General features: G+C 62.2%; 42 protein-coding genes (1 of these 42 cut by a window edge). 25 read left to right on the top strand and 17 right to left on the bottom strand.

Annotated features, from left to right (window positions below; genetic code table 11):
- Positions 1 to 578, bottom strand: the start of a protein-coding gene (gene pks2, locus A5686_RS09435; RefSeq protein ID WP_067933393.1) for a type I polyketide synthase. The gene continues 5,767 nt to the left of window position 1, outside the view; the window shows 578 of its 6,345 coding nt (coding positions 1-578); the start codon lies at positions 576 to 578; its stop codon lies beyond the left edge, outside the window.
- Positions 579 to 1,251: 673 nt separating this feature from the next.
- Here pks2 and A5686_RS09430 point away from each other — a divergent pair.
- Positions 1,252 to 1,482, top strand: coding sequence for an MbtH family protein (locus A5686_RS09430; RefSeq protein WP_067933392.1), 231 nt, complete (start codon positions 1,252 to 1,254; stop codon positions 1,480 to 1,482).
- A 70-nt stretch (positions 1,483 to 1,552) separates the two neighbouring features.
- On the opposite strand, the gene A5686_RS09425 is transcribed toward A5686_RS09430, so the two are convergent.
- Complete coding sequence (locus A5686_RS09425; protein ID WP_067933390.1) at positions 1,553 to 2,986, bottom strand: hypothetical protein; 1,434 nt, start codon at positions 2,984 to 2,986, stop codon at positions 1,553 to 1,555.
- Positions 2,987 to 3,915: 929 nt separating this feature from the next.
- On the opposite strand from A5686_RS09425, the gene A5686_RS09415 reads away from it, so the two are divergent.
- Positions 3,916 to 5,166 carry a hypothetical protein gene (locus A5686_RS09415; RefSeq protein ID WP_067933439.1) on the top strand — a complete coding sequence of 417 codons (1,251 nt, stop codon included), beginning with the start codon at positions 3,916 to 3,918 and terminating at the stop codon, positions 5,164 to 5,166.
- Between the two features lie 348 nt (positions 5,167 to 5,514).
- A complete protein-coding gene (locus A5686_RS09410; RefSeq protein WP_067933381.1) occupies positions 5,515 to 7,068 on the top strand; it encodes a glycosyltransferase family 87 protein in 1,554 nt (517 codons plus the stop codon).
- Here the strand turns inward: A5686_RS09410 and A5686_RS09405 are convergent.
- Both A5686_RS09405 and A5686_RS09400 read right to left on the bottom strand, forming a co-directional pair.
- On the bottom strand, positions 7,010 to 7,948 hold the full coding sequence (locus A5686_RS09405) for a GNAT family N-acetyltransferase (protein WP_067933379.1): 939 nt from the start codon (positions 7,946 to 7,948) through the stop codon (positions 7,010 to 7,012). The two genes, A5686_RS09410 and A5686_RS09405, sit on opposite strands and share 59 nt — an antisense overlap.
- Positions 7,949 to 8,244: 296 nt before the next feature.
- A complete protein-coding gene (locus A5686_RS09400; RefSeq protein WP_067933377.1) occupies positions 8,245 to 9,000 on the bottom strand; it encodes a bifunctional 2-polyprenyl-6-hydroxyphenol methylase/3-demethylubiquinol 3-O-methyltransferase UbiG in 756 nt (251 codons plus the stop codon).
- A gap of 327 nt (positions 9,001 to 9,327) precedes the next feature.
- Here A5686_RS09400 and A5686_RS09395 point away from each other — a divergent pair, with 327 nt between their 5' ends.
- On the top strand, positions 9,328 to 10,254 hold the full coding sequence (locus A5686_RS09395) for a glycosyltransferase (RefSeq protein ID WP_067933375.1): 927 nt from the start codon (positions 9,328 to 9,330) through the stop codon (positions 10,252 to 10,254).
- Positions 10,255 to 10,338: 84 nt separating this feature from the next.
- Here A5686_RS09395 and A5686_RS09390 read toward each other — a convergent pair whose 3' ends face one another.
- The 3 genes from A5686_RS09390 to A5686_RS09380 all read right to left on the bottom strand — a co-directional run bounded on the left by A5686_RS09390 (position 10,339) and on the right by A5686_RS09380 (position 12,576).
- Positions 10,339 to 11,457 carry a DegT/DnrJ/EryC1/StrS aminotransferase family protein gene (locus A5686_RS09390; protein WP_067933374.1) on the bottom strand — a complete coding sequence of 373 codons (1,119 nt, stop codon included), beginning with the start codon at positions 11,455 to 11,457 and terminating at the stop codon, positions 10,339 to 10,341.
- A gap of 130 nt (positions 11,458 to 11,587) precedes the next feature.
- The gene (locus tag A5686_RS09385; protein ID WP_067933373.1) at positions 11,588 to 12,022 is read right to left on the bottom strand and encodes an FdtA/QdtA family cupin domain-containing protein; all 435 of its coding nucleotides are present in this window, start codon (positions 12,020 to 12,022) and stop codon (positions 11,588 to 11,590) included.
- On the bottom strand, positions 12,019 to 12,576 hold the full coding sequence (locus A5686_RS09380) for an FdtA/QdtA family cupin domain-containing protein (RefSeq protein WP_082947555.1): 558 nt from the start codon (positions 12,574 to 12,576) through the stop codon (positions 12,019 to 12,021). The genes A5686_RS09385 and A5686_RS09380 overlap by 4 nt, the downstream gene beginning before the upstream one ends.
- Before the next feature lie 291 nt (positions 12,577 to 12,867).
- Here A5686_RS09380 and A5686_RS09375 point away from each other — a divergent pair, with 291 nt between their 5' ends.
- A complete protein-coding gene (locus A5686_RS09375; protein ID WP_067933372.1) occupies positions 12,868 to 14,475 on the top strand; it encodes a pyruvate, phosphate dikinase in 1,608 nt (535 codons plus the stop codon).
- A 60-nt stretch (positions 14,476 to 14,535) separates the two neighbouring features.
- On the opposite strand, the gene A5686_RS09370 is transcribed toward A5686_RS09375, so the two are convergent.
- Positions 14,536 to 17,148 (bottom strand): NAD-dependent epimerase/dehydratase family protein, encoded by a 2,613-nt coding sequence (locus A5686_RS09370; protein ID WP_197520528.1) that lies wholly within the window; start codon positions 17,146 to 17,148, stop codon positions 14,536 to 14,538.
- 697 nt (positions 17,149 to 17,845) lie between these two features.
- Here A5686_RS09370 and A5686_RS09360 point away from each other — a divergent pair.
- From A5686_RS09360 to A5686_RS09325, 8 genes are all read left to right on the top strand, one after another.
- Positions 17,846 to 19,381 carry a glycosyltransferase 87 family protein gene (locus A5686_RS09360; protein ID WP_082947559.1) on the top strand — a complete coding sequence of 512 codons (1,536 nt, stop codon included), beginning with the start codon at positions 17,846 to 17,848 and terminating at the stop codon, positions 19,379 to 19,381.
- A gap of 437 nt (positions 19,382 to 19,818) precedes the next feature.
- Positions 19,819 to 20,511, top strand: a complete 693-nt coding sequence (locus tag A5686_RS09355) for a WbqC family protein (RefSeq protein ID WP_067933436.1) — start codon at positions 19,819 to 19,821, stop codon at positions 20,509 to 20,511.
- Positions 20,512 to 20,950: 439 nt separating this feature from the next.
- The gene (rffA, locus tag A5686_RS09350; RefSeq protein ID WP_197520527.1) at positions 20,951 to 22,117 is read left to right on the top strand and encodes a dTDP-4-amino-4,6-dideoxygalactose transaminase; all 1,167 of its coding nucleotides are present in this window, start codon (positions 20,951 to 20,953) and stop codon (positions 22,115 to 22,117) included.
- The gene (locus A5686_RS09345) at positions 22,114 to 22,944 is read left to right on the top strand and encodes a bifunctional 2-polyprenyl-6-hydroxyphenol methylase/3-demethylubiquinol 3-O-methyltransferase UbiG (protein WP_082947553.1); all 831 of its coding nucleotides are present in this window, start codon (positions 22,114 to 22,116) and stop codon (positions 22,942 to 22,944) included. Before rffA ends, A5686_RS09345 begins: the two co-directional genes overlap by 4 nt.
- A gap of 3 nt (positions 22,945 to 22,947) precedes the next feature.
- Positions 22,948 to 23,601 carry a trans-aconitate 2-methyltransferase gene (locus A5686_RS09340; protein WP_156750014.1) on the top strand — a complete coding sequence of 218 codons (654 nt, stop codon included), beginning with the start codon at positions 22,948 to 22,950 and terminating at the stop codon, positions 23,599 to 23,601.
- 318 nt (positions 23,602 to 23,919) lie between these two features.
- Positions 23,920 to 25,455: a glycosyltransferase 87 family protein gene (locus A5686_RS09335; protein WP_067933347.1), complete on the top strand. Its 1,536-nt coding sequence runs from the start codon at positions 23,920 to 23,922 to the stop codon at positions 25,453 to 25,455.
- A 56-nt stretch (positions 25,456 to 25,511) separates the two neighbouring features.
- A complete protein-coding gene (locus A5686_RS09330; protein ID WP_067933345.1) occupies positions 25,512 to 26,450 on the top strand; it encodes a glycosyltransferase family 2 protein in 939 nt (312 codons plus the stop codon).
- A gap of 23 nt (positions 26,451 to 26,473) precedes the next feature.
- On the top strand, positions 26,474 to 27,334 hold the full coding sequence (locus A5686_RS09325; protein ID WP_082947551.1) for a methionyl-tRNA formyltransferase: 861 nt from the start codon (positions 26,474 to 26,476) through the stop codon (positions 27,332 to 27,334).
- Positions 27,335 to 27,497: 163 nt separating this feature from the next.
- Here the strand turns inward: A5686_RS09325 and A5686_RS09320 are convergent, their stop codons facing one another.
- A complete protein-coding gene (locus A5686_RS09320) occupies positions 27,498 to 28,502 on the bottom strand; it encodes a glycosyltransferase family 2 protein (RefSeq protein WP_067933432.1) in 1,005 nt (334 codons plus the stop codon).
- A gap of 662 nt (positions 28,503 to 29,164) precedes the next feature.
- Here A5686_RS09320 and A5686_RS09315 point away from each other — a divergent pair.
- Together A5686_RS09315 and A5686_RS09310 are read left to right on the top strand one after the other, a co-directional pair.
- Positions 29,165 to 29,764 carry a class I SAM-dependent methyltransferase gene (locus tag A5686_RS09315; RefSeq protein ID WP_067933341.1) on the top strand — a complete coding sequence of 200 codons (600 nt, stop codon included), beginning with the start codon at positions 29,165 to 29,167 and terminating at the stop codon, positions 29,762 to 29,764.
- Between the two features lie 345 nt (positions 29,765 to 30,109).
- A complete protein-coding gene (locus tag A5686_RS09310; RefSeq protein ID WP_156750013.1) occupies positions 30,110 to 30,763 on the top strand; it encodes a trans-aconitate 2-methyltransferase in 654 nt (217 codons plus the stop codon).
- A gap of 291 nt (positions 30,764 to 31,054) precedes the next feature.
- Here the strand turns inward: A5686_RS09310 and A5686_RS09305 are convergent, their stop codons facing one another.
- From A5686_RS09305 to A5686_RS09290, 4 genes are all read right to left on the bottom strand, one after another.
- Positions 31,055 to 31,798, bottom strand: coding sequence for a bifunctional 2-polyprenyl-6-hydroxyphenol methylase/3-demethylubiquinol 3-O-methyltransferase UbiG (locus A5686_RS09305; protein WP_067933337.1), 744 nt, complete (start codon positions 31,796 to 31,798; stop codon positions 31,055 to 31,057).
- A gap of 167 nt (positions 31,799 to 31,965) precedes the next feature.
- Complete coding sequence (locus tag A5686_RS09300) at positions 31,966 to 33,177, bottom strand: ATP-grasp domain-containing protein (protein WP_156750012.1); 1,212 nt, start codon at positions 33,175 to 33,177, stop codon at positions 31,966 to 31,968.
- Positions 33,170 to 34,126, bottom strand: a complete 957-nt coding sequence (locus A5686_RS09295; protein ID WP_082947549.1) for a glycosyltransferase — start codon at positions 34,124 to 34,126, stop codon at positions 33,170 to 33,172. Before A5686_RS09295 ends, A5686_RS09300 begins: the two co-directional genes overlap by 8 nt.
- A 577-nt stretch (positions 34,127 to 34,703) precedes the next feature.
- The gene (locus A5686_RS09290; protein WP_067933334.1) at positions 34,704 to 36,218 is read right to left on the bottom strand and encodes an MFS transporter; all 1,515 of its coding nucleotides are present in this window, start codon (positions 36,216 to 36,218) and stop codon (positions 34,704 to 34,706) included.
- Between the two features lie 513 nt (positions 36,219 to 36,731).
- Here A5686_RS09290 and A5686_RS09285 point away from each other — a divergent pair.
- The 4 genes from A5686_RS09285 to A5686_RS09270 all read left to right on the top strand — a co-directional run bounded on the left by A5686_RS09285 (position 36,732) and on the right by A5686_RS09270 (position 41,650).
- Positions 36,732 to 37,553: a class I SAM-dependent methyltransferase gene (locus A5686_RS09285; RefSeq protein ID WP_082947548.1), complete on the top strand. Its 822-nt coding sequence runs from the start codon at positions 36,732 to 36,734 to the stop codon at positions 37,551 to 37,553.
- 261 nt (positions 37,554 to 37,814) lie between these two features.
- On the top strand, positions 37,815 to 38,834 hold the full coding sequence (locus tag A5686_RS09280) for a putative sugar O-methyltransferase (protein ID WP_197520526.1): 1,020 nt from the start codon (positions 37,815 to 37,817) through the stop codon (positions 38,832 to 38,834).
- Between the two features lie 275 nt (positions 38,835 to 39,109).
- Entirely contained in the window at positions 39,110 to 40,357 is a 1,248-nt protein-coding gene (locus A5686_RS09275; RefSeq protein WP_067933329.1) for a glycosyltransferase, read from the top strand.
- A gap of 291 nt (positions 40,358 to 40,648) precedes the next feature.
- Entirely contained in the window at positions 40,649 to 41,650 is a 1,002-nt protein-coding gene (locus tag A5686_RS09270; protein ID WP_067933430.1) for a Gfo/Idh/MocA family protein, read from the top strand.
- A gap of 35 nt (positions 41,651 to 41,685) precedes the next feature.
- Here the strand turns inward: A5686_RS09270 and A5686_RS09265 are convergent, their stop codons facing one another.
- A complete protein-coding gene (locus A5686_RS09265) occupies positions 41,686 to 43,326 on the bottom strand; it encodes a GMC oxidoreductase (protein ID WP_067933421.1) in 1,641 nt (546 codons plus the stop codon).
- A gap of 398 nt (positions 43,327 to 43,724) precedes the next feature.
- Here A5686_RS09265 and A5686_RS09260 point away from each other — a divergent pair, with 398 nt between their 5' ends.
- Positions 43,725 to 44,990, top strand: coding sequence for a glycosyltransferase (locus tag A5686_RS09260; protein WP_067933327.1), 1,266 nt, complete (start codon positions 43,725 to 43,727; stop codon positions 44,988 to 44,990).
- 74 nt (positions 44,991 to 45,064) lie between these two features.
- Here A5686_RS09260 and A5686_RS09255 read toward each other — a convergent pair whose 3' ends face one another.
- Both A5686_RS09255 and A5686_RS09250 read right to left on the bottom strand, forming a co-directional pair.
- Entirely contained in the window at positions 45,065 to 46,138 is a 1,074-nt protein-coding gene (locus A5686_RS09255; protein WP_067933324.1) for an NAD(P)-dependent oxidoreductase, read from the bottom strand.
- Positions 46,139 to 46,525: 387 nt separating this feature from the next.
- On the bottom strand, positions 46,526 to 48,721 hold the full coding sequence (locus A5686_RS09250; RefSeq protein WP_067933321.1) for an acyltransferase family protein: 2,196 nt from the start codon (positions 48,719 to 48,721) through the stop codon (positions 46,526 to 46,528).
- A 274-nt stretch (positions 48,722 to 48,995) separates the two neighbouring features.
- Here A5686_RS09250 and A5686_RS09245 point away from each other — a divergent pair, with 274 nt between their 5' ends.
- Positions 48,996 to 50,264: a glycosyltransferase gene (locus A5686_RS09245; RefSeq protein WP_067933319.1), complete on the top strand. Its 1,269-nt coding sequence runs from the start codon at positions 48,996 to 48,998 to the stop codon at positions 50,262 to 50,264.
- A gap of 10 nt (positions 50,265 to 50,274) precedes the next feature.
- On the opposite strand, the gene A5686_RS09240 is transcribed toward A5686_RS09245, so the two are convergent.
- Positions 50,275 to 51,948: a GMC oxidoreductase gene (locus tag A5686_RS09240; RefSeq protein WP_067933417.1), complete on the bottom strand. Its 1,674-nt coding sequence runs from the start codon at positions 51,946 to 51,948 to the stop codon at positions 50,275 to 50,277.
- Positions 51,949 to 52,184: 236 nt separating this feature from the next.
- Between A5686_RS09240 and A5686_RS09235 the strand changes: the two genes are divergently transcribed.
- From A5686_RS09235 to A5686_RS09220, 4 genes are all read left to right on the top strand, one after another.
- On the top strand, positions 52,185 to 53,789 hold the full coding sequence (locus A5686_RS09235) for a GMC oxidoreductase (protein ID WP_067933317.1): 1,605 nt from the start codon (positions 52,185 to 52,187) through the stop codon (positions 53,787 to 53,789).
- Entirely contained in the window at positions 53,790 to 54,767 is a 978-nt protein-coding gene (locus tag A5686_RS09230; protein ID WP_067933315.1) for an aldo/keto reductase, read from the top strand. It begins immediately after the preceding gene.
- Positions 54,768 to 55,076: 309 nt separating this feature from the next.
- A complete protein-coding gene (locus A5686_RS09225) occupies positions 55,077 to 56,042 on the top strand; it encodes an FkbM family methyltransferase (protein ID WP_067933314.1) in 966 nt (321 codons plus the stop codon).
- 66 nt (positions 56,043 to 56,108) lie between these two features.
- A complete protein-coding gene (locus tag A5686_RS09220; protein WP_067933313.1) occupies positions 56,109 to 57,377 on the top strand; it encodes a glycosyltransferase in 1,269 nt (422 codons plus the stop codon).
- Positions 57,378 to 57,671: the final 294 nt, after the last annotated feature.

Here is a 57,671-nt window from a genome sequence, read left to right as displayed (position 1 = left end):
TGACCTCGTAGGTCCATGGCGTAGGCGATTCGTCCGGACGCCATGCTGCGGCTATTACTCAAGAATGCGTACGCGCCCTCCTGAAGGTCGGTGTCGGCTGCCATCGACAGATAGTCGTCGTGCGATAAACCCACGTAGACGGCGGTCCGCGACCCGGCCAAATTCGCCGGGTTGAGACCCGCGTGTTCCACTGCCTCCCAAGACGTTTCCAGCAGCAGGCGATGCTGCGGGTCGATTGCGGTCGCTTCCCGCTCCTCGATTCCGAAGAATTCGTAATCGAACCCTGCCACGTCGTCGAGGAAGGAGCCCCACTTGGACACCGACCGGCCCGGCACCCCGACCTCCGGGTCGTAGTATTCCTCGGCATTCCAGCGATCGGCCGGGATTTCGGTGATCAGGTCGTCGCCGCGCAGCAACGCGTCCCACAACCGGTCCGGTGAGTCGATTCCCCCTGGAAGTCGGCATGCCACACCGATAATGGCAACCGGGGTGGCAGGCCTGGCGGTCGCACCGGGCGAACAATTCAATGAATCCGACCGACGTGCGTCATCTTCATTGATGGCCCGGAATGCAACCATTCCGCCTCCTTACGGGCAATGACCACTGGCATTGCCCCCACTGCTTGACTCAAGATCTGCAGATCCCCCGACTGCCATCTCCACCACCGACGCCTATTGACCCTCCTCAAGTCGGCGCTTCGGTGCCGCAACCGGCGTAGATGGCAGGGAGATGGTAATACGCACGCGGCAGGCGAATATAAAAAAACGATAAGATCGTTACCTAACCGTGATATTAGCTGGGCTGCCTTCATTGGGAAGTCTGTTAACGGATAGGGAAAGCGTGATGAAGTCCGCCGTTTCGGATGTCATCCGACCATGACGCGCCAGCGCTCGGCAAAGATGTTGACGGATGCACGGCCGCGGATCAGTCCAGCTGAGCGCCTACGTGGGCGTCAATAAACGAAATCTCCCCAATCAGCGCTCTGGTGTGGCTACCGAGACGTATCCGGTGGCGCGCTGCCGGGGCACGCGTCGGCTTGACGTGCACACCGCCAACCGCGTCGCGGGAGTGACGGAGTGTTTGCTCGCGGCACCTGACCGCTCGGACCGCGACCCGCCAAGGCGAGCCGCGTGTCAAGGCAGGGCCGCGTCGCGGAGTCAACAAATCAGGGGAGACCCCGCACAACGCTGCGCGCCTCCACTATGGTTTGTAACGGTCTTACTCACCTCGACTAGGCGGGCTGGAGAACTTGTGAGCATTAATCCATTCGACGACGACAGCGGCAGCTTTTTTGTCCTGGTTAACGACGAGGAACAGCACAGCTTGTGGCCCACCTTCGCCGATGTCCCGTCCGGCTGGCGGGTGGTGTACGGCGAAGCGGACCGCGCCGCATGCCTCGAATACATCGAACAGAACTGGCCCGACATACGGCCGAAGAGCCTTCGCGACAGATTGGCGGCCAACCGCGCCTCTGACGGTTGAACCGCCTGGTCCTCATCTAGCGGCAGCGCGCCGGCGAATCAGTCACGTTCGCCCGGAGTCGGGCGGTTCGTCAATCGATCTCGCCGGTGAGGTCGAACTCAGCCAGCGTCCGCGCGGCGAGCTCACGCAAGGCGGGCTTTGTGTTCTCGCCGCCCGGTCGGTAGGCCTCCACGGTGATGCCAACCTTGTCGCCGATGCGCCAAGACTGAATCGTCAATTGCCCGCCCGCTCGCTCAAGCCATCGTCTGGTGACGTCCTGGCCGATCACACGTATGAGGTGGAGCGGATAGAGTACGCCGGAGATGGTGGCGTACTCGGTTTCATTGTGGGCGAGCGCCAAGACCATCGGACCGAGGTCGCGCAAATTCGAACAGAACACTGGAAGATCGGGATCGTCGACTGCCGCGTCGGCCAACCGTTTCAGCAACCGTTTCGGCGCAAATGGGGCCAGCCATAAGAGCTGGCGCTCGTCTTCATCTGGCGTTTCGCGCAGCGTGGTCAGCGCCTGCTTGAGTGCAGCGCGGACGTCGCGCAGATCCGTCGTGACCCCCGTCGGGTCCACGCTGACGCGCGAAAACGACACCGCGACCGCACGCGTATCGTCTTGCGTGCGTTCGCTCATCGGTAGTTGCAAAGTGACGGCGCCGTCGCTGGCGCGTCGCCGGCCGACGTGCTCGGCGAGTTTTGCTGCCAACCCGGCGACCAACGTGTCACTCGTTCCGCCAAGCGCCTTGGCCCGGGCGTCCCAAGCCTCCGCGTCGATGTGGATCGTGATAACCGGCACAACGGCGATTTCATCGCCATCACTTCCATCTAGCACGACGGGTCGTGGCGCTGGTGCTTGGGCAGTGTCGCGGCGCTGACGACGGGCCAGTCTTGCCGCCGCGCGAAGCGCCCGCGCCGACTGTGGGACGTCCTGCGCTGTTTGGCGGGCATCCTGTAGTACGGCGCGTAGCCGAGTTTGCGAACGTGGCGGTGGGTAGCCAAGATCGCGGCCGATCTCCAGTGCTGCCTCAGCTATCGTCAGCGCCAGCCCGAAACCGTCTACGAGGTAATGGGATATCACCAGGCTGACCGCGTGGGAGCCGTCCGAAAGTGGAACGACACCGAGATGCCACCCGGGCCCCCGTTCCAAGTCAATCGGCAGCTGCGCGCGTTCGTCAGCCCAATCGGTGAGTTCCGCGCGCGGGCGGGCACGCTCCGCGATGTCGATGTCTGCCGGCCCCGGATCTGAGACCCACCGATGACGGGCTAGTAGCGGCGAGCGCTCGATGCGCCGTCCCGCCAACCCGTTGGCGAGATTGCGCCTTAATCTCCTCACGCTGTCGATGTCGAAAGCATCGTCATAGATCCACACAACCTGGATTACTACGCTTCGGCCGATGGCGCGATGCTGCGCGTACAGAGCGTGGTCCATGATGTCGAGCCGATGGTCCGGCCGCCCATCACCGTTGGTTGCACGGCGGGCCAAGGATGCGCGTGCACGGCGTATACGAGAAGGCACTAATCAGAGCCTTCGCAAAGATGGATCGGGTTCCGCGTGCTGCCTTCTGGGGCGTACATCTCATGTCGGAAGGCGATAATGTGCGGCATGAGATAGCCCGCGGTGGGGCCGAACCAACGCATCGCATCAGAGTAACCGATCCCTATCGCGGCATGGACGAGTTCGCATCAAGGCATAGTCCAACTAGACGATCCGCAGCTACGACACAAGCCTTCGAGCATTGATCAAGCGTGCCTATCGAATTGAGTGCCGTGGCATCATCACCAGACCTTCTTGGGCTTTTTCAAGCAGATCGCCGCGCCTGCCTCGAGCGGAACCTGAGACCCGGCGATGGACAGCTACTCGACGCGCACACACGCCGAACTGAGGGACTGGCTGGCAGCCGACTAGTACTTGGGCCCGACCCTGCGTTCTGACTCAGCCTGGTCGCGGTATGGTCTTCCGTCATCGAACGCCATCCCGTGCAACCGGCAGCTCAACGAGCGTGCGCGATCACGTAAACGCCGTCAGAAATCGGTCGTGTCGTGGAATGATCGCCCAAACCCTTCGTCTGGACCAATATCGCCGATGACATCGTCAACAAAGCCAACAGCAGAACAACTTCAAACCCGTTCCACTGGGCCGCTACGCGCTGGATCTGGCGGAGTATCTTTTGTCGCGCGGCGTACGACCTCCGCACACGTTGATCGACGTTTACCCATCGCTCTGCCTTGGTTAGTCGGGCCGATCGCGCGCGAAGATGTAACGACTTATCGCGAGCGCAGCGGGAGTTGTGTTGAGCCATTTTATGTTTGGCGCGGTCGACAAGGTTGCCCCGGTCGACGTCGAACAGTAGTGGCCGGCGAATCCCCGTCCGCGTCCTTCAATTGCGCAATCGCTCGACCGACCTGGTGGGAGATGCAACCCAGCGCTACGGGAGTGCCTTCGCGATGACCGAGGTCGGAGGTACAGCAGCCGCCACCGGTCCGGTCGCGCGGGGCAACGTCGCCCGGGTCGGCACGGCGACCGCATTGACCTCCATTTGTGGTTACGTGGCGCTCTATCTGGCGGCTCGTGACCTGGCCCCCGCCGGATTCTCAGTGTTCGGGGTCTTCTGGGGAGCGTTCGGCCTGGTCACCGGGGCCACGAGCGGCCTGTTGCAGGAAACTACCCGCGAAGTCCGCTCGGCACCGTCGAACGACATCATCACGGGCCGTCGTACCCATCCGCTACGGGTGGCCGGGATGACCGGCGTCGTCGCGGCCGTGGCGATCGCAGGCAGTTCGCCGGTGTGGAGCAAGCAGGTATTCGTCGACGAACGCTGGCTGTCTGTGGGTCTCCTCAGCTTCGGGATGGCCGGCTTTTGTCTGCATTCCGCCCTGCTGGGCATGCTGGCCGGCGGCAACCGCTGGACACAGTACGCAGCGCTGATGGTGACCGACGCCGTCATCCGGGTGGTGGTCGCTGTGGCCGCGTTTGTGCTCGGATGGGGCCTGGCGGGATTCCTGTGGGCCACCGTCACGGGCGCGGCGGGATGGGTGCTCATGCTGCTGGCCTCGCCCACGACGCGAGCCTCGGCCCGGGTGCAGACGCCCGGGGGGACCGCGAAGTTCCTGCGCGGCGCGGCGCATTCAATGACTGCGGCCGGTGCCAGCGCGATTCTGGTGATGGGATTCCCGGTGTTGCTCAAAGCGACCTCAAATGAGTTGGGGGCGGCGGGCGGCGTCGTCATCCTGGCGGTCGCCTTGACCCGCGCGCCGCTGCTGCTCCCGCTGGGCGGGATGCAAAGCAACCTGATCGCTCATTTCGTCGACCAACGCGCGGATCGGCTTCGGGCGCTGATTACCCCGGCTGCGATCATCGGCGGGATTGGCGCAGTCGGCGTGCCGGCCGCAGGACTTGTCGGCCCCTGGTTGCTGCGCGTCGGGTTCGGTCCCGACTATCACGCCAGCGGGGCGCTGCTGGCCTGGTTGACTGCGGCGGCGGTGGCCCTCGCGATGCTGACGCTCACTGGCACCGCCGCGGTTGCCGCAGCGCTGCATCGGGCATATTCGCTGGGCTGGGTCGGTGCGACGGTGGCGTCGACGTTGTTGCTGCTGCTGCCGCTACCGTTGGACATGCGCACGGTGATCGCGCTGTTATTCGGTCCGTTCGTGGGAATCGCCGTACATCTGGTTGCGTTGGCGCGGCCAGTCGGCTGATCTGGGGCTTACCTGGTTAGGTCGGCAGGGGTAGAGGCTGGAGTCTGGCCGTTGTTCGAGCCGGGCACGAGGCAGGCGGAATCGCCGATGGGCACTTGGTTTTCGGTCGAACCTTCTGTTTCGACGATGGGGGAGGCGACACCTTTGGCGGGATCGCCTCCGCTACGGGCGGGCCGGGCCCACCAGCGCGCCATACGCGCAACCTGGGCCGGACCTTGTCAAGGGCGCGGTGGCGGAGACCGCGCCGCGTAGCAAACCTCTTGGCTGCGGTGTTGACGCCTACTTTCCGTCAATGTTCGTTGCCGCCCACTTTGCTCCTGTTAGCGTCTGGCGAAGCAGGGAGGAGGGATGCGGTTGATTCGACCCCTTGAGTTGGTTCGCGGCGGAATCACCGCGATGCGGGAGCGGCGCCGGGCGGTCACCTCCCGGTCCGAGCGCGTCCGGCTGCTCCGCACCATCCTGCTGGTGTCCGCGGCTTCGGTGGCCATCGGCTATGTCCTTATCCAGTGCGCCTCGGCCAACGTGCTGTCCTCTTTGTTGTGGATCCCCCAGGACTGCTGGCTGGATTGGGGCACGAACATCGGTCGCCACTGCTTCAGCGATTACTCCATGGTCGTAGACGCCGGGATGCGGCCCAACCCCTGGACCTACCAGGAGTTCTTACCACCGGATTACCAACCCACGCGGACCGCCTACCCGGCCGCCGCAATGATGCCCCATCTGCTGTTTGGGGCTCCCGCGAAGTGGTTGGGCGGGCCGCGGCTGGGTCTGGTCGGTTACCTGCTTGCGCTGACGGTTGCAGTTCTTTCACCGGCGGTCTGGGCGGCCCGGGGGACGCGTGGGCTGGAGCGTCTGGTGGTTTTTGTGGCTCTGGGGGTTGTGGCCATCCCGGTCTGGGCGGTCATTGACCGGGGCAATTCGGCGGGATTCGTGGTGCCGATCGCGTTGATGTTCTTGGTGGCGTTACGGCGGGGGCACTGGGGTGCTGTCACGCTCATGGTGGTGTTGGCCGCGGCGGTGAAACCCCAGTTCGCCGTCTTGGTGGTGGCGTTGCTGGCCGCCCGCCGTTGGCGGTGGAGCGGGATAGCCATTGTCGGTGTCATGATCGCCAACCTCGCCCCATATCTGTTGTGGCCCCGCGACTTTCCGCAGACAATCGCACAGACCATCCACGGTCTGTCTCACTTCGGTAGTTCGGAGCTAGGGCTCACTGACGTGAAGAACCTGTCTTTTGCAAGAGCGCTGCTGTTGTTCCCGGACGCCGTCGAGGCCGCCACATCGGGCGGCAAGCTACCGGAGGGCTTCCTGGCCGGTCCGCGATTGCTGATCGGGTATGTCGTCTTGATACTTATCGTTGTCTCGCTACTCGCTCTGGGCCGACGGATCCCGCCTGTCATGGCGGGTATTGTGCTGCTGGCCGCGGCCGCACTGTTCCCCTCCGAGGCGATGTACTACTACCTCGTATTCGTCTTGCCAGTCGCCGCGCTCGTCATCCGAGACCCGGATGGGCGGCTCGGTGAAGGCATATTCGACCGGTTCGCGATCAATGGCGACTGTCGTCGCAGGGTGGGCGCATGGGTAAGAGTGGCCACCGCGCTCAGCATCGCTCAGGTTGCCATCCCCGGCCAGCCGGTACCGGTACCGATCTGGGGACAGTTCGGGGCGAGGGGGGTCGTCGGCAGCACTCCGATCGTTCTCACCACGGCACCTTTGACGCCGATCTTGTGGATCATCGCGTGCGCGGTGATCATCGTCTCCTACGTGCGCAGACCGGCCAACTTCCAGGATGGTGACTCAGCGTCGCCCCTGGATGGTCTCCCGGAGACGGCTGTCAGCACCTCCTCTACAGCCTCATGCGATACCGGTCGGAGACCACAGCTCGGAGGCCGAAGCCTTCTTTGAAGTGCTGAAGTCCCGCGTTCAGCACGCGCCCCTTTTCCTCGGTGGATGTCCCGTAATCGAACCACTTCTTGTCGCGAAAACGATTTCGCAGAAGTTCGACCGCAATTAGGTTCTGGGCCCCCAGAACTCGACCCTCTTCGGTGGAGCCGGCGTACTGAATGTGCACGACGTTGACCGTCTCATACGCGACGAAGCCCGCCAGTACAGTTGACCCACGTTGGGCCAAGAACAGACGTATGTTCGCCGGGAATCGCGACTTCAGCAGTTTGATCTCGGACAGCGAATGCACGGGAGCCGCTTGATGTCGGGCCGCGAGATTGTGCTCCAAGATAGGCCAGAAGTCTTCGAAGCGCTCAGATTCTTGCACTTTGATGCCGGCCTCTTCTGCTTTCTGGATCCACCAGCGCACGCCTTTCGGGGGTCGCCCGATTTCGGCTGGACAGGCACAAGCTCCCACGTCCCGCTGAATGAGTTGCGCTTTCAGGCGAAATAGGGCGTACAGGTCCTCTTCGCAGGGCTCGAGATGATATATGTGAGGGACCGGCTTGTAGATGAATTCGCGGATCCCCGAGGCTGCTAAGAACTCCCTCGCTCGATCAAATACATCCAGCATCGACGCGGTGCGCGTCGATGCATCGACGATAAAGCCCCCGTACGTCAGTCCGTCGTGGCTGATGACACGGTCCTCCGCGCGATTGGCAGGGAGCATGGCCCTGATGCGACCTTGCTTGTCCCGGACAACCAGGGAGAAGTCTTCGAACCGGTCGGCGTGATACTCCATGTAGTCACGATCGAACAGAAAGGTGCCGTTTCGGCTCCTGCGGACGAAGGTGTTCCATTCGTCTTGCAGCTCAGGCCGATACCGCTCAACGCTGTGCACCGGTCAGCCCCGATCTACTGTGGAGGGTCGAAAGTGGTTCCATGGTTTCGGTTTTGGATGACTATGCATACGCTGCGCTTCGCTGGGGCAGCAGCGTGGGGGCTGGGATAAGCGACGGTCATCGATGCGATTCTCGGCAGCGTTGTTGGCTACCGATCCTGCGTTGGATGCTGAGACTGCCTCTCGCGCAGAGGTTTTGCGTACAGTCATGGTCGCCTTAAGGGCGCGCGATAAGCCGTGGTCGGCAGACGGGACGCGGTCGGGACCTGCGTGCGGACTCGCCTGCATGCGGCCGGTCAGGGCCTTCTGCAGAGCAGGTCTTCGCGACGGTTGGCGAAAGGAAGATCCGGTCTCTGCGGAACGATATAGGCGTCGAATCCTGCCGCGCGCGCCCGCAGCATGAGGCCGACCAGGACGCCATCGTCGATTTTCTCGAATTCCAATTTATTGAATTCCACCTCAGGCTCGGTATCGGTGCCGGTGAACGACTTGTGGAATGCTCTTCCGGCATCGCTGCTGAAGAACCGTCGGCGCATCGACTGATTGGGGATGTCGGCGACGAGGAGTTGTCCCCCCGGTGCGAGCAGGTTGAGCGCCCGGTCGAGAAAGTCGAAGGGGTTCCCGTCGAGCACAACGACATTGAAGACACCATAGGCGATCACCACGTCTGCCTTGCCTGCCAAGTCCACCAGCGATGCAGCGGATTCCTGTGGAAATCGCCCGCCAACTTTGCGGACGTGAGGCTCGTCGGGCAGGTGCCTGAGCACCTCGGCAGAGTCCACGAGGACATGAAGGTGGCCCATTTCTTTGCACAGCGAAATGAGCCTGAAAACCAGGGCACCGCAGCCGCAGCCGATGTCGATGACTCTGCGTCCCGGTGTGTCCAGGTTGGACAACTTTGTCCTGATGTCCTGCAAGATAGCGTCTTGGCGGCCTTCATAGTATGAATCGGGGACGCCAATGCGCTCGTGGATCGATAGCCCCTCTTCGGTGGCGAGTGTTTTGAAATCGTCGTAGCGCAGCTTTGCGAATCGGCCCGGATCGACCGGCATTAGGGCTCCTTCCAGTGAATTCGTAGCAACGCGCCATCGGTCTCGATTCGTATGTATTCAGGATTGCGAGCCCCGAACGTCACGATGTACTCAAGCCAGGTGGCTGCGCGACCTACATCATCAGATGATCCCACACGGGTCTCGCGGGGGTTCCCTATCCGCCGTTCAGCAAATTAGCGTCTGAGATGTTCATAGGATGCACCGCAAGTACTTCTTATATCGGAGGTATTACAGCATGAGTGCAGCGCGGACCGGCCGGTACCCGTTCCGGGAACGCGGTAACCCGCTCGACACCCCGCCGGTGGGCCGGCCGCTGAAGGAGAAGCCATGAAAACGGTCTCGGTCGTGGTTCCGGTCTACTACAACGCCCAATCGCTGCCGCTCCTGTTCGCCGAACTGCGAGAAGTCGAGAGGGAACTCCACGAGCGCGACTGCGGCATGGAACTGATCTTCGTCGACGATGGTTCGGGTGACGAGTCGATGATCGAGTTGATGAAGATCAAACAGCAGCGTCCGGATACCCGAGTGATCAAGCTGACACGGAACTTTGGCGCGATACATTCCTCCAAGGTCGGGCTCAACTATGTCACCGGCGACTGCACAATGTGGCTGGCGGCCGACCTGCAAGACCCGCCGGAACTCGTAGTCAAGATGACCGATCAATGGCTGGCGGGGTCAAAGTTCGTGATTGCGCTGCGGCAAAGCCGGGTCGATCCGCCGCTGACCACATTCTTCGCCGGCATTTATCACTGGCTGGTGAGGAGGGTGATCAGCAAGGACTACCCAAAAGGCGGTATCGACATCTTATTGATGGACGCGGCGCTGGTGCCACACATTCGCGACAGCAGCAAGAACGTCAACACCGAACTGCTCGCACACTGGTTGGGCTACAAACCGGCGACTGTTCCTTACCAGCGACGGAAGCGGCAACACGGCAAGTCACGCTGGACGTTCGGCAAGAAGCTGACCTACTTCTTCGACTCGATCCTTGGCTTCTCGGTGTTACCCATCCGCTTCATCTCGCTGACGGGCTTCCTCGTCGCGCTGCTGTCGTTCGCCTACGGCCTCTACATAGTGGTCGATGCGATCTTCGGCGGCCACCGAGGCGTTGCAGGGTTCCCCACCCTGGTTGCCCTGATCAGCTTCTTGCTGGGCGTGGTGATAATCATTCTGGGCATCATCGGGGAGTATGTCTGGCGGATTTTCGACGAAGTCACCACACGACCGGAAGCTGTGGTGGATGAGGTCTATTGAACGTTGACCGAAAGGCCCCATTACCGAATGCATTCCAAACATCCCGATCTCCAACAACTTTCACAAACAGTCGACCTTGCCTGGTTATGGGCGAAACGAGCGACAGGCATCGATCACTCGAGTGACGTTTTCCTCCGATAGATGGGGACCTATGGGCAGGCTGAGGTGGGTTCGCGCCGCCCGCTCTGCGATGGGGAACGTGCCCTCGGTCAGTCCAAGTGAGGCAAACGCACCCGACAGGTGCGGGGGGATCGGATAGTGCACCAATGTTCGGATCCCGTTGGTAGCCAGGTGCTTCTGCAGTTCATCGCGCGACGCATGGTCGACGACGTACAGGTGCCACACGTGTTCGCGGCTCGGCGCGGTATCCGGCAGATGTAGACCCGGGATATCGGCGAGTTGTTCGGCGTAGCGGTTTGCGATGGTTCTTCGCCGAGCGTTCCAGCTGTCAAGATGTTGCAATTTGACACGCAATACCGCCGACTGAATCTCATCGAGTCGGGAGTTCATCCCGGGAAGGTCGTGCACGTACTTCTGGCTGGTTCCGTAGTTGCCGAGGGAACGAACGCGGGCAGCGACACCGGCGTCGTCGGTGGTCACCGCGCCCCCGTCACCGAAAGCACCCAGGTTTTTGGCGGGATAGAAGCTCCATGCCACCGCGTGGGCATGAGCACCGACGCGACGGCCGTTGTAGCGCGCCCCGTGGGCCTGTGCGGCATCCTCCACGACCACCAGCCCATGTCGTTTCGCCACCTCCAAAAGCTCATCAAGGTCAGCGGGTTGACCGAAGAGGTGTACCGGAACGAGGGCGCGAGTTCGGGGAGTAATAGCTTCTGACACCCGAGCGGGATCAAGGGTCCACTGACCATCGATCGGCTCCACCGCTACCGGACGAGCACCGATGTGCGCTACCGCGAGCCAGGTCGCAATGAAGGTGTTCGTTGGCACGACGACCTCGTCACCGGGGCGGATGCCGAGCGCCCGCAGCGCCAGGCCAATCGCGTCCAAGCCACTGCCCACTCCCACCGCATGCTTCGCGCCGGTGAAAGCAGCGAACTCCCCCTCGAATGCTGCTGTTTCTTCACCCCCCACGTAGCGGCCGCTGCGCACGACTCGGTGAACGGCTTCCTGAACGGGCGCTTCGATCTCCCGCGTGGCGGCCTGGACGTCCAGAAAGGGCACCGCATTGGGAGGATTGGTCATTGTCGCCCTCCGAGCCAGGACCTATGATTTCCCACGATTAATCCAGCACGATGCAGTCCGGCGAACCCTGGCCGGCTTCGCGTCATCGGCCGTCAGAGGTGCCAAAACCCCGGCAAAGCTGATCAGCCAGTCAGTTATCGAGGCCGCTGTTGGTTGGGCTGCGGACCGTCGTCAGGAACTCGTGATAGTCACGAATGTAGTCGTCTTCGTCATAGGGCAGCGAGGCGAACACCAGGCAAATGGCTCCCGTGCAAAAACCCGTGAGCTCCCGCCAGATCATCGTCGGTAGGTACAGGCCATAGTAGGAACGGTCGAGGGAAACGGTTCGTCGACTCCACCCATCGTCGAGAGTCACCGCGAACGATCCCGTGGCAGCCACTATCAATTGTTGGAGCGACCGGTGCGCGTGCCCGCCGCGCTCGGATCCACCGGGAAGGTCGTACATGTAGTAGACCCTCTTGATCGCGAAGGGAACGTGACTCTCACCATGGAGCGGAGTCAGGTTCCCTTGATCGCTCTCGAACTTCTCAAGATGGACCAGTCTGCAGTCGTCGATGCGACTCATTTCGCCCTCTTGAGTCGCAAGAATTCTTCGTAGTCATGCACGTAATCGTCTGGTGCTAAGGGGCTGGAGGCGAGGACGAGGGCCACCGCATTCGTAGAGAAGTTGGTCATCTCCCGCCAGACGAGATTCGGAACCAACAAGGCATGGTAGGAACGATTCAACGTGTAGCGGCTTCTGCGTGAACTGTCGTCCAGCACGACGTCGAAGCTCCCGGACAGCGCCAGGATGCACTCGTGGACTGATCGGTACGCGTGCCCTCCTCGCATCGAGCCGCCCGGAACGTCATAGATCCAAAATGCTCGGTCTACCCCGAACGGCGTGTGCCTACCCGCTTCGATGAATGTCAAATTTCCTCGAGGGTCCTCAATTCTGGGCAGGTCGATCAGCCTAGGTTCATGACCATTGGCCAGAGGCGACGCGATCGGTGTGACGTCCGTCTGCCGGCCGACGCCCCGCGCTAGAGGTGGCTTCGGGGAGGTGGCCGGGGGCGCGCCACAACGTGAGCTGGCCCCCAAGCTCCGCCCGAGTAGCAGTCTTTTGCCGCTCGAAGCCATTTGCACCGTACCCCGCACACCGAATACCAAGTCGTGCTGGGATGATACGTATAACTCCCTCCCGCCACAATCTATTCATAGAATTTGCTAAACCGTGTACTGGGGACACTGTGACCGCGTTGAGTGTGCGCGGGCGAGGGATGGTCTGGGCCGAATCATCGGCGCCAACCTCGCGAGGTGTGCGACAAACTGAGAGGTGGTACCGAGTATGTCTGTACGTTTAGGCTCCACTCTTGCTCTTTCCGCGACACAGGGTGGCCGGCCCTGACCGAGGAACCGCTGGGGGCGGACATGCGAGACACCGGCAATCCGCGGGTCGTAGTGCTCGATGGCAGCACGAATCTGCCCCGCGAGCTCCTTGGCAATAAGGGCTACGGCATCAACGCGATGCGCAAGAACGGCTTGCCCGTCCCGCCTGCATTCTGCGTAACGGCTGACGTATGCGCCGCCTGGTTCGCCGAACCCGGACCCGCGGTCGATGAGGTGCTGCGTGACCACGTTCGCGACAAGATCGCCTACCTGCAAGTCCTGACTGGGCGTACTTTCGGGCACGGGCCGCGTCCGCTGCTTGTGAGCGTGCGAAGCAGTGCAGCGCAGTCCATGCCGGGGATGCTGGGTACCGTTTTGGATCTCGGGATCAATGACGAGGTCGAGAAGGCGCTGGCCGAATTACATGGTGCGCGTTTTGCCGCGGACACCCGGCGCCGATGCCGCGAGATATATCGGCGCATCGTCCCCGTCGACGATGTTGCCGTCCCCGACGATCCTTACGATCAACTTCGGGGTGCGATTGAAGCGGTGTTTGGCTCGTGGAACAGTGATCGTGCACGAACCTATCGCAGTCACCATGGTCTCGACGACCTCAGCGGTACCGCAGTTGTCGTGCAGGCCATGGTGTTCGGCAACATGGACGATGACTCGGGCACGGGAGTGCTCTTCTCGCGCAACCCGATTACCGGAGTCGACGAGCCTTTCGGGGAGTGGCTCAAGTGCGGCCAGGGTGATGACGTCGTATCAGGCACGTCCGACGTCGAAAGCATAACTGCCTTGCGCGACGAGCAACCCGCCGTCTACGGCGAGTTGACGGCCGCAGCGAAAAAACTCGAAAAGCTTGCCGGAGATGTCCAGGACATCGAATTCACGGTGGAAAAAGGCCGGTTGTGGCTGCTGCAGACACGGACTGCCAAACGTTCAGCGCAAGCCGCGGTGCGGATCGCCTTGGCGTTGCGGCACGAGGGTCTTATCGGCGAGGCCGAGACCCTACGCAGGGTCACGCCCGAGCATGTGCGGACGCTGTTGCTACCGACGCTACAGCCGGAGGCCCGTCTGGCCGCGCCGCTGCTCGCCAAAGGCTTGCCCTGCTGCCCAGGAGTTGCGACCGGTATGGCCTACACCGACGTCGATGACGCCATCGACGCGGCCGGCTACGAAGATGTCATTCTCGTTCGCCCGACAACCAGCCCCGACGACATCCAGGGGATGATCGCGGCGCGCGGCATCGTCACCGAGATCGGTGGCGCCACCAGCCACGCCGCAGTCGTCAGCCGTGAGCTTGGTCGTCCATCCGTGGTGGGGTGTGGTACCGGTGTCGCCGCACGGCTGTCGGGCAAGTTGGTCACGATTGACGGCACCGAAGGTGAAGTGCGCGAAGGAATTTTGGAGGTCAGCGCTTGGTCTGAAGTCGACTCGCCGGAACTTATAGAACTCGCGGAGCTCGCGCGCAAGCACAGTCCACTGCGCGCCCACACCGCTGGTGACCATCCGCGCCTGAACAGCTCGACCAAGGATGAAATCCGTGCGGCGATGGCCGAGGGGCATACGGACGTGGTGTCGAGTACCCCTCTGCCCATCATGCTGATTGCCCTTGGGATCAACGACTCGACGCGTAGTGACGCGTGACGTAATCGGCTGCGCTGCAGATGAAGTCGCGTCGATCACCGCGGATCCCTACACCGCTGGTTAGCTTTCGTCGATGATACGGACCGTGCCAGCCGTGCCGTCGACCTCAACCAATTGGCCATCTTTGAGCCGTTGGGTCGCGATCAGTGTGTTGACGACGGCGGGTACCCCGAACTCGCGGGCCACGATCGCCGCATGCGACAACATGTCGCCGATGTTAGTGACCACTGCGGCGGCGCAGCCGAAGAAGGGCGTCCACCCGGTGTCGGTGACATTGGTGACCAGAACCTCTCCGGGTTCGAAGTCGTCGTCGGCCTCCGCCATGATGCGTGCTCTGCCTCGAGCTACGCCTGGCGAGACGGCAAGCCCACTGATAACTTGTTCGTCATCGACGGCAACTTGGGCGGCCGGTCTCCACGGATGGCGGAAGTGGATCGGAAATTCCAATTCCGCGAGGCGCTTTCGTTCGGCCCGACGTCTGGCCACTCGATCCGTGGAATCTGCAGGCGGATAGTAGGCTTCCTCAACCGCAAGATAGTGCACGTCGTCGGCGAACTCCAGCGTCCCGCGTTCGACCAGTCGCCGTCCCCATTCGCGCAGCGCGAGTCGGAGCTCATAGGCGATGCGCATGCACACGTCGCGCCCACGCTCCCGTCGCCCGATGGCAGCGCCAGCGAGGCGAACCAAAACCTTACCCAACGGGGTCTGTACTGAAACCCCCTGGGCGGCACGGCCAGTGCGGATGCTACCCATCACCGAGCGAAGGAAAAGCTCCGGGGCGTCGATGTAGACGGGATTACTCAATTCTGTCTCGCCCGGTCCGCGGTGCCCGCATTCGGCCAGCAGATGGTCGAACTTGGCGGCGAATGCCGGTGCGTTGCCGCGTAGTCTGTCCAGCACCGTTTCGCTAGGGCTGTCTTCGATCAATCGGCGCAGACCGTCATCCGCCGCCACGATTTCGGCGAGTTCGAGCACCCCGCCGAGCAGGGTGGTGCTGCGCAGATTCTCGGTGCGCAGGTTCATCGCAACGTCATCCCCGTAACGCTGCGCGATGACATTTGTTAGGAGAATGACCATGAACGTTTCGGTCAGGTTGATGTCCCACGTTCGGACCATCATGTCGCTGGCCAACTCGATGCGGGCCAGCAGTTTCTGATCGGTGAGGGTCCGCAGGTCTGGGCGGTGAGCGATCAGCCGCAGGGCCCGGCGCTCCATTTCTGAGAGCTCGCTACTTAGACCGGCGAATTGGGGGCCGGCCTTGACTGCTGCGCGGACGCCGGTGAGTGCCTCGGCGGCGGACATGGCGACCCCCCGGTACCCCTCGGGCAACGGGGTGCCGTTGATGTGATGATCGAAGCTTTCGGGTGTCTGGCCGGGAATGGCTTTTGCCAATTCCTTCATCACCGTTACGTTGTTGTAAATCCGATGCCCGATGGAACCCACTTTCTTGGTGTTGACCAAGGTCGCCAGGTCCGGCTCGAGCGGGAAGAGTTGCTCGAATAGGCTTGCCGCACTGAACATCACGCGAGTCGCCAGACCGAGGGAGAAGGGTGTCATCGGACCCGGAAACGCCTCGGCGACATTCGCCGCACTCCACTCCGGGAAGGCTGGATCGCCGGTAACGTTATCGAACTCGCCTGTGTACTCCGGCGGTACGATCCGCACCGCGTTCCCGTCGGAGCCAGACGTTTGGCGCGGGTGGACGACCGTCGGGGCCAACCGGCTGGGCTTGCGGACCGAGCGTGCACCCACCGTCCACACGGTCGAGGACCAGTCGGTCATGTCGGCCACGGCCTCGGCCGAGCTGTAGGCGCAGGTGAAGCCGAACGTTTCACGAAGGTTGCATGTGTCACCAAGCGGGTAATGCCTCAACAACTCGATGACGTCTGGCATGGACTCGTAGGTCTCGGCCCTGCCGATCGAGCTGGCCAGCAGTCGGGTGAACCCCTTGCCGGGATTCACGACGCGCCGTCCGATGATGTCGGCGATCTCGGTGAAGGTCAGTGCATCATCGGCGTTGAGATTGACGGTTCCGGTGGGCCCGCCTAACGCCGCGGATGCAATGAACCGGCCGACGTCGTCGACATGGACCAACTGCATGCGCGCGTCACGGCCAGGAGTGACGATTACGGGCTGGCGGAAGATATTCGCCCGCGCGCTCCAGGCCGAACGCCCGACAATCACGGTGGGCCGCACGATGACCGCCGCGACGCCGGACTCGGCGATTATCTCCTCCGCTCGCACTTTGTTGCGCTCATAGGAAAGTGAGGCCGCGGGTTGCGGTGTCTCGTCCTCGGTGAACGGCTGTGGATGGTCAGGGCGGCCGCCGTAGACGGTGAGCGAGGAGGCGAACACCATCCTGCGGCAGTCGTGGTCGGCCATCGCGCGCAGCACGTTGGTGGTACCGCCGATGTCGATGCCCTCAGTGCCCTTGGCGCTCCACATTGCTGGGGGAGTCCAGGCGAAATGGGCTACCGCATCGCAACCCGCCAGCGCGCGCGACACCCCTTCTGAATCCTGGATGTCCGCAACCACATAGGTCGCGTCGACTACCGGTACCGCCGGCGGGCGCCGGGCCAACACGACGACGTCTGCTCCCATTCGCCGCAGCCATTTGACGGTTGCCGCGCCGGTCGCGCCGGTGCCTCCGGTGACCAGAACTCTTCCCGACATCTCACCTCCAGCCATCCTGGAACCGGCAGGATACCGATCACCAGGCCGCCGTACTCCGCTGCATTGTCGCCGACGGAATAAGGCATGTTTCCCGCTTCGGACAATTCGGCGCACCACGACGAACGAGCGGCAGCGATGGCTGCGTGTTTTCGGTCCCGCCGCGGCCGCGCTGCGTCGGGCGTATTCGCTGGGCTGGGGCCGACCGACGGTGGCATCGACTACATATTGCTGCTGCCGATACCGTTGCAGACGCGCGCGGGGAGCCGCTGTTATTCGGTCCGCTGATAAGAATCAACATGCATCTGATTGCGTTGCCGCGGCGGCCCGCCGGCGTATCCAATAGATTCCACGTGGTTGGCCCGGCATCTGGATCGTCGTTCCAGCTGGCAACTCACCCAGACGGAATCGTTGATGGGCACTCGGCTTTCGAGCAAGTCGAGCGCGGAGATGAAGTAGCAGCAATGGCCCGGCGAGATCGGCCTGCGAGCGGAGCCCGCTCAGCGCGCCATCCGGCCCACCTGGCCAGCTTGCGTCACCAGACTGGTGCCGTTTAGCACCGTGTCAAGGATGTGGCCGTGATGATCAATTGGCTCAGCAAACCGCCCTGCACCGGAGTTGCTGCCACCTTTTCGGGCAAGGCCCGTTGCGACCCGTTTGCTCCTGTTAGCGTCTTGCCGAAGGAGGGAGGACGATGCGGATGATTCGACCTCTTGGGGTGGTGCGCGGTGGGGTCGCTGCGATGCGGGAGCGGCGCCGGGCACTCACCTGCCAATCCGAACGCACTTTGATGCTGGGCGCCATCCTGCTGGTGTCGGCGGTGTCAGTGGGCACTGGCTACATCCTTGTCCAGTGCGCCTCGGTCGATGTGTTGTCCTCTTTGTTGTGGATCCCCCAAGACTGCTGGCTGGATTGGGGCATGAATATCGGGCGGCACTGCTTCGGTGACTACGCGATGGTCGTGGGTGCTGGAATGCAGCCCAATCCCTGGGCCTACCAACAGTTCCTCCCCCCGGATTACCAGCCGGTGCAGCTCGAGTACCCGGCGGCCGGATGGCTGCCGCATATGTTGTTCGCGCTTCCCGCGAAATGGCTGGGCGTCCCCAGACTGGGGTTGATCAGTTATCTGCTTGCGCTGACGGTAGCGGTTTTTTCGCCGGCGCTGTGGGCGGCGCGGGGGACACGTGGGCTGGAGCGGGTGGTGGTTTTTGTGGCGCTGGGGGTTGCGGCCGTCCCGGCGTGGGCGGTGATCGATCGGGGCAATTCGGCGGGGTTTGTGGTGCCGATCGCGTTGGTGTTCTTGGTGGCGTTGCGTCGAGAGCGGTGGGGCGTTGTTGCGCTCATGGTGGTGTTGGCCGCGATGGTCAAGCCTCAGTTCGCCGCCTTGGTGGTGGCGTTGTTAGCGGCGCGGCAATGGCGGTGGGGCGGTGCTGCCGTTGTCGGGGTCGTGGTCGCCAACCTGGCCGCCTACCTGTTATGGCCGCGTGACTTTCCGCAGACAATCTCCCAGTCGATCCATAACCTGTCCCACTTCGCTACTTCGTTCGGGGGGCTCACCGATGTGAAGAATGTGTCGTTCGGCAGAGCGCTCTTGTTGATCCCGGATGCCGTAAAGGGTGCTCAAACAGGGGGCAAGCTACCGGAGGGCTATTTGGCCGGTCCGCGGTCGGTGATCGGCTATGCCTTGCTGATCCTGGTCGTGCTATGTGTGCTGGCGTTGGGGCGGCGCATCCCGCCAGTGATGGCGGGCATTGTGCTGCTGGCGACCGCCACACTGTCTCCCTCTGTGGCGATGCTTTACTACCTAATATTCGTGTTGCCAGTCGCTGCACTCGTTGTCCGAGATCCCAACGGGCCGCCCGTGACTGGATTATTCGACCGGCTTGCACTTCACGGTGACGGTCGTCGTACGGTGGGCATCTGGGTGAGTTTGGCCGTGGCGCTCAGCATCGCTCAGGTTGCGATACCCGGCCAGCCGGTCCCGATACCGATCTGGGGACAGTGGGGGGCGCGGGGGGTTATCGGTACCACACAAATCGTTTTGACGACAGTGCCTTTGACGCCGATCCTGTGGTTGATCGCTTGCGTGGTGATCGTCGTCTCCTACACGCGCAAACCGGCTCCGGCAGTTGACGATACGCGCCAGCCGACTCGACGAGATCTCCCGGATACCGATGGCGGTACCTCCTCATCGACATTCGAGCTGATGACGCAGTCCGAACAAAGTTCGGCGTAATCAGCCGAGAGTTCTTGCGATAGGAAGGCTGCCGGCGCTAACGCGAGGCGTGGAGAGTTTTGACTAGCGTATGCCGCCGCGTGCATGGCAAACGCCCCCGATTCGCCTCGATGCAGGTCTCTCCTGTATCTGCTTTCGGCTCGGTGTTGTTCGCGTCCTTACCCCGCGACGGCCTAAAGCAGTATTGACAGCCAATTCTCAGGAATCACGTTGTATTCGGTCGGGATATCCAATTTCCGAAAATCTACCGGCCAGAATATCCGCTGCCCGAACCGCTCGTAGCCGCTGGCGTGATTGGGGGGATGGCCAGCGCGAAGTTCCAGCGTGTCGATGTTTTACACTGACGTCAAAACGGCGTATTGTGCGTGTGTGCAGTGCCGTCCAGCCGTGTGCGGCCTGCTTGGATGTATACGTTTCCGTTTCAGGGGGGTGCCTCATTGAAGCGTGTCGCGATCCTGCAGTCGAATTATGTCCCCTGGCGTGGATACTTTGATCTGATCGCATCCGTTGATGAGTTCATAATCTATGACGATGTGCAATATACGAAGAATGATTGGCGGAACAGAAACCGGATCAAAACCAGAAAGGGCGTGCAGTGGGTGACTGTCCCTGTGCACGTGAACAGCCTCCAGCAGACGATCCGTGAGACACAGATCCACTCAACCCACTGGGCGAAGAAACACTGGCGAACACTAGAATATAACTATCGTCCGGCTCCGTACTTCGTAGAGATAGCTGATTGGCTCGCGCCTATCTACCTCGAAGAACGGTACACAAATCTTTCACAGCTCAACCGGCGTCTTTTGGAAGCCATTTGTGGCTATCTCGGTATTGTCACCCGCTTGACAAACTCGTGGGATTATGAATTATCGGGTGGTAAGACAGAGAGGCTGGTCCACCTCTGCCGCCAGGCCGGGGCAACGGATTATGTCTCTGGCCCCGCGGCCCGCTCCTATCTCGAAGAGCAATTGTTCGACGACAGTGGAATTCGGGTCAATTGGTTCGACTATGACGGGTACCTCGACTATACGCAATTATGGGGAGCGTTCGAGCCGGCGGTGTCAGTTCTGGATCTCCTTTTCAACGTTGGAGAAAAAGCTCCACGTTATTTGAAGTATTGTCCGAGTTAGATTCTCCTCGTCTCCAAGCTTTGTCGTCGAGGGACATGGCGATTCAGCCGTCGCATCGCGGTGGAGTGCACCGGCCAGCGCGAGGCGTGCCGAGTATCACGCCGCAATAGCGGCGCAGGATGATCTCAGCGCGTTGAAGTTGTTGGTGTTGTTCGGATTCGAGGTCGCAGACGTCATCTGCCCAGTCGATCAGCCATACCGCGGGTGTCCTCATCCGAGGGCACGACTCGGCGCGGGCCACGGCCGGTGGAAACCTCTCCGACTCCGACAGTGCTTGACTTTCGCCCAATCGGGCCACTCGCGATGCCGCCTCTGAAGGCACAACGCGCCGAACATGCATCTCACCAGGTCATTCAGGCCGTGGGTTCTCGACTTTACGTGAAAAGAACATGGGGGAAGTTGCTGCGGTTAGCAGCGGATTGCGATACAAAGGCACGTGATGACGATCCGCATCCCGTTCAACAAGCCCTCCGTCGTCGGGTCCGAGCTGACATACGTCGGCCAGGCAGTCGCGGGTGGGCATGCTAGCGGTGACGGGCCCTTCACCAAGAGTGCCCAGGCCTTGCTGGAGAAAGCCTTCGGCGCGCGGCGGGTGCTGCTGACCACGTCCTGTACCGCGGCGCTCGAACTGGCTGCGCTGCTATGCGACTTGCGGCCGGGTGACGAGGTGATCGTCCCCTCCTACACATTCGTCTCCACGGCCAACGCCTTTGTGCTGCGTGGTGCCAAACCGGTGTTCGTGGACGTCAGGCCCGATACGCACAACATCGATGAGCGCCTGATCGAGCAGGCGATCACTGCGCGTACGCGCGCCATATTCCCCATCCACTACGCGGGCGTCGCGTGCGAGATGGACGCCATCATGGACATTGCTGGCCGCCATAATCTGTTGGTCGTGGAGGACGCCGCTCAAGGCGTCTACGCCCGCTACAAGGATCGTTGGCTGGGCACGATCGGTCACCTCGGTTGTTACAGCTTCCACGAGACCAAGAATTTTTCTTGCGGCGAAGGCGGCGCGCTCGTCATCAACGATCCGGCCATAGAACAGCGTGCGGAAATTCTGCGCGAAAAAGGCACCAACCGTAGCCAGTTCTTGCGCGGCCAAGTTGACAAGTACACCTGGGTGGACGTCGGCTCCTCCTACCTCCCTTCCGATATGCTTGCCGCGTTTCTGATGGGCCAGCTCGAGAACATGGAAAAGATAACCAGGCGGCGTGGCGAGATATTCGCCCGTTACGCCGCCATTTTGGCTCCGCTGGTGCAGCGCGGCTTGATCCGGATTCCCGTTGCGCCGCCGCACTGTACCCCCAACTACCACATGTTTTATGTCTTGACTGCCGACATCGGGGAGCGGACGGCGCTCATCGACCATCTGCGGGCGGCGGGCGTCCTTGCGGTGTTCCATTACGTGCCGCTGCATTCGTCGCCATTCGCGCAGTCGCTCGACGTGCCACAGAGGCACTTGCCGAGGACCGACGAGGTCAGCGCTCGATTGGTAAGGCTACCAATGTATTTCGATCTCACCGACCAGGAGGTAGAAGAGGTGGCTGGTCTGGTGTTGGACTTCTACCAAACCCATCACTCGCGGCGGATGCATTTCGCATGATGCTGGACCTTGCCAGCGTTGCTCCTGGCCTTGAACGGGGCGCGGACGGCATCTGGTTTGCCGGTCGCCAGGAGCCGGTGTCGTATCCCGAGCACGCCAATGCGACCTGCCTGCAGGTCGAGGATCGCTCCTTTTGGTTCCGGCACCGCAACCGTTGCATTGCAAGCGTGGTGCGCCGCTTCACGCCCGCCGGGGTCCTGCTCGATATCGGCGGCGGCAACGGATATGTCGCGAAGGGACTAACCGAGGTCGGAATCCCTTGCGCGCTAATGGAACCGAGCATTGACGGTGCACTCGCGGCCAAGGCACGCGGCGTCGAACCGGTGATCTGTGCGCGGTTGGAAGACAGTGGCATGGCTGCGGGCAGCATCAGCGCCGCCGGTATGTTCGACGTGCTCGAGCACATCGAGGATGAGGCCGATGCGCTGCGGCGGGTTCATGAGTTATTGCGCCCAGGCGGGTTTCTGTTCTTGACGGTGCCGGCTTATGCCTTTTTGCACTCTAGCTACGATGTCGAGGTGGGGCATTTTCGCCGTTATACGGTGCCCAGCTTGCGGCAGGTCGTGACCGTTAATGGGTTCAGGCCGTTATACGCCACCTATTTTTTTGCTCCGCTGGTGCCCGTGGTTTTTCTGCTCAGGACGTTGCCCAGTCTGTTGGGTGTGCGGCGACAGGCCGATGCCGAGCTGTACTCCGCAGAGCATGTGCGGCAGGGGTTTTCAGTAGACAGTATCGACGGGCTGCTTGCTGTCGAGGCGCGGCGGATCTTGGCGGGGGGCACTATTGCATTCGGCACGAGTTGTCTTGCGGTCTGCGTTAAGGATTGAGCATTGACGAGCGAACGTACCCACGGCCTTTATGCGGCTTTGCGTCATCCAACATTGTACAAAGTAGTGCAGCGTGTGATGGGAGCCGACAGCGGGTGGCGCCGCTTTGCGCAGGATTTCGTGCGTGCTCAGCCGGGGGATCGTGTGCTGGATATCGGTTGTGGGCCCTCGGATCTGTTGGCGTACCTGCCGGAGGTGGAGTATGTCGGCTGGGAGCCTAATGCGGCCTATGTGGCGAAGGCGCGCAGGACTTTTGGGGACCGTGGAACATTTCATGAAGGTTTTTTCGGGCCCGAGCAGGCGCGCGTGCTGGCGCCTGTTGATATCGCCATCGTCTCGGGGGTGTTGCACCACATGGACGATGCGCAGGCGAGCCAATTGTTCGCGCTGTTACGGCAAGTTGTTAAACCCGATGGGCGCGTGATCACGGTCGATAATGTGTTTGTCGAGCGGCAGAATCCGATCGCGCGGTTGCTCATCAGTCTTGATCGTGGTCGGCATGTGCGCTCGCCGGCCGGTTATGAGGCATTGGCGCGCAGCGCGTTCGGCGATGTGCACGGCACGGTCGTCGCAAAGGCGTTTCCGCCGTACACCCACTTCTTCATGACAGCCCGGATGTCGCCCAAAGAGGAGTCGGTGAGGACCAATCCGAGGTAGGTCACGCTATGGAGCAACGTTTGCCGACGTGATTGCGATACCCCACCACCCACGTCGCCGACACGCCGTGGGTAGTGTCGCCGCTCGGGCGCGGATCTTCAGGCCCGAGGCGAATTCGGTTCCACGCGCTGGTCCACAACCCTTCCGCGCCGCTGGAGCAGGTCTTTTCCCTCCAGCGCGCAGCGCAACCACACACCGCCAGCCGACCGCGCCGGCACGTTACACAAACCACCGATCCACCCTCGAGTTTTCCGCCGCGGTCGCAACGCTGGCCGCCTGATTTTGCTACCGTCTCGCGAAGAACGGAGGAGGATTTGGATGATTCGACCGGTCGAGGTGCTGCGTAGCAGGGTTGCTGCGATCGGGGAGCGGCGTCGAGCGGTGACCTCCCAATCCGAACGCACTTTGATGCTGGGCGCCATCCTGCTGGTGTCCGCGGTGTCGGTGGCGACAAGCTATGTGCTTGTCCAGTGCTTCTCGGTCGACGTGCTGTCGTCTCTGTTGTGGATCCCCCAGGATTGCTGGCTGGCACAGAGCGCGAGCATCGGTCGGCACTGCTTCGGTGACTACACCATGGTCGTAGATACCGGGCTGCAGCCCGACCCCTGGGCCTACTCGCAAGTCCTTCCCCCGGATTACCATCCGGTCCTGATGGGTGGGCCGGCTGCAGGATGGTTGCCCCACATGTTGTTTGCGGCTCCCGCGAAATGGCTGGGCGTCCCAAGACTGGGGTTGATCGCTTATCTGTTTGCGCTGACGGTTGCGGTGGTTTCGCCTGCGGTGTGGGCGGCCCGGGGAACACGCGGTCTGGAGCGAGTGGTGGTTTTCGTGGCACTCGGCGCTGCAGCAATCCCCGCGTGGGCGGTGATTGATCGGGGCAACTCGGCGGGATTCGTGGTGCCGATCGCGTTGGTGTTCTTGGTGGCGTTGCGTCGAGGGCAGTGGGGTGTTGTCGCGCTCATGGTGGTGTTGGCCGCGATCGTCAAGCCCCAGTTCGCCGTGCTGGTGGTGGCGTTGTTGGCAGCCCGGCAGTGGCGGTGGGCTGGCGCTGCTGTTGCCGGGGGCGTGGGCGCGAACCTGGCTGCCTACCTGTTGTGGCCGCGTGACTTTCCGCAGACAATCCCACAGTCCCTCCGCAGCTTTTTCCACGCGGCAAGTTCGTTCGGGGGACTTACCGACGTGAAGAACGTGTCTTTCGGTCGAGCGCTGCTGCTTTTCCCGGATGCCGTCAAGGGTGCCCAAACCGGCGGGAAGATTCCAGAAGGTTTTCTGGCCGGCCCGCGATGGATGATCGGAATTGCGATCCTGATCATTGTTGTCGTTTGCCTGCTCGTCTTGGGGCGACGCATCCCACCGGTGATGGCGGGCGTGGTGCTGCTGGCCACGGCCGCGCTGTCTCCCTCCGTGGCCATGCTCTACTCCTTGGTATTCGTTTTGCCGGTCGCCGCGCTCGTCGTCCGAGACCCCGACGGCTCGCCTGCTGAGGGGATATTCGACCGGCTGGCACTTCGCGACACTCGTCGTCGTGCGGTGGGCCGGTGCATCACGTGGGCCGTGGCGCTCAGCATCGCTCAGGTTGCCATCCTGGGCCAGCCCGTCCAGGAACCAATCTGGGGGCAATGGGGGGCTCGTGGGGTAGTCGGCACCACGTCAGTCGTATTGACCACGGCGCCATTGACGCCGATCTTGTGGATGATTGCATGCCTGGCGATCCTTGTCTCCTATGCTCGCCGACCGACTCCTTTACCTGACGATGACCGGGAGCCCGCTCGGCAGGGGCTTTCGGATACGGCTGCCGGCACGTCGTCACATCCACCCGACTTGGTGCCGCAGAGTGCGCCGGGACCGGCGTAAACGCCAAACATTCTGGGATAACGCAACTTTGGGCAAAAGCCCGCCGGGGAGGCGCCGTGCTGACTGTTAGTGTTGTCATACCCGTTTATCGCGCAGGACTGACGTTGCGAGAGTTGCATGGGCAGCTGAGCGTTACTATGCCGCGGATCGCCCCGGAGTTTGAGATCGTCTTCGTGGAGGATTGCGGCGGCGACGAGTCATGGTCGATCATCACTGAACTGGCTGCGGAGGACGAGCGCGTACGCGGCATCCGCATGAGCCGAAATTACGGTCAGCACAATGCCCTGCTCTGCGGTATTCGCGCCGCGCGCAACGACGTAATAGTCACGATGGATGACGATTTGCAGCATCCGGTGAGCGAGATCGAGCCGCTTCTTGCGGCCCTCGGTCCCGACGTCGACGTGGTGTATGGCGCACCGCTGAATGAGCAGCATGGGATCGTGCGCGACGTAGCCTCACGCGTGACGAAGTTGGCGTTGGCCAGCGCGATGGGCGCCGAGACAGCACGCAGTGTGAGCGCCTTCCGCGCATTCCGCACCCGCTTGCGGCAGGGATTTAGCGAGTATCGCAGCCCAACGGTGTCCATCGATGTCTTGCTCAGCTGGACGACGTCTCGGTTCGTCGCGATCAAGGTGAAGCACGCGCCGCGTACCGCCGGCGTGAGTGGTTACAAGATAAGCCGTCTGGTTCGCCACGCGATTGACCTGATGACCGGGTTCAGTACGCTCCCGCTCCAGATCTCGAGCTTCATCGGCTTCCTGTTGGTGTTATTCGGCGTCGCCATCCTTGCCGACGTCGGTATCACGTACCTGATAAATGGTAGTGCTGTGCCGGGTTTCGCGTTCCTGGCCTCGATCATCGCGATCTTCTCTGGCGCGCAGCTTTTTGCACTTGGAATCGTCGGGGAGTACTTGGCTCGTATGCACTTTCGGAGCATGGACCGGCCGACCTATCTGGTCAGCGAGACCGTTGCATACGATGGCGCCGCAGGATAACCGGATCACCATTCGGAGCGCTGATGCGAATTGTTTTATTTGGTTTGACCGGCTACACGAACGAGGTCCTCGACGCGATCCGGGCCGATGGGCGGCTGGAGTTGGGCGCGGTCTTCACGCGATGCTACGACGCTCCATACCCCTATTACCCGATTCCTCAGATTCACGAGGTGTGCGCCGAACTCGGGATACCGTGCCACACGAATCTTCGCGTCACCTCGGGAACCGGGCTGGAAATGGTGCGGGGCTATGACCCGGAGATGATCCTCATGACCGGGTTTGATCAGATCCTCGCAGAGCCGCTTCTCGACCTGCCACGGTTGGGCGTCGTCAACATGCATCCGTCGCTGCTGCCACGGTTTCGCGGGCCCGACCCGATCCAGGCCGCCCTACTCGGGGAGGCAATCGAAACGGGAGTGACATATCACTATGCCGTCCCAGAGGTCGACGCGGGCAACATCTTGATCCAGCGGACCTACCCGATCCGGCGTGATGAAACGAATGCGTCGCTGAGGCTCGGGCTGGCACGGCTGGCGGCGAGCTGTCTTCCGCAGCTGATCGATCTGTTCGAATGCGGGGTCCGACCGGTCGGGATGAGGCAGGAAGTCAGACCGACGCCGCGCACTCAACGAATCGTTAAGCCTGTGTCGCTAGACCAGTCATTGGGACTTCATGAATTGCACAAGATCGTACGGGCGGTGGTCCCTTACCCGGGCGCGACGGTTCGCGTTGGAGGGGTTGATCGCATCGTCAACAGCTCCACCTTGATAGAGCGGACCTCAGTCGCCGGCACGGACAACGCTTCGACCGATGGTGACGGACGAATCACGTGGGAAAGGGATGGTGCGCGGCTGGTGCTGACGCTTGATCAGCCTGGCAAGTAGCAAAGCCGCGCGACAGCGATCCATCCTCCAGCAGCCGCTCTACGGACAATGAACGCCACCTTCCGATCGCCGACGCAGCGGAAAGACCCCGCTGTGAATGTTGAGTAGCCCTGGTAGTTGATCGTCTTAGGCCTGGCGGTGCGGGCGGACGACGGCGACGCCGTTACTGCTCAACCCGGGCGTCAAGACTGGCGGCGCTCACGGGCTGCCCCTTATGCCTGGGCCGTGGGGTGGGTGTCTCTACCGTCAAGTACAGCGGTTTGCCGATCAACACGTGCAGGGCCACCCCGAGATATTCGGCCACGAGGCCGAGTGAGAACAGGATGGCACCCGAACACAGCAACAGCACCACGATGGTCGAGGCCCATCCATGTGGTCCGTAAACGTCTTCGGTGAGCGCCTGGTACACGACGACCGCGGCCATCACGGCACCGATGACGCCGAGCGTGACGCCGAGCATGCTGACCAGCCGCAGGACGCGGGTTCCGCTGCAGAGCACCATCTTCCAAAACAGCGCGAACAGCCGCGGATAGGTATAGCCGGACTCATGCAGGCTCTCTGCGCGCAGTATCACCGGGACCTGCGCGACCGCATCGACCACCCAACTCAACGCGACATCGAGATACACGCCGCTTTGGGCGATGTCAGCGAGTTGGCGGCCGATATCCGCGCGGATGAGCCGGAAGCTTTCAAACCGGGTGGAAGCCGGGAACGCGAACACGGTCGCCAGCACCACCTTCGCGCCGCGCGAGGTCAGATTCCGCAGAAATCCATGCGGGCGAGTGTTCGTCGGCCTCGAATACACCAGATCGGCGCCCTGAGCCAACGCCGTGTCTAAAAAAGCGCCGATGAATCCAGGATCGTGCTGGCCATCCTCGTCCATTGTGACGATCCAATCGCCACGCGCGGTCGACATGCCGGCGATCGTCGCGGCGTCCTGGCCGAAGTTGCGGCTCAACCACACGGTGCGCACCTGCTCGTAGGCCTGCCGAAGCTCCTCGAGCGCCACGTCTGACCGATCGGGACCGTGATCGTGCACGAGGATGATCTCGTCGACCAGGAAGGTAGCACCGTCGGGTGTCGCTGTGGGACGGGTGAGCTGATGCAGTTCGGCAACCAATCCGCCAATGGTGTGTTGGCCCCGATACACCGGTACGACAACCGAAATACGGTGAGGGCGCTCTCCGCCCGGCCAGTTGAGACGGCCGTCTGCTGCGACCGCGCCTTGGTCGGGCGCGATCACCGTGGGAACTTGACGCGTGACCGATTGGCGGGGTCCATTCCCTGCCTTCGACCAACGTTGGTTGCCGGCGACCTGCCGGCCCAGGGGCGGACCTTCCGCGCTTCGTCCGGGGAGTTGCGTACTTCGTCTGGGAATCACCGCGAATCCTGCCCGACGAGTGAAGTGATTTGTTAGTAACGTACAGCAAGCCCGCAGCCTTATCGGGGCGGAGGCAGCTGATCCACTTGCGTACAGTCAGTGCCAGCCCGCCAGGCGTCTCGCCGAGGGCCTCTGCCGAACACCGGACCTCCTTTGCTGTTGGGATCCAATCTTGAATGAACTGCACCAACCGTTAAAGGGAGCTACGCCACTCTGGATTCCACAACCTGCCAGCCTAGCGGTTAGCCACGAAACCCGTATGTCGCTTGTCGGTTGCGGCATTGATGAAATCATGCTTCCGCGAATGTTTGCGCGCCCAGCCTCTCATCACCGACACCCGGGATGCCCGGCTGACGCGGCGCCGATTAGACGTCCGGGCCGCATGACGGAATCGCAAAGCGCCCGGCGCGGTAGCATTTAGCGTCCAGCAACCGTCGCAGGGGTTTTTTGTGCCCACCAGCCTCATCTATCGCAGCGGCGTCAGTTACGAGTTACTGATGCGCACGCTGTACGGCAGGCACTATGCAGCGCGCTTTCGCGCGATCGCGGCACTCATTCCCGAAGGCGCCACGGTGCTCGACGTGTGCTGCGGGCCGGGGACCTTGTACAGCCGCTACTTGCGTGAGAAGTCGGTCGACTACCTCGGTCTCGACCTGAACAACGGGTTTATCGCGCGGCTGAATGATGCGGGTGGGCGAGGCGAGGTGCGGAACCTGCACGCCGACACACCGCTGCCCCGAGCCGACTTCGTCATCATGCAGGCGAGCCTGTATCACTTTCTCCCCGACCCACGGGCGGTCGTCGACCGGATGCTGGCCGCGGCGCGCAACCGGGTGATCGTCGCCGAGCCGGTCCGCAACATGACCACCAGCGACAATCGCGTCCTGGCCGCACTGGGCCGACGCTTCACCAACCCGGGCGACGGTGCGCAAGCTCATCGATTCACCGAGGCGACGCTCGACGAATTCTTTCGCAACTACGCGCCGCGAGTGGTGCAACAGTCCTTAATTGCGGGCGGTAGGGAGAAACTGTACGTGCTCAGCGCCTGACCGACGCCGCTCATTTCCGGAGATAGCCGGGTCGCCGAATTGACGCCGCGCTGGCGCACGCGCGCGGAGCTAGCCAGGTGCCAGTTTTCCGTTGTGGAGCAAGCCGAGCCCGACGTTGCCGCTGTGCATTTTCACGACGCAACTAGTAGCCAAGACGATTCGGCATGCTGAATGCCCGGTGCGGCGAGAGGCTGATGCCCAGCTGTGCTCCGCAGAGCGTGTGCGGCAGGGGTTTTTCAGTGGGTAGCATCGATGGGCTGCGTAGTGTCGAGGCGTGGCGGATCTTGGCGGGGCACTATTCCATTGGGCGCAAGTTGTCTTGCGGTCTGCGTTAAGGATTGAGCATTGACGAGCGAACGTACCCACGGTCTTTATGCGGCTTTGCGTCATCCAACATTGTATGAAGCTGTGCAGCGTGTGATGGGAGCCGACCGCGAGCGGCACCGCTTTGCGCGAGATTTCGTGCGTGCTCAGCCGGGGGATCGTGTGCTGGATATCGGTTGTGGGCCCTCGGATCTGTTGGCGTACCTGCCGGAGGTGGAGTATGTCGGCTGGGAGCCTAATGCGGCCTATGTGGCGAAGGCGCGCAGGACTTTTGGGGACCGTGGGACATTTTATGAAGGTTTTTTCGGGCCCGAGCAGGCGCGCGTGCTGGCCCCTGTTGATATCGCCATCGTTTCGGGGGTGTTGCACCACATGGACGATGCGCAGGCGAGCCAATTGTTCGCGCTGTTACGGCAAGTTGTTAAACCCGATGGGCGCGTGATCACGGTCGATAATGTGTTTGTCGAGCGGCAGAATCCGATCGCGCGGTTGTTCATCAGTCTTGATCGTGGTCGGCATGTGCGCTCGCCGGCCGGTTATGAGGCATTGGCGCGCAGCGCGTTCGGCGATGTGCACGGCACGGTCGTCGCGCAGGTGTTTCCGCCCTACACCTATTTCTTCATGACGGCGCGGATGTCGCCCATCGAGAACTCGGCGGGCAGCGATCCCAGCTAGACACCGATTGCGCGGCTGCTAAACCCGCTACCAGCTGCGGATCTCGACCGTGCCTGCGCGCGCAACCCGTCACTCCAACGTTGGCTCGACCTGGCACTATCCGCGTGTGGGAGTTTGCTCACGCGTCCCAACCGCTGACGTCCTCGTTGTCCGCCTGCGCTCGGGTTAATCGAGGCCGCCGTCGGCATCCTGTGCGGATCCCAAGGCAAGTATGTGCGCGAGCCCTTTGCGGCCTTTTTACGCATCCCGGGCAGGGCAGTCCCAACCGTGAGCGCAGCGAGGCTGCCCCAGTCAGGGCTTTTCGAGTGAGAGGACGGTGTAGTCGGCGAGCAGAGAGGGAAACCGTTGCGTAAGCCGCTCGCTCGACTCATAGACGGTGCGTGTCACCCCTGGGAAACGCTCGAACACGGGCTCGGCAAGTACCATCCGCGCGGGGAAGCAGAGGAGCCCGCCGCGATACAGCTGACGTAGACCCAGCGAGGTGAAGAGGGCGGCGACCTCCGCCGGCTTCATTTTGCAGCCACGCGTGAGCAGCCGCCCCGTGTGGAACGGTTCGATCAGCGTGACGCGTCCGCGTGGCTTCAGAGCTCGGGCAATCTTGCTTGCGACATCGGGAAGCGTCGCCGTCGTGCACGCCGTGGAGACGCAGCCGAGAGAAAGGATAAAGTCGAATCGTTCGGGCGGATATTCGTAGTCCGCAACGGTGGCTGCCACGAATGACGATGCGAGCGCGGGGAACCTGCGCCCCGCCTCGGCGACCATGGTGTCGAGATCGACGCCCGTGTAGCTGTCGAACCGCGCGGCGAGCCGCTCTGCGACCCGCCCGGTGCCGCAGCCGAGGTCGAGAACCGCGCCTCGCTGTTCGGGCAGTGTCGCCTCGATGATGGACCACTCGTCACGGTCGACGAGATCGTTGAAGACACGGTTGTGCCACATCACGCTCATCGTGCCAGGATCGTCGGCGCGCTCGCGCCAGTAGGCAACGTCGAACCCGTTGCTTCCGACGGCGATCCGCCGTGCGATCTTCTTCCACATACAATCCTCCTTTGGCACTTCGTGTGCGAAAGATCGGGATCGGCGGCGGCGACTGTCTCGACCAAGGTGGCTGCACCGCGCCTCGGTAAGCCCGCTCGCCGGAATTGATCCTAATCTTTGGGTGAGGTCAACGCAGTCATGATCGCTGACCTTTTGCGATTTCGCATTCACATGATCCGCAGGTCAAGTGTTGTACATGCCTGCTCTATAGCCGCGTCAGCGGCCTCTGTTGTCATCCCCTGCGCGATGATCTCGCCGAATCGATGACGCCCGTTCATGAAAGGGGAAACCATCTTTCCGGGATCCCAGTCGAGGACAATGCGTTTGACGCCCTCGACCTTTCCAGCGGCGGGTAGCCGACCCGGATCGTATTCCAGTCGTCCTCCTTTGCGTGAGTGCAGAAGCACAACTTTCGAGGTGCCGGCGTACGGCTGCTGCTCGGTGATGGACGCCGTACCGGTGAGTGCGAGATCAATCGCGAGGTCCTCCAAGGACAAATTGCAATGGTAGAGGGCAAGCTGGCTCAAAGAGTTCCCCCCCAACCTTGGAGTGAGCTCCAGAAATTTGGGCTCATCGCCGCTCCAGACGAAATCGGCGTCGAACACCGTATCAAAGATAGACAGAGATGTGAGGAGCTTTTGTACGTCGTCGAGAACTCGCTCGGTTTGGTCTGGAGAGAGACCAGAAGGAATGGTATGCCCTGCGGTGGCGAGCACCGGCGGCGCAGGAATGTGTCTCGCTGTAACGAAGGAGAAAGCGATCTCTCCGTTGAGAAGGCACCCTTCCACGGTTCCCTGGAAACCGGCTTCGTAATGCTGTACCAGGGCCCGCCCTGACGAGGAGTGGTGTAACGCAAGCTCGATGGCGGATGTCAAGCGTGCCGGGTCGCTGACCAGCGTGACCCCCTTGCTGCCCGACGAGTCGTCTGGTTTGACAACGCAAACCGGAGAAGGCGGCAGATAGACCTCTGATGGAGCGTAAGAGGTCAGACAGTCAAACTGGGGGACCGCAAAGCCGAGCTCGCGTGAGTAGTCGAAGAACGCTGATTTGCTGGTAAGAATACGCGCCGCTGAAGGGCGCGGTCCGAATAATCCCAGCTCGTCCGCTACGATGGCCTGGGTGGTGACGGCGACATCCGTTGCGGGTGAGATGATTCCATCGATTTCCGAATCCTTGGCGATGCGCAGGACGTCGTTTAATTCTGTAGTGCTGACGACGTGTGACTCGTCAGCAATTTCATGTCCGGGGTTGTCCGCGTATGCATCGACTACGACAACTCGTATGCCTCTTTGTCTGGCCCGGTGGATGAGGTGGCATTGATACGTGGAGGCGCCGAGCACCAACAGTGTCTGAGGTTTAGGCATAAACCAGCTACTCAATTTCGGCGAGTCGATTGCTGAGCCGGCCCGAGACGACCGTTAGGTAAATCCGAGAGAGGTAGATTCCGAATACCAAGAGCGCCAGCAGGATGAGCCCGTTAAAAAAGGTCGTGACCACGATCAGGCTCGCCCAACCGGGAACACTGACGTTTTGAGCAAGCGCGTTCCACACTGTTCCTATCGCTAGGACAGTCGAAAAACCGAAGGCTACAGCGCAGAGGGTAGCGACGAACACGATCGGATAGGCCGAGTACGAAAAGATCAGACTCGCCGCGAGGGACACGCTCTTGCCCAGCGTGTAGTTCGAAGTTCCGTGCGCTCGCGGTTCATGGACGACCGGGATATTCACTCGGTTTGCGGAATTAGCCAGCAACATTGCGGTTATGTATGGTCGGTCGCTGGCCTGTCTAACCGCACCTTCCGCGACCGAGCGTTTCATCGCACGAAAACTGGTGAGCTCGAACGAGCGCGGCAGATTAAAGAGGCGCTTTATTAGCGAATCAACAAGCGTGCCCGCGGTATTGCGCATCGGATTGTGATTTTTATGGGAGTAGCTGCCGATCGCAAGATCGTATCCTGAGCACACAGCTTCCACTAGATTGGTGACGTCCGCCGCCCGATGCTGAAGATCATCGTCCATCGTTACCACGATGTCCCCGGTTGCCAAGGATAATCCGGCCTGAATAGCCCGGTGTTGTCCCCCATTTGTGAGGGCACGCGCAATACGAAGCTTGGACCCGTACGTCGCTTTTGCCCTTTTCATAGCCGCCCATGTGTCGTCCGGACTGGCATCGTCCACTGCGACGACCTGCATTTCCCAGCCGTTTGCTTCCTCGATTTCAAACAGCTGCTGCAGCAGCACCGGAAGCGATTGCGCAGACCGATATGCGGGGATGACAACGCTGACCTTGCGTTGTGCTTGGGGTTCGGACTCAGAAGAAGCAGTCATCGAAGCGGGTGGAGGCGGGCCGAGAGATCTACATACCAGTTTGCCAGCCCGTTGCGTTGGCGTGCACTTTCACTCGTGCTTGCACGCACGCGAGCTGCCACTGCGAGCGACTGATGCCCTTCAGCGGAATTGTCTTGCTTGGCCTGGCCGATGGTCTTGTCGATAGCCTCACCCGTGGGTAACTTCTTGTTGCCCACGTCTGGCACCTGCATCGGCCTCCCCCCTCACCGCTTTCCGGTTTCTGGTCCCGACCTGAAGGGTGGAAATGCCCCCTATGGTCAGAGCGAGTTTAAAGCAGCAACCGGCCGACTACGGAAGGAACGCGCATACAGACCAAGCCAGATGTCTTTAGGCGGCCGCCTGTTTCGCTAGCGCCAGCGGCGAGATCGGCCGGGGGGCGGGCTCTGCCACGGCCGGTCCTGTTCGTGCGGCTCGCCACCGTGTTATTGACTGCGCCGCACCCGGTTTCGCGAGTAGCCGCTTGACCTGGCGTCGCCTGCCACCCGATATCGCTGGCCGCCCGAGAGAAGTTGCCGCGATCAAGCCCGCCGTGGAAGAAATGTTCTGTCCTGGGGTATTAGAGCTCTAGGTCCCCGGCGTCGAAGGCTTTCTTGACATCTTGCGCGTGCGCAACCTGCCGCGCCGAGTAGCCGATGAACAGCGCCACCACACCGAACACCAGGGCCACCCCCGCCAGCCACAGCATGCCGAAGGTGTAGCCCTGGTCCAGCGCGTGCAGTTGAGCGGGGTTCATGGAATTCACCGGCCCGTTGGTACCGCCCAGGGCCCGCGTGCGCGACATGATGACTACCTGGATGAAAGCAAGCACCAGTGGCCCGCCCAGAGCCTGCAGCATCATTGCGATCGCGGTTGTGGGCCCGATCCGGTCGACACCGACGCTGGCGATCACCGACAGGGAGAGTGGGACGTTGACAATCCCGATCCCGATTGCAGCAAAGATGAGCGGCACCATCAGATGCGGGAAGAATGGAAGGCCGCGGTGGAGCGTCGAGCCGTAGAGCATCGCCCCCAGCACCGGGATGCCGCCGGCGAACACCAGCACTCGCGGCGGGTACCGCGTCACCAGCCGCGATGCCAGGCCCGACCCGACGGCCGCCGCAACGGCGAACGGGATGAAGTAGACGCCCACGTGCAGACCGTCGTAACCCATGATGTTCTGCACGTACAGGGCGACCTCAACGGTCAGGGTGAACAGCACCCCGCCGGCCAGAAAGATGGCCGCGAACGTGGCCAGGCGATTGCGGTCGAAGAACAGGTCGAACGGCACGATCGGGTTTTCGGCGGTCCGCTCCACCACGGCGAACGCCACAAAAGCGCCCAGGGCCACCAGAGCGGAACCGATCGTCGGAACCGACAGCCAGCCGGCCTCCGGTGCCATCGAGACCCCGAAAACCGCGGCGGTACACATCAACGTGGCCAGCGCGGCCCCGGTGACATCGAGCTTCTTCCGCTCCTTCTGGGTTTCCGTCAACGCGCTGACGGCCAGGCAGAGCACTACCAGCCCGATCGGCAGGTTGATCAAATACACCAGGCGCCATGACACCTGCGCGATCAGCCCGCCCACCACCAGGCTTGTGACGGCGCTGATGGCGCTCATTACAGCCAGCCCCGCCACCGCGGCGTTACGCGGCGGTCCCTTCGGGAACGTGGTCGCGGCCAGCGCGAAACCGGTCGGTGTGGCGATCGCCGCGGCCACGCCCTGCAGCAGCCGGGCCACGACGAGGCTGGTCGCATCCCAGGCGATGCCGCACACCGTTGATGCGATGGTGAACAGTGCGAGCCCGATGATAAAAGTCCGCTTGCGCCCGATGGTGTCACCGAGGCGGCCGCCCAGCAGCATCAAGCCGCCGAATGCCAGGATGTAGGCGGTGATAACCCAGCTCAGCGCGGCATTGGACAGGCCCAGCTCGTTCTGGATCTTAGGAAGCGCGACGACCCCGATGGAGCCATCCATCATCGCCATCAACTCCATGCCGCCGATCGCGATGATTGCGGCGATAAACCGGCGAGACCAAAGCGACGTCGTGGACTCGTTGCTCGTTCGGCCTAGCGTGGTCGGTTTGACGGGCATCGCGGAGGCTCATTCCAGGTCTGGTGTCATCTAGTGGAGTCGTGCCAGCCTCCATCGTCTGAGCTGGCACGGGACGTTACGCTACAGCAACCTCGGGAACTATTAGCCGTAAACCGTCTGGATGAAACTTTCGGTGCGATAAGCCTTATTGTGAACACCCACTTGGGACTCGCTCCAATCGTTCACCTCCGCATTGCTCGGGCCAGGGCCACATGCGAAGGCCTACACGCCGCATCCCGGCCGCAAGTCGCCAGCTAGCGGTAGGTGCTCCGCTCGATGTCCGGAAGGCGGCTGCGGATACAGGGCCCACCTGAGCGACGGGGCCATCGAACCGCCACACGTTGAACAGGGTGTTGCTGCGCGGCCAATGATGCAAAGCATCTCCCACCCCGGTGACTGGCCCTGCTAGCATCCATAGACCCTGGTCAGCGACTTGCTGAAGTGGTGCATGGATTAACTGCACGGATCGAGCCGACGACGAGACTGATCGACCTTGTCAAAAAGGCTAGAAACATGGATGGACTGACAAACACAACCAAAATCCGTTTGTTAACCTCCTACTTTGCGTTTTTGGTAAGGCTTGGAACTGGACGGCCTTCTGTGCTGCGGCACTATCTTGCAGACAATCTGCGATATCTTTTGGTCGGCACAGGTGTGCTATCGGACCAGGCAAAGCAGGTAGCCAAGGTTCGCGAATTATTTCAGGCGCAGGCAGCGCAGGGCGAGTTCAAGGAATTTTGGCTCGATATGAATATTGTGCCCTGGTCTGTGACTTTTTCGAAAGTCTTTACTCGCAAGGAGCCCGTCCGGATCCTTGAAATCGGGTCATGGGAAGGACGTTCCAGCCTCTTTCTTCTCACGTATTTTACGAACGGGCATTTAACCGCCGTAGATACCTGGTCCGGCGAAACCGAGGGTTACCGGTACGATGCCACGCCGGACCGTCACGACCTTGAAACGCGTTTCGACGGCAATGTTGCCGCGTGTGCGACGCGGCTGACGAAGCGAAGGGGGTCTTCGCTGCAGGTGTTGCCACAGCTACTTGATGAACAGCAAGAATTCGATGTGATTTATGTGGATGGATCGCATTTCGCCGACGATGTTTTAACCGATGGTATTACGGCGTGGCGCCTCTTGAAGCAAGGAGGAATTTTAATCTTTGACGACTTTGTGGGCCCTTTCTATCCGCGGGCGCGCGCCAATCCCTGGTGGGCGATCAATTCTTTCATGGACTATCACGCTAAAGACTACGATATTCTGAGCGTCAACTTCCAACAAATTATCCTGCAGAAAAAGGTGAAGTTTACCGATCACGCCATTCCACTTCAGAACTGAGCTCCGGTCCACGCGCCCGGGGCACGAATCCCAATCGCCACCCAGCGACCCCGCAGGTCAAGGCCTTCCAGCAGCGCGGAGGCCCCAACAGTGATAGATGTCGTGATGGGTCGCCGAGGTCGGCCCGGCCGCAACTGGCAGCGCCCCGACGGCGCGGCGCTGCAGTGATTTTGTATTTTGTGCCCCAGTGCCTTTCGCTGGGCGCCATGATGTGGCGGGAGACAAAGCGGTGACGGGAGCATGGTGAGGGAAAATCACTCGTTGCAACAGCGCGTCGAGGCGCTGAGGTGGTTGATCGCGTTCCAAGCGCGGCAGCCGATCAACGGCGCGCGGGAGCGAGCAGAGTCGTGGCGTCGTCGCCGGAGGGGCCACTCCGGCCGGGGCATCGTCCCCGATGACCGCGCCACCCTCTGCGCGACGAATCCGGAGCTTGAGGCGCTACGTCAGCGCTATGGCGGCGTTCAGGACGTCATCCGCAGGTCGCCGGTTTGGCGTGCCGGTTATGTCTCGGCGGACGATCTGCTCTACTTCCGGGGAGACAATGCCTACGTTTTCCAGTTCAGGGACAAGAACACACCCGAAAAATATGTCCTGACATACTTTTATTTGAAAACGATTGACACGCTTGGGCTTCTGGACACCTTTACCGAAGACGGTGACTACGGTGTGTTTACATTCCCGACAGGCGATGTGGACCAGAGTGGCAACCAGAGACTCGTCAGCCGCGACCTGTTGGATTCAGTCTCTGAGTTACTCTTCCTGGAGCGTGTGCTACAGATCTCGAAACGGCCGAACCTGAAGGTGCTCGATATCGGCGCAGGATACGGCAGGCTTGCCTACCGGGCGGTGACCGCGCTGAGCAACATCGATACCTATTTTTGCATCGACGCTATCCCGGAGTCGACTTTTCTTTCCGAGTATTATCTGCGGCAAAAGGGCGCCGCACGCGCGCGTGTCGTCCCGTTCGACGATCAACGAGATCTCACCCCTGGAACGATCGACCTGGCGGTCAACATCCACAGCTTCTCCGAATGCTCAACGGAGGCTGTCGATTACTGGGTTTCCCGATGCGCAGAGCTGAAGGTCGAATACCTTTTCATCGTTCCTAACATGAGCATCGAAGGCGAAAAAGCCGTAAGGATGGTCGACGGCACCGATTTCAGTCCGCTACTCGAACAGCATGGATACCGGTTGTGTCATGTCGAGCCGAAGTACGGAAACCCAGAGGTGCAGAGATTTGGTGTTTCGCCCAAGTGGTATTACCTCTTTCGCGCTGCCTGATCGGCGTCGACGGGGGACTCGCTGTGGCGAGAAACCTCTCAGCGCCGGCTGAACCGCACAACACAACCGATGAAGTTCTAACGCCGGCGTCGGCGACCGCAACGGACTGTCCAACATGACGTCTCTGACCGCATCCGAACAAGCAGCGGCTGGGAACGGTCAGATGGCCGTCGATGGCGGTCCTTGTGGGTTAAACTGCCGGGCGGCTGAGCCGGGGCGCGGGCTGCCGCTCATCTACGCCGAAGCGCACGGGAAGTCGGGGGCTTAAATTCGCAATGAGGTTTGTGCTGGCGAGTTATGGGAGTCGTGGCGATGTCGAGCCGTGCGCTGCGGTCGGCCGCGAACTGCTGCGCAGAGGGCACGACGTGCGACTGGCCGTGGCGCCTGAACTCGTTGGCTTCGTCGAGGCGGTTGGACTTCCCGCGGTCGCCTATGGGCTCGAGACGCGGCGGTGGATCCCCGGACAACGGGATTTCGAGACGTCGTTGTCTCGCCGCTTCTGGAAGGTCAAGGAGCTGATCAGGTCGGGGCGCGAGTCTCGGGAGTTGTTTGCCCAGTGTTGGGACGAGATCAGCGGAACGCTGATGTCGCTGGCCGAGGGCGCCGACGTCCTCGTCACCGGACTGGCCTTCGAGGGACCCGCCGCCAATATCGCTGAATACCACGGCATTCCGCTGGCCACGCTGCATACCTTCCTCTCACGGTCCAACGGTCAGGGACTGCGCCGCTATTCGGGTACGGCGGTCGAGTGGCTGGTTTGGCGCCTTTGGAAAAAGGTCGAGGACGCGCAGCGCCGTCGACTGGGTCTGCCGAAGGCCACACGCCCCTGGCCGTGGCGGATCGTTGAACGGGGGTCGTTGGAAATTCAAGCCTACGAGGCGATTTGCTTTCCCGAGCTGGCCGCCGAATGGGCGAATTCGAACGGTCAACGGCCCTTTGTCGGCGCGCTGACGATGGAGCTGTCCACCGACGCCGATGAGGAGGTCCTCTCCTGGATCGCCGCGGGGAAAGCGCCGATCTACTTCGGTTTCGGCAGCATGCCGGTCGAATCTGCCACCGACACGCTTGCCATGGTGAGCGCGGCGTGCTCGGAGCTAGGCGAAAGGGCGCTGGTGTGCGCGGGCTGGACCGACTTCAGCGAGGTTGCCCATTGTGATCAGGTCAAGGTGGTGGACGAGGTCAACCACTCGGCCATCTTTCCTGCCTGCCGCGCCGTCGTACACCATGGCGGTGCGGGGACCACGGCCGCCGGCCTGCGCGCCGGGATACCCACGTTGATCCTGTGGATCTTGGGCGATCAACCGCGCTGGGCAGCTGTGGTCAAACGGCTGAAAGTCGGCTCCGGACGGCGCCTTTCGAGCACTACAAAAGAATCGTTGGTCGCTGACCTGCGCACCATCCTTGCACCGCAATACGTCACCCGTGCCCGTGAGCTTGCCACCCGCATGACCAAACCCGCCGAAAGCGTTGCGGCCGCCGCCGATCTCTTGGAAGATTTCGCCCGCTCCAAGCGTGTCGGGTGATCGGGCAGTTGACCGTTCGGACGTCGGCGCCGCAGCAGAGTCACGCTGAAGGTCTCGAGAATCGAAGATGACCCGCTCCCGTCAGTCGCCCACCGTTTGACGGCCGGCCAAAGTCGTGCAGTAGCCGCAGTGCCGCTTGGTTTTTCGTGGGTCCGGCGAGGTAGCTGACGATTGCGCTGGCCCAAAAACTGCAATCATCGCGATGCCGGTGCTGACCGCCGAGGCGATTGCGTGCCGGAGGTCGCCGCAATCGGCGGTCAGTCAACTTCTCAGCTGCTAGCATTGGGTCCCGTGTCTAGACGCGGGACGCCGGTACGGATCGGCATACTGGGCACCGCCCGCGTCGCACCCGCCGCCGTCGTCAACCCGGCGAAAGACAGCGCCGAGGTAGAGGTGGCTGCGGTGGCATCGCGCGAAGTGGCCCGCGCTCAAGCCTTCGCCGTCAAACACGGCATCCCCCGAGTGCACGACACTTACGAGGCGCTGGTCGCCGATCCAGAACTGGACGCCGTCTACATCGCCTTGCCGAACGGCTTGCACGGCAGATGGGCTCGTGGTGCGCTTACCGCGGGTAAACACGTGTTGTGCGAGAAGCCTTTTGCCGCCAATGCGGCCGAGGCCCGCGAGATCGGCGAGCTGGCCGCGAAGTCCGACCGAGTGGTGATGGAGGGGTTCTATTATCGCTATCTCCCTTTGACTTTGCGCGCGGAGCAGATCATCGCCTCCGGCGAGTTGGGCAAGCTGAAGCGAGTGGAAGTGGCCCTGTGCACGCTGCTGCCGAAGTTCTCCGACATCCGTTACGACTACTCCCTTGCGGGTGGTGTGACGATGGATCTTGGCTGTTATGCGGTCAATATGGCTCGCACGTTCGGTGGCTCGACTCCGGAAGTCGTTTCGGCACATGCCAAATTGCGCGGTGCTCAGGTGGACCGGGCAATGACGGCCGAGTTGCGGTTTGCGGCTGGGCATACTGCACAGGTCCGCTGCTCGATGTGGTCATCTGATCTACTGCACTTGAGCGCCAAGGTGATTGGTGACCGTGGGCAACTGGGTGTGCTCAGCCCGCTTGCGCCTTTTCGTCGGCTGACGGTCCGATCTTCCGAGGGCAATCGGACAGAGCGCTTCCCGGGACGCAGCCCCTTCGCATATCAGCTCGACGCTTTCGCCGCGGCGGTGCTGCGCGGTGAGCCGGTCAAGACGACGCTAGAAGACGCGATCGAGAACATGACCGTCGTCGATGCAATCTATCGCGCCGCCGGCCTCCCGGTTCGCCAGCCGACCGAACGAACCTAGCGTCGGCACCGATACCGCAACGGCACCCTTCGTTCTCAGGCGGCGAAATGCGCCTGGTTCACATGCGCCGCCACCCGCAAGGCGTTGGCGGCGATCGTCAAACTGGGATTCAGACCGGTGCTGGACGGGAAGAACGAGGCGTCCACCACGTATAGGTTGTCTACTTCGTGTGCCCGGTTCTGTGGGTCCAGCACACTGGATTCCGGATCGGTACCGAACCTGCACGTTCCGCACACATGGGCTACGGCCGCGTTGTTCGTGGCCCCGCGCAAGGTGATTTTGCGAAAAGGCTCGAACACCTCTTTCAACTGGCGTAAGAACACGGAGCGGCGCTCGAGCTCACCGGCATGCAGACGATACTCGACCCTCGGCCGCCGGCAGCCGTCCGAGGTCGTCCAGTCGGACGGCAGCACGCGGTTGTCCAGATAGGGCAGGTCTTCCATGATCAGGGCCAGCAGATGACCGCTATTGAAGAAATGCCGGTAGAGCGGACGTAGCGCTGGTCGCATCGGGCGCAGCGCCCTGCTCTGCCAGCCCGGCTGACTGGTCAGGACCTCCATGGGCGGCACCAAACCCGCTGACTGTACGGTGCCGTACTTCTGCCCCTCCCAGAAGTAAAAATCATTCAACCCGATTTCCTTGTTCGGGCCTCTGATCTTCCAATCCCGCTGCGGCCAGATCTCCACCCAGTCAATCAGATGACGCATCAGGTTGCGCCCCACCAAGTCTGAGCCGTTGGCCAATCCGCGGGGCCAATCACCCGAGCGGGAACTCAGCAATAAAACCGGAGTGAGCAGCGCCCCGGCAGCCAGCACCACCACCTTCGCTTTGAGGGTCAGCGTGCCGGAGGGATGCTCACAGATGACTTGCTGGACCCGGGTGGTGTCGGCGTTCAGCCGCACGACACGACACTGTGTCAGGAGTTGGGCGCCGTGTTCGTTGATGGCCGGCAGCAGGCAATTGCGGGCGGCGTCGTTTTTGCACGACTGTTGGCAGAGATATCCCTGACAGCTGGTACACCCGTCGGTGTAGTCGCAAGCCATCGGCAGGTGGTAGGGATGCAAACCCCGACCGGCCAGGTAGTCGACCAACGGCCGAACGTCGGCCGAAAAGGGTGGTGCCGCAGGCAAACCGACCTCGGCCGCCTCCGGTCGCAAAGGGTCGGGCTGGCCGCGAACCCCCAACAACTTCTCGGCCGCCGCGTACCAGGGCCGCATTTGGTCGTAGGTGAGCGGCCAGGCCTCCGGGACGGTGGACTCGCCGGGGTCGCGAAAATCCTGCCGCGGAGTGAAGTCACGGGCGAAGAACCGCTCGCAGACCATCCCATACAGCGCCGAGGACCCGCCGGTCCCGCTGCCGAGGTAGGGCACAAACTGCCGCGCGGAGCCGTTGACCATGAATTCGATCGCGTCGGTGGTGCGCCCGCCCCGGGCCAACGCGTCGTAATAGGTGTCCACGGAACGACTCGCCAGCGGCTCGGCCAGTTCGGGCTCCGAAGACCGGATCGTGCCCGGCACCCCGGGCAGTGTCGAGCGCCCCTTCTCGACGAACAGCACCCTGCGGCCCGACCTGGCCAACGAGTAGCCCAGCATCCCGCCGCCCATGCCCGTGCCGACGACAATCACGTCCCACATGACGCGTTCCGCCTCGCGCGGACTCAGCTCGCCGTCAGCCAAAATCGAGTTCCTCAACGGATGAATGCCCAGAGCTTTTGCCCGGTTTGAGCGATCACGACCATAGCATCCGCCCCCGCGGCGGGCTGAACCGTCCAACAACGGTCACGTGGGCAACCCAGGTGTCGCGCAAAGACCCGCGGCCCGCACTCCCTATCGAATGCGGGCGACGGCGCACCGCTCGTATGTATCAGTGATATGTAGGACGACGTTATGCGGGCGCGAATCCTGGTCGACCCTTAGTCTGTCTGGACGAGGTGGATCGCTTCGCCCACGACTGCTGGTTCCCAGTCGATAGCGTGGGTACGGGGTTATGCAGTGAGATGGCAGCTGGCGGACGGGAGGCGCCCGCTTGCGTCTCGCAGAACGCGCACGAATAGGTGAAAGGCTAACGCTCCGCGATGAAGATTGTGCTGGGATGCTATGGGACTCGCGGTGATGTTGAACCTTGCGCTGCCCTTGGACGGGAGCTGCTGCGCAGAGGGCACGAGGTGCGTATGGCCGTGGCGCCGGATCTGGTCGGCTTCGTCGAGTCGGTTGGGCTAACGGCGGTTGCTTGCGGACCGGATGCGCGGGAGTGGCAGGATCTGCACCGCGAATTCTTGACGCGGTTATTCCGGAATTTCTGGAAGGTCCGGAGTGTGATCAGGCTGGGCCGCGAGGATTGGCACCTGCTCAACCGGAGCTGGGACGAGATCACCACGACTCTGCTGTCGCTGGCCGACGGAGCCGACGTTTTACTCACCATGGTGATTGGCCAGGAGTCGGCTTCCGATGTGGCCGAGTATTACGACATTCCATTGGCCCTGCTGCATACCTCTCCGATGCGGCCCAACGGGCAGCTCGTGGCGCGGCTCCCGGCGCCGGTGGCACGCTCCGCAATGCGGGTGAACGACTGGCTGGGTTGGCCCGTGACGAGGAAACTCGAGAACGTCCAGCGCCGCAAAATGGGCCTGCCGAAGGCCACCAAGCTCTGGTCGCGACGGATCGCCGAACGCGGATCGCTGGAACTTCAGGCCTACGACGAGGTGTGCTTTCCCGGGCTGGCGGCCGAATGGGCGCAATGGAAAGCCCAGCGGCCCTTTGTCGGCGCGCTGACCTTGGAGTTGCCAACGGATGCCGACGAGGACGTGGCATCGTGGATCGCGGCGGGAACACCGCCCATTTTCTTCGGCTTTGGGAGCACGGCAGTCAAATCTCCCGCCGACACGATCGCTATGTTCAGCGCGGCCTGCACGCAGTTAGGCGAGCGGGCGTTGGTATGTGCGGCCGAGACTGAGTTCAGCGACTTCGCCCATTTCGAGAACGTCAAGGTGGTGGGCACGCTGAATTATGCGGCCATCTTTCCCGCCTGCCGTGCGGTCGTGCACCACGGGGGAGCGGGCACCACGGCCGCTGGCCTTCGTGCCGGAGTCCCGCAGTTGATCCTTTCGACGTTTCTCGATCAGACGCTCTGGGCAGCCCAGGTTGAACGCCTGAAGGTGGGCACCGCCGGCGGCTTTTCCACCACCGAAGAATCGCTCGTCGCGGATCTGCGCCGGATCCTCGACCCGCAGTACGTCGCGCGGGCGCGCGAGATCGCGACCCGAATGACCAAACCGGCCGAAAGCGTTGCAACCGCAGTCGATCTGCTCGAAGATTTCGCGCGCAAGAGGCGGGCTGGATAATCGATTGAGTTGCGCTCGGCGACGGTCGGCAACCTTGGCCGACGGCCAAACCGGTGCGCGGCAAGCTGTCAACGCTATCCGTTTGGCTCCAAAGGTAATTCGGGTTGCTCGCCAATCCACTTGAGCAGTGCATGAAGACCGTCCTCGAGTGTCCACTTCGGACGCCAGTCGAGTGCGTCGTGCGCCGCCTCGACGGTGCAGCTCGCGGCGCGTACATCGCCGTCGCGAAATTTGGGTACGACAATCGGTTCCGGGGCGCCGCAGATGGCGGCGATCTTGCGGGCCAGCTCGTGAATGGTGGTCGCGGTTCCCGACCCGACATCGACTCGGCGTGGTTCAGCCGTCGGCCTTCGCACCGCTGCGAACAACGCGTCGACGACATCGTCGATGAAGACGAAATCGCGTACGATCCGGCCGTCTTCGTATACCTCCAACGGGCGTTGCGCGCGCGCCAATCGTGCGAAGAGAGTGACGATTCCGGTGTAGGAATTGGTCAGCGATTGGCCCGGCCCGTAAACATTCTGCAGACGCAGCACACTGAGACCGGTGTCGTGGGCGGACGTCCAAGCCGCCAACATGTGCTCCTGAGCGAGTTTGGTCGCTGCGTAGATGTTGGTAGGGCGGGGCTCGGTTTGCGCCGCGCTGCTCGGAAGGGCCACCGCCGGTTCGGAGTTGGGCCCTTGGGGATCCCAGATACCGGCCGATAGTTGAGCATGGCTGCGGGGTCGCGGGTAGAAGGTCTGCGTACCGCATTGCCAAGCGCCCTCGCCGTAGACGGCCCGTGAGGACGCCAGCACAAGCTGGTCGGGCACGACTCCCGAGCGACTCAGGGCGTCCAGAAGCTGGGTGGTGCCTACCACGTTGACCGAGCCGTGGCGCGTTGCCTCGGAAAGCGACTGTGCCGTTCCCGTTTCGGCGGCCAAATGGACGACTTGAGAAGGGCGAAACAACCGAAGCACCGCATCCCAGTCAGGGGCATGGGTGACGTCTCCGGTGAAGAACCGCACCGATTTCGGCAGTTCTATCGGCTGATATCCGGCATGCACCTGCGGATGCAGGACGTCCATCACCCCGACGTCATAACCGGCTTTGACCAGTCGATGGGCGAGCGCGGACCCGATAAATCCTGCCCCACCAGTGACGAGCACGGACGTTGACAAGACCGACGCCTCCCGGTTTGTCTACTGACGAATTAGGTGACCGGCACGCGCCAATATCTGTGCGGTCTGGTCGATCATATCCGGGTTTGGGGTGCGCGCTTTCTACCACCCGTTGCCGAACGGCTTGCCCTGCCCAGTGGGCCGGAGCCCGGCTGGTGGCAGGGTGTTTGCACCATCGATGCGGCAGGTGGACGTTTGGCCGGTCCTTGACGCGCGGGGCAAACCCCCAGCATTCGATGGTCCGAGTTATTCCCGAAATTCGCTGCCACACAGGTTGATTGGATGGGAGTACCGTTCCTGGAAAAAGTAAGGCGAGAACCCACGATGCGACGGCGTCCTCCGCCTATCGATCAACGGGGCAGGTTGGCATCGCACTCAACCGTCGGCCAGCGCGCGGTCTGCAAGCGCTCCGATTGCCGGTGCCAAGAGCCGCGCGTATTCGCCCGTGACGTGGCCTCCCTCGAGGTACACCAGGGAGTTGCCCACGATGGCCGGGCAGCGCTCGGCGGTGCAGAACAGCTCGGTCAGGTCGGCGTACTGTCCGCCGCCCGCGTTGGTGGCCGCGGCCTCAGCGCCGATGCCGGATTCGTTCACCACCATCGACCTAGGCGACGCGCAGGCCGTCGGATCATCGAGGTGCCCGGAGACGCAGATCGGCACCACCGACAGCAGAATCGGGACCGGACCGAGCACGAGCACCTTCGCGCCAAAGCCCCGCAATTGCTGCGTTAGACGGCTCAGGCTGTCGAACCACAGTGGGTCATACGATGTGAAACCCGGCTGCCAACTCTGACCGGCGCGATAGCCGCGAGCCATGCTGACCACGACCAGCTGGGGACGCTCGACGCGTAACCGGTTGAGAACCTCGCCACGCCACTGCTCGCAATGGGTGACCCAGCGACGGAGGGGGTTGGTAATGGGCAAGTCCATCAATGGGCAGGCCGCTTTCGTCAGGGTCTCCAGCCGCCAGTGCCGCTGCTCGGCGACCCGCTGGAGCGCCGGAGCCCACATCGCGGCATTCGAGTCGCCGACCAGGGCCACCGTCGTCGTCGAGGCGGTATCGCCCGTCGCGCACTCGGGCTGACTGACTTGGCGGATCTGCAAATTGCTCAGCAGGCAGCCGTTGAGGAGCAACGCCTGCAGTTTGGCTGCCGCGTCGGCAAGCGGCGGATCAAGGTTCGATGGAACGGCTTTCAGCTGGGCGGACGCCGCGACCGCCGCCTGCACCTGCGCGAACGCTTGCTGCACCGCCGCGTCGTACGCGTCGACGTTATGGCCCGTCGAGGGAGGCGCCACAGCGAGTTTGAGCGCAGCGGCCGGCGCGCCGCGCCCGACGGGATTAGGCACCGATTCCAGAAGCGCCGCGCCCACACAGACGGCTACCGCGGTGACGGCACCACCAAGCGCAAGGCTCCCGAGGGAGGACCGGCGCAGGGCAGGGGCGAACCGCAGCGGGTTCTCGATGAGACGCAGTGTGAGCACCGCCAGCCCGGCGGACACAATGGCCGCTCCCAACCGAGCGGCCAGCCCCAACGGGTGGCCCAACAAATGCGGTGCGAGCACTAGCACCGGCCAGTGCCACAGATACCACGAATACGAAATTCGGCCGACGGCCCGCATCGGCGGCGATGACAGCAGACGGGCGCATCCCCGAGAAGCTGCGGCACAGCCCGCCCCGATGACCAGCACCGTGCCTAAGACAGGCAACAGCGCGGCGGTGCCCGGATAGAGCGTGGTCGCCCGCAACAGGGTGCAGGCCAACAAGATCAGGGCCAGGCCCGCCCATCCCGCAATGGCGGCAGGTAGTGCCGGGAGCCTGCGCCATCGGCCGGCCGTGAGGGCCACCAGGCCGCCGGCGGCCAACTGCCAGGCCCGGGTGGGCAGCGAGAAAAACGCCACCGGAAGCATCACGTAAGTGATTACCAGCGACACCGCAAACGAACCGGCCCCGACCAGCGCAAAGACCACCACATAGGGGCTCTCCGACGAGAACGCGTGGCTCCTAGTGCGCTGGAGCGCACGCCTCATGAGCCACGCCGCACCGATCATCAGCGCCGGCCACACCAGGTAAAACTGTTCCTCCACACCCAAAGACCAGTAGTGCAGGAACGGCGAAGGCGGCAGGTTGGCGGCCAGGTAATCGACGCCTTGAACGACGAACCAGTAGTTGCCGATATAGAGGGCGCTGGCGACGCCGTCAGCGATCACGGTTTGGGCCTGCAACGGCGGCAACAGGAGAGCCGACGCGATCGCAGTAATGACTCCCACCGTGGCCGACGCCGGCAGCAGACGGCGGGCCCGTGCGCCGTAGAAGCGGCCCAGCCGGACGCTACCGGTGGTGCTCACCTCGCGCCAGAGCAGCCCGGTGATGAGGAAGCCCGAAATAACAAAGAACACATCCACGCCGACGTAGCCACCGCCCACACCGGGCAGCTCAGCGTGAAAGAGGACGACGCCTAACACCGCGACAGCGCGCAAACCCTCGATATCCGGACGAAATCCCGCGGGTGCGGAGCGCTGACCCCGCGCCTTTTCGACATGGCGGGCGTTATTGGCCTGGCGCAAGGTCATCAACTTCGTAAGAGGACGCGGTCTTCGAACAGAGGCCATTGTTACACTTCGGCAGCCGCCATACGACTTTAGTTGCGGGCCTTGTCGACCCGTCGCAACACATTGCCGCGTACTTTCTTTGCCATCTGAGAAGGATGCGAGGCTTGATCAGGTTGGGCGCGGGTTTTCGCGCGGGTGCCGTCGGTGTCGGGTTAGGCTGCCGAGCGGTTGAGGCCCTTTGGCGGTGTCGTTTTCATCTCGCAGAGCGCGTCGGAAGTGAAAGGCGAATCACGCGATGAAGTTTGTGTTGGCGGGCTACGGAACCCGAGGCGACGTCGAGCCGTGCGCGGCACTAGGCCTGGAATTGCTGCGTCGTGGTCACGAAGTGCGCATGGCCGTATCGCCGGCCCTGGTCGGTTTCGCGGAGGCGGCCGGGCTCGAGGCGGTGCCCTACGGCCTGCACGAGGAGGCGATGTTCGACGCGCACCGCGACTTCTGGCGGGAATTGTCCAGCCACTTCTGGAGGGTTCGCAACCTGGCCAAGGTGTGGCGCGAATCCTGGGAACCAAGTGTGCGGTGCTGGGGGGAGATGAGCGCAACGCTGGTCTCCTTGGCCGAGGGGGCGGATTTGTTGTGCACCGCCATGGCTTATCAGGAGGTCGTTGCCGACGTCGCAGAATACTACGATATCCCTTTGGCCACACTGGATCACATGCCTTTGCGGACCAATGGCCAACTGTTGCCATTGTTGCCCGGCCCGCTCGGCCGGGCAGCAATGACGGTGGGCGAGTGGTTGATTTGGCACATGTGGAAGCAGGTACAGGACACACAACGCCGAGAGTTGGGGCTGCCGAAGGCGACCAGCCCGGGGCCGCGGCGGATCACCGATCGGGGGTCACTGGAAATTCAGGCCTACGACGAGGTGTGCTTTCCCGGGTTGGCGGACGAATGGGCGAAGTGGAATGGCCAGCGGCCGTTTGTCGGTGCGCTGACGATGGAGTTGCCCGCGGATGCCGACGAGGAGGTCCGCTCCTGGATCGACGCGGGAACGCCCCCGATTTACTTCGGTTTCGGCAGCATGCCGATCGAATCTCCCGCCGACACGGTCGCCATGGTCGGCGCGGCCTGCGCGGAACTGGGCGAACGAGCGTTGGTCTGCGCGGGCTGGACCGACCTGGGCGACGTCCCGGATCTTGAACACGTGAAAGTGGCGGGCGCAGTGAACCATTCGGCCATCTTTCCGGCCTGCCGCGCGGTGGTCCACCACGGTGGGGCGGGCACGACGGCAGCCGGGCTACGCGCCGGAGTTCCCACCCTGATCCTGTGGATGCTGGGCGATCAGCCCCTGTGGGGGGCTCGAATTAAACGATTGAAAGTCGGTACCGCACATCGCTTTTCGAGCCTGACGCAAAAGTCGCTTGTCGCCGACCTGCGCACCATCCTCGCCCCCGAATGCGTCACCCGGGCCAAACAGGTCGGTGCCTCGATGACCAAAGCAGCGGACAGCGTCGCGGCCGCCGCCGACCTCATTGAGGATTTCGCCCGCAAAAAACGCGTGGGCTGACCGAACGCCGCTACGTCGCTACCGTGTGCTGGTTTGCCTGCGGTGTTGTGGCGAAGTGCACCTGGTCCACGTGCTCGGCGACCCGCAAGGCGTTGGCGGCGATCGTCAAACTCGGATTTAGGCCGGTGCTGGTCGGGAAGAACGATCCGTCCACCACGTACAGGTTTTCCACCTCGTGCGCCCGGTTGTTCGGGTCGAGCACGCTGGATGCGGGATTGGTACCGAAGCGGCACGTGCCGCAGACGTGGGCCAGCACAGCGTTGTTCGTAGCGCCCCGCAGCAACTTCGTGCGGAACGGCTGGAAAACCTCTTTCAACTGTCGTAAGAACACCGTGCGGCGCTCGATCTCGCTCGCGTGAAGCCGGTACTGAAGCTGCAGGCGCTGACGGCCGTTAGAGCTTGGTCCACCTAATGGCAGCACGCGGTTATCGAGATAGGGCAGGTCCTCCAACATTGCCGCCAATACCAGTCCGCCGCTGAGGAACCGCTCGTAAATCGGCCGCGCCGCGGGACTTACCATCCGCAGCGCCTTGTACTGCCAGCCGGGGTGGTTGGTGAACGCTTCTATTCGCGGCATCGCGCCCCCCGATTGCAAAGTGCCGTATTTCTCCCCCTCCCAAAAGTAGAAGTCGTTCAGCCCGATCTCTTTGTTTTCGGCGGTGATGTTGGAGTCGCGTTGCGGCCAGACCTCGATGAAGTCAACCAGATGACGCATCAAGTTGCGCCCCACCCAATCTGAGCCGTTGGCCAGGCCTCGCGGCCAATCGCCCGAGCGGGAGTTGAGCAACAACACCGGGGTGAGCAGCGCACCGGCGGCCAGCGCAACCACCTTGGCCTTGAGAGTCAGTGTTCCCGAGGGATGCTGGCAGATGACCCGCTGAACCCGTTTGGCGTCGGCGTCCAAATGCACGGCCTGACACTGCGTCAGCAGGTGGGCGCCGTGCTCGGTAACGGCCGGCAGCAGGCAATTGCGACCCGACTCGTTTTTGCACGACAGGTGGCAGAGATAACTCTGGCAGGTGGTGCAACCGTCGGTGTAATCGCAGGCCATCGGGAGGTGGTAGGGATGCAATCCCCGGCCCGCCAGGTGATCCACCAGCGGCTGGTTGGCTGCCGAAAAGGGCGGCGCTCCCGGCAGACCGTCGTCGGCCGCTTCGTGGCGGAGGGGATCGCGCTCGCCCCGAACCCCCAGCAGCTTCTCGGCCGTTGTGTACCAGGGCCGCATCTGTTCGTAGGTGACCGGCCAGGCCTCCGGCACGGTGGAGTCGCCGGCGTTACGGAAGTCCTGCCGGGGAGTGAAATCGCGGGCGAAAAACCGTTCACAGACCATGCTGTAGAGGGCCGACGACCCCCCGGTCCCGCTCCCGACTCCCGGCAAATACCGCCGCGAGAAGCGGCCGCTGACGTCTTCCACTTCGTCGGTGGAGCGTCCGGCTCTGGCCAAAGCGTCGTAATAGGTGTCCACCGAACGAGCTGCCTGCGGCTCGACCACTTCTGGGATCGACGAGCGAATCGTGCCCGGCACTCCAGGCAGTGTTGAGCGCCCCTTTTCGATGAAGAGCACCCTGCGGCCTGACCTGGCCAGCGAAAAGCCCAACATCCCGCCGCCCATGCCAGTGCCGATGACAATGACGTCCCACATGACACGTTCCGCCTCGCGCGGACTCAACTTCTGGTCAACCAAATCGGTTCCTCCGAGATGATGCCCAAACTGGGTCCAACTGGGCGGATCAGGATCCATATCGGTCGGACGCCACGGGCACATTAATTTTCCCCGAGGCCAGAATCACACAATTGACTGCCGCGCGGGGGCGTTTTTGGCAAGGCTTACCGCTGCGTCAAATCGACGTGGACGGCGGCAGGCACGCATATCCTTGCCGATGGCCAAGCGTAAGCACGCATGAAACGAGATGAAGACGCATGCCTGGAAGCGAAGCACCGTATGACGCCATCGTCGTCGGCTCAGGAGCCGCTGGATCGTGGGCTGCCAAGGAGCTGACGGAAGGCGGACTGAGCGTTGTGTTGCTCGAGGCCGGAAGGAACCTAGACATTCCCCACGACTTTCCTGCCGACGCAGAAATGCGCGTGATGGGGATCGGGGGGCGGATCAAATGGGCGATGAAAGGCCAGCATATCCAGGTGCGGTGCTCGTCCTTCGCCGAGACCACCAGGCAGTTCTATGTGAGCGACCGGGACAATCCGTACACAACGGCCAGGCGAAACAGGTTCCTGTGGTTCCGGGGCCGTCAACTGGGCGGACGCCTGCACACGTGGTGGAGACACGTGCCACGGATGTCGAATTACGAGCTCAAGGCCGCTAGCGTTCGCGGCGATGGTCTGGATTGGCCCTTGTCCTACGAAGACCTTGCGCCGTACTACGACGTGGTCGAGCGGACGCTTGGCGTGTATGGGGAGAACGCGGACATCGCGAATTGTCCGGATGGACAGTTCATCGGGCCTGCGAAGACAACAAAGATCGAGGAAGCGTTCCGGAGCAATGTCGAGCAACGCCTTCCGGACGTGCGTGTGACGTATGCCAGGAAGACCAAGTACGACACGAATAGGGTCCCGCTTCCCGTCAGGCTCGCTATGGCGACCGGTCGCCTCGAAATTCGGACCGACGCCGTCGTGAGCCGACTGCTGATGGATGCGGGGTCGGGGAAGGCGACCGGGGTTGAATACGTCGACCGATTGACGAAGGAGACGCGGACGGTACGCGCTAAGGTCGTCGTGCTGTGCGCGTCGGCGATCGAGAGCGTCCGGATCCTGCTGAACTCCAAATCCGACATCCACCCGGCAGGTGTGGGTGGATCGTCGGGCCATTTGGGTCGTTATCTGTGCGACCACGTCGCCTACACGCAAGTTGGCACAGTGCCCGAGGCAGATGTCGAGGCCGATCTGAACGAGGATGGCTTCGACTTCGGCGGAACGGGCCTTTACATCCCGAGCTTCTGCGAGAAGGAATCACCAGACTTCCCCGGCGGCTACGGAATCCAACTGGGAGTTGGCCGCGCCGCGCCGGTGTGGATCATGAGTGCATTCGGTGAAATGCAGCCTCGGTATGAAAATCACGTGTCGCTCGACACCAGCGTGAAGGACGCCTGGGGAATACCGGTAGCCAGGATCCAGTGTGCTCATTCGCCCAGCGATGTCGACATGGTTGCGCACATGAAGCGAAAGCTTCCAGAAATCGCATCCGCCGGCGGTCTGCCTGTCGACAAGAGCCTCGAGATCGGTCGCTGGAACATTCCGGTGCGGCGCCTTCAATCGCTGGTCCTCGCCGAGTGCGGCGCGTTGTGGCCCGGTGGGGCCATCCACGAGACCGGGGGCGCGCGGATGGGTGACGAACCGGAGAACTCGGTGTTGAACTCCTACTGCCAGTGCTGGGATGCGGACAACGTATTCGTCACCGATGGCGCGTGCTTTGTCTCGCCGGGATTCCAGAATCCCACACTCACAATGATGGCCCTGACCGTTCGAGCGTGTCGATTCATCGTCGATGACTACGTGAAGTCTGTGAGCTGAATGGATTATCGGAAGGTCGCCGGCATCGAGCAGCCGGTCTCTAGGATCGTCTTCGGCACCGATCGACTGCGGGGCCGCGGACTGCCGGGCTTGCCCAGTCGAAGCCTTGAGCGACAAGCCTTTTCGCTTCTCGATCGGTCTTTCGAGCTCGGGTGCAACGCGTTCGACACGGCACGCATCTACTGGGACAGCGAACGAACGCTGGGGGCCTGGATCCGGCAGCGCCGGAACCGCGACCAGATTGTGGTCATCAGCAAAGGATGTCATCCCAACCTCTTGTCGAAACGTCCGCGACTCTCTGCGTCCGACGTGACGCACGACCTGCACGCATCCCTCAAGGCGCTCGGCACTGATTACATCGACCTGTACCTGCTGCACTACGACCACCCCTGCGCGCAGGTCGAGCCGATCATGGAACGCCTCAACACTCACATTGGCGAGGGCAAGATCCAAGCGATAGGCGCGTCGAACTGGTCTCACGAACGAATCGCCGTCGCCAGCGCGTTCGCCGCGGGCAGCGGGCTGCACCCATTCAGCGCGTCGAGCGTCCAATTCAGCCTTGCTGAGTGGAAAAGACCTCCCTGGCCCGGCGCTGTGACGCTCGGAGGGGATGAGCAGCGCGGCGCACGAGAATGGTATTCGACGCAGGGGCTTTCGGTGTTCGCATGGTCCAGCCTCGCCCGCGGTTTCTTCTCCGAACACTACGATCCGAAGCACCCCGGCGGCAACCGGGTGAGCCGCTGGAGCGAATCTTACTTCGGCACCGAGTCGAACGTCGAAAGGCTAAGGCGCGCAACCGCAGTCGCGCGAGACCGCCAGGTCACCGTGGCCCAGGTCGCACTGGCGTACGTACTCTGCCACCCCCTTGAGGCATTTGCCGTGGTCGGCTGCACGACGGCTGAGAAATTCGCCGACAACGTCAGCGCGCTGTCGTTGAAGCTTGATGACGCGACGCTTCAATGGCTCGCCGGCAGTTGAACCCCGAGCCGAAAATTCTCCTAGCGACACCTGAGCAACTCCGGGGCTCCGGCCCGCGCGGCGCGCGACTCCGCGAAACGCTGCTAACTTTGTGAATCGGACACAACATCTTTCGGATGGCGGCACTATGTGTCAGACGACAAACAGCGAGCGGGGGATGGTGACAGGACACACTTTGCCAGGCGGGCGCACCCGGACGGGTAGGCGGCTGACATCGCGCCGGGCGCGGCGTCGGTTCGACGGGCCCGAACGCGTGCTCGCCGGCCCTGCCACAACCTCAACCGCCCTCCGAACGGAGCCGCGCGGCGAATGTTAGCTTATCTCAATAAGGCGCCGCGGCTTTTTCACCAAATCGCACTCGGGGCAATCGTCTATATAGCTCGGCTCCCGCTGATCCGGGACGTTATTTCAACGGTCGAGATATATTTTCTGGGACGAACCATAGACCACACGATGACGTCTGGACCCACTGGCCGCGCAATGGGCTACCTATTTCGGAATCACGACCCCGAGCTGACCGCGAAAGAGATCTACCGGGACACCTTTTCTCCCGAGCGGCTGAAGCAGGGCTACCAAAGCCAAATCGGCCAGGACTTATTTCTGAATCGATGGTTCTTCAACAATCGAGGGCCCGGCTTTTTTATTGATGTCGGCGCATACGACGGAGTCGTAGGCAGCAATACGTTCTACTTCGAGAAACATTTGCAATGGCGCGGTATTGCATTCGAGCCCAATCCGGCGACATTTGAGACGCTGAAAGCGAATCGCTCCTGTCGCTTGATCCAGGGGTGTGCGTACGATGAAGACGGCCAGATTTCCTTCCTCGGATTGTCGAAAGATGGGCAGGGTAAGGCTAAGTCGCGTCCACCGGGGAGTTTGCTGTCGATGATATTCGACTCAAGCCACGGGGGAACCATGCTGGGGGGAATACCCGAACACATGAATCAAGTTCGGTGGGTGGAATGGATAGGTAAGGCCATGAAACTCGAGCGAACTGTAGAAACCGTGCCTTGCCATCGTATCGATACCGTACTCAAGGAGTGCGGCGTGAAAACCGTGGATTACCTCTCAATCGATGTCGAAGGTGCCGAACTCGAAGTTCTGCGGGGTATTGACTTCGATAGGGTGCAGGTAAATGTCATAAGCATAGAGCACAATCATGAGTTCTCTAAAGTCTATGACTTGCTGACAACATCGGGCTTCGAGTATGCCGGTCTACTTTTCTTTGACGAAATCTTTGTGCACAAACGTCCGCGCTATTCCTGGGACGTCTAGCCCGGATCTTTCCTGCGGGCGAGTTGGCGCAGGGCGCCGCACGATGGGTGAAAGGCTGATTCCGCGATGAAGGTTGTGCTGGCGAGCTATGGAACTCGTGGCGACGTCGAGCCCTGCGCCGCCCTTGGCCGTGAGTTGCTGCGCCGCGGGCACGAAGTGCGCATGGCAGTCGCGCCTGACCTGGTTCGCTTCGCGGAGTCGGCTGGGCTTGACGCGATCGCTTACGGGCTGGAGACACGGGTTTTGCTAGGAGCCTATCGCGACTTCTGGATGTCTTTTTTCGGCAATATCTGGAGGGTTCGAGATCTGCGTAGGTTGTGGGCCGAACTCCGGGAGCCGGTAACCCAGTGCTGGATGGACATGAGCGCGACCCTCACGTCGCTGACTCAGGGGGCCGACCTGCTATTCACCGGGTTGGCTTTCGAGCGTCCTGCCGCCAACGTGGCCGAGCACTACGGCATTCCGTTGGCCACGCTGCACTACGTCCCGGTGCGGCCCAACGGCCAGTTCGTGCCATTCTTGCCGGCGCCGTTGGCCCGCTCGGCGATGAGGGCATTCGACTGGCTGGATTGGTTTGTGGAGAGAAAGGTCGAAAACGAACAGCGCCGTCATCTCGGTCTGCCAAGGGCAACGCGCCCCGCACCGCGACGGATCGCTGAACGCGGATCGCTGGAAATCCAGGCCTACGACGAGGTGTGCTTTCCCGAGCTGGCAGCCGAATGGGTGAAATACCACGGCCGCCGGCCGTTTGTCGGCGCGCTGACGATGGAGACGCCGACGGATGCCGACGAAGAAGTCGGGTCGTGGATTGCCGCGGGACGACCCCCGATCTTCTTTGGCTTCGGCAGCATGCCGATCACCTCGCCGGCCGACACGCTTGCCATGATCAGTGCGGCTTGCGCGCAGCTGGGTGAGCGGGCATTGGTTTGCTCGGGCTGGAGTGACTTCAGTGATCTCCCGCATTTCGAGCATGTCAAGGTGGTGGGTGCGGTGAATTTCGCCGCCATCTTTCCCGCTTGCCGCGCGGTCGTGCACCACGGTGGCGCGGGCACGACGGCCGTAGGCCTTCGCGCCGGAGTGCCCACGTTGATCCTTTCGATGGACGTCAATCAGACACTCTGGGGAACTCAGATCAGAAGACTGATGGTCGGCACCACCCGTCGCTTCTCGCGTACTACTCGCGAATCGCTGGTCACGGACCTCCGCACCATTCTCGACCAGGACTACGTCGCGCGGGCGCGCGAGCTTGCCGCACGGATGACGGATCCCGCCGAAAGCGTGGCGGCCGCGGCTGATCTGGTGGAAGACTTCGCGCGGCCGCGCCGTGTCGGCTGAACCGGGTAAGACCACCTATCGAGGCAGTCCACGGCACGTGTGAATCCTTCAGAACCGGGGCGAGGGGCGCTTTAGCTCAACGGCCTTAGTGGCGGACGTCGTCCGCCACACCGCTGCACGAAATCTGGGTGGGACCGCGCAATCTCCTCGGAAAAGACTGCCTCGACGTTGTCAACTAAACGTCGGACATACACGCAAAGGTGGATTGCACAACCACGATTCGATGTCGCGTTTATTACAGTTTCTTACCGCAACTGGGATGGTCGCCTATTGGCGTGAACGGCCCCAACATCG

This window comes from Mycobacterium sp. E2479 (assembly GCF_001667925.1).
Classification (GTDB): Bacteria; Actinomycetota; Actinomycetes; order Mycobacteriales; family Mycobacteriaceae; genus Mycobacterium.
The sequence above is the reverse complement of the archived record's forward strand: the minus strand, read 5'-3'. Positions and strand labels throughout refer to the sequence as shown.

Coding starts and splice junctions, on each gene's coding strand:
- A5686_RS09415 (WP_067933439.1), top strand. CDS start 3,916: ATGACCGAGGTCGGAGGTACAGCAGCCGCCACCGGTCCGGTCGCGCGG.
- A5686_RS09360 (WP_082947559.1), top strand. CDS start 17,846: ATGATTCGACCTCTTGGGGTGGTGCGCGGTGGGGTCGCTGCGATGCGG.
- A5686_RS09345 (WP_082947553.1), top strand. CDS start 22,114: ATGATGCTGGACCTTGCCAGCGTTGCTCCTGGCCTTGAACGGGGCGCG.
- A5686_RS09325 (WP_082947551.1), top strand. CDS start 26,474: ATGCGAATTGTTTTATTTGGTTTGACCGGCTACACGAACGAGGTCCTC.
- A5686_RS09245 (WP_067933319.1), top strand. CDS start 48,996: ATGAAGTTTGTGTTGGCGGGCTACGGAACCCGAGGCGACGTCGAGCCG.
- A5686_RS09305 (WP_067933337.1), bottom strand. CDS start 31,798: ATGTGGAAGAAGATCGCACGGCGGATCGCCGTCGGAAGCAACGGGTTC.
- A5686_RS09275 (WP_067933329.1), top strand. CDS start 39,110: ATGAGGTTTGTGCTGGCGAGTTATGGGAGTCGTGGCGATGTCGAGCCG.
- A5686_RS09285 (WP_082947548.1), top strand. CDS start 36,732: ATGGATGGACTGACAAACACAACCAAAATCCGTTTGTTAACCTCCTAC.
- A5686_RS09220 (WP_067933313.1), top strand. CDS start 56,109: ATGAAGGTTGTGCTGGCGAGCTATGGAACTCGTGGCGACGTCGAGCCC.
- rffA (WP_197520527.1), top strand. CDS start 20,951: ATGACGATCCGCATCCCGTTCAACAAGCCCTCCGTCGTCGGGTCCGAG.
- A5686_RS09335 (WP_067933347.1), top strand. CDS start 23,920: ATGATTCGACCGGTCGAGGTGCTGCGTAGCAGGGTTGCTGCGATCGGG.
- A5686_RS09225 (WP_067933314.1), top strand. CDS start 55,077: ATGTTAGCTTATCTCAATAAGGCGCCGCGGCTTTTTCACCAAATCGCA.
- A5686_RS09410 (WP_067933381.1), top strand. CDS start 5,515: ATGCGGTTGATTCGACCCCTTGAGTTGGTTCGCGGCGGAATCACCGCG.
- A5686_RS09385 (WP_067933373.1), bottom strand. CDS start 12,022: ATGAGTCGCATCGACGACTGCAGACTGGTCCATCTTGAGAAGTTCGAG.
- A5686_RS09375 (WP_067933372.1), top strand. CDS start 12,868: ATGCGAGACACCGGCAATCCGCGGGTCGTAGTGCTCGATGGCAGCACG.
- A5686_RS09250 (WP_067933321.1), bottom strand. CDS start 48,721: ATGACCTTGCGCCAGGCCAATAACGCCCGCCATGTCGAAAAGGCGCGG.
- A5686_RS09295 (WP_082947549.1), bottom strand. CDS start 34,126: ATGACTGCTTCTTCTGAGTCCGAACCCCAAGCACAACGCAAGGTCAGC.
- A5686_RS09390 (WP_067933374.1), bottom strand. CDS start 11,457: ATGACCAATCCTCCCAATGCGGTGCCCTTTCTGGACGTCCAGGCCGCC.
- A5686_RS09395 (WP_067933375.1), top strand. CDS start 9,328: ATGAAAACGGTCTCGGTCGTGGTTCCGGTCTACTACAACGCCCAATCG.
- A5686_RS09230 (WP_067933315.1), top strand. CDS start 53,790: ATGGATTATCGGAAGGTCGCCGGCATCGAGCAGCCGGTCTCTAGGATC.
- A5686_RS09235 (WP_067933317.1), top strand. CDS start 52,185: ATGCCTGGAAGCGAAGCACCGTATGACGCCATCGTCGTCGGCTCAGGA.
- A5686_RS09380 (WP_082947555.1), bottom strand. CDS start 12,576: ATGGCTTCGAGCGGCAAAAGACTGCTACTCGGGCGGAGCTTGGGGGCC.
- A5686_RS09400 (WP_067933377.1), bottom strand. CDS start 9,000: ATGCCGGTCGATCCGGGCCGATTCGCAAAGCTGCGCTACGACGATTTC.
- A5686_RS09370 (WP_197520528.1), bottom strand. CDS start 17,148: ATGTCGGGAAGAGTTCTGGTCACCGGAGGCACCGGCGCGACCGGCGCG.
- A5686_RS09290 (WP_067933334.1), bottom strand. CDS start 36,218: ATGCCCGTCAAACCGACCACGCTAGGCCGAACGAGCAACGAGTCCACG.
- A5686_RS09260 (WP_067933327.1), top strand. CDS start 43,725: ATGAAGATTGTGCTGGGATGCTATGGGACTCGCGGTGATGTTGAACCT.